Origin of the sequence: Pseudomonas sp. GL-B-12, assembly GCF_019955895.1 — a bacterium.
Lineage (GTDB): Bacteria > Pseudomonadota > Gammaproteobacteria > Pseudomonadales > Pseudomonadaceae > Aquipseudomonas.
Map to the genome: position 1 here is coordinate 1 of NZ_JAHBCX010000043.1, position 50027 is coordinate 50027.

The 50027-nt window shown below is 59.2% G+C and carries 56 protein-coding genes and 1 pseudogene; 20 read left to right on the top strand and 37 right to left on the bottom strand.

Annotated elements, in window-relative coordinates:
- The 6 genes from KGA85_RS22105 to KGA85_RS22130 form a co-directional block, all read left to right on the top strand.
- Positions 1 to 1789: N-acetylmuramidase domain-containing protein (locus KGA85_RS22105; RefSeq protein ID WP_223543368.1), on the top strand; the 1789-nt coding region annotated here is incomplete at its 5' end.
- Positions 1764 to 2471 (top strand): hypothetical protein, encoded by a 708-nt coding sequence (locus KGA85_RS22110; protein WP_223533263.1) that lies wholly within the window; start codon positions 1764 to 1766, stop codon positions 2469 to 2471. The genes KGA85_RS22105 and KGA85_RS22110, both read left to right, overlap by 26 nt.
- A 219-nt stretch (positions 2472 to 2690) precedes the next feature.
- A complete protein-coding gene (locus KGA85_RS22115) occupies positions 2691 to 3350 on the top strand; it encodes a hypothetical protein (protein ID WP_223543369.1) in 660 nt (219 codons plus the stop codon).
- 109 nt (positions 3351 to 3459) lie between these two features.
- Positions 3460 to 4497, top strand: a complete 1038-nt coding sequence (locus KGA85_RS22120; protein WP_223543370.1) for a hypothetical protein — start codon at positions 3460 to 3462, stop codon at positions 4495 to 4497.
- Entirely contained in the window at positions 4494 to 4913 is a 420-nt protein-coding gene (locus tag KGA85_RS22125) for a hypothetical protein (RefSeq protein ID WP_223456814.1), read from the top strand. The genes KGA85_RS22120 and KGA85_RS22125 overlap by 4 nt, the downstream gene beginning before the upstream one ends.
- 105 nt (positions 4914 to 5018) lie before the next feature.
- Positions 5019 to 5375, top strand: a complete 357-nt coding sequence (locus KGA85_RS22130; RefSeq protein ID WP_223543371.1) for an EF-hand domain-containing protein — start codon at positions 5019 to 5021, stop codon at positions 5373 to 5375.
- On the opposite strand, the gene KGA85_RS22135 is transcribed toward KGA85_RS22130, so the two are convergent.
- The 5 genes from KGA85_RS22135 to KGA85_RS22155 all read right to left on the bottom strand — a co-directional run bounded on the left by KGA85_RS22135 (position 5365) and on the right by KGA85_RS22155 (position 10203).
- Positions 5365 to 5610: a hypothetical protein gene (locus KGA85_RS22135; RefSeq protein WP_223533546.1), complete on the bottom strand. Its 246-nt coding sequence runs from the start codon at positions 5608 to 5610 to the stop codon at positions 5365 to 5367. The genes KGA85_RS22130 and KGA85_RS22135 overlap by 11 nt on opposite strands.
- A gap of 17 nt (positions 5611 to 5627) precedes the next feature.
- Positions 5628 to 6974 carry a glutamine synthetase family protein gene (locus KGA85_RS22140; RefSeq protein ID WP_223533545.1) on the bottom strand — a complete coding sequence of 449 codons (1347 nt, stop codon included), beginning with the start codon at positions 6972 to 6974 and terminating at the stop codon, positions 5628 to 5630.
- Between the two features lie 20 nt (positions 6975 to 6994).
- Positions 6995 to 7549, bottom strand: coding sequence for a helix-turn-helix domain-containing protein (locus KGA85_RS22145; RefSeq protein ID WP_223458565.1), 555 nt, complete (start codon positions 7547 to 7549; stop codon positions 6995 to 6997).
- Positions 7550 to 7574: 25 nt separating this feature from the next.
- Positions 7575 to 8864 carry an NAD(P)/FAD-dependent oxidoreductase gene (locus KGA85_RS22150; protein ID WP_223543372.1) on the bottom strand — a complete coding sequence of 430 codons (1290 nt, stop codon included), beginning with the start codon at positions 8862 to 8864 and terminating at the stop codon, positions 7575 to 7577.
- A 136-nt stretch (positions 8865 to 9000) separates the two neighbouring features.
- Positions 9001 to 10203 (bottom strand): NAD(P)/FAD-dependent oxidoreductase, encoded by a 1203-nt coding sequence (locus KGA85_RS22155; protein ID WP_223543373.1) that lies wholly within the window; start codon positions 10201 to 10203, stop codon positions 9001 to 9003.
- A 310-nt stretch (positions 10204 to 10513) separates the two neighbouring features.
- Here KGA85_RS22155 and KGA85_RS22160 point away from each other — a divergent pair, with 310 nt between their 5' ends.
- A complete protein-coding gene (locus KGA85_RS22160; RefSeq protein WP_223543374.1) occupies positions 10514 to 11074 on the top strand; it encodes an RrF2 family transcriptional regulator in 561 nt (186 codons plus the stop codon).
- Positions 11075 to 11175: 101 nt separating this feature from the next.
- Here the strand turns inward: KGA85_RS22160 and KGA85_RS22165 are convergent, their stop codons facing one another.
- Positions 11176 to 11511, bottom strand: a complete 336-nt coding sequence (locus KGA85_RS22165; protein WP_223458558.1) for a hypothetical protein — start codon at positions 11509 to 11511, stop codon at positions 11176 to 11178.
- A 305-nt stretch (positions 11512 to 11816) separates the two neighbouring features.
- On the opposite strand from KGA85_RS22165, the gene KGA85_RS22170 reads away from it, so the two are divergent.
- Both KGA85_RS22170 and osmE read left to right on the top strand, forming a co-directional pair.
- A complete protein-coding gene (locus tag KGA85_RS22170; RefSeq protein ID WP_223458556.1) occupies positions 11817 to 12056 on the top strand; it encodes a hypothetical protein in 240 nt (79 codons plus the stop codon).
- Positions 12057 to 12069: 13 nt separating this feature from the next.
- Positions 12070 to 12420 carry an osmotically-inducible lipoprotein OsmE gene (gene osmE, locus KGA85_RS22175; RefSeq protein WP_223458554.1) on the top strand — a complete coding sequence of 117 codons (351 nt, stop codon included), beginning with the start codon at positions 12070 to 12072 and terminating at the stop codon, positions 12418 to 12420.
- 51 nt (positions 12421 to 12471) lie between these two features.
- Here osmE and KGA85_RS22180 read toward each other — a convergent pair whose 3' ends face one another.
- The 10 genes from KGA85_RS22180 to KGA85_RS22225 form a co-directional block, all read right to left on the bottom strand.
- The gene (locus tag KGA85_RS22180; RefSeq protein ID WP_223458552.1) at positions 12472 to 12672 is read right to left on the bottom strand and encodes an SPOR domain-containing protein; all 201 of its coding nucleotides are present in this window, start codon (positions 12670 to 12672) and stop codon (positions 12472 to 12474) included.
- A gap of 117 nt (positions 12673 to 12789) precedes the next feature.
- Positions 12790 to 13488: an alpha/beta hydrolase gene (locus KGA85_RS22185; RefSeq protein ID WP_223458549.1), complete on the bottom strand. Its 699-nt coding sequence runs from the start codon at positions 13486 to 13488 to the stop codon at positions 12790 to 12792.
- 42 nt (positions 13489 to 13530) lie between these two features.
- On the bottom strand, positions 13531 to 14304 hold the full coding sequence (locus KGA85_RS22190; protein WP_223533544.1) for a 1,6-dihydroxycyclohexa-2,4-diene-1-carboxylate dehydrogenase: 774 nt from the start codon (positions 14302 to 14304) through the stop codon (positions 13531 to 13533).
- 24 nt (positions 14305 to 14328) lie between these two features.
- Positions 14329 to 15342 (bottom strand): benzoate 1,2-dioxygenase electron transfer component BenC, encoded by a 1014-nt coding sequence (gene benC / locus KGA85_RS22195; protein WP_223543375.1) that lies wholly within the window; start codon positions 15340 to 15342, stop codon positions 14329 to 14331.
- A 10-nt stretch (positions 15343 to 15352) separates the two neighbouring features.
- Positions 15353 to 15841, bottom strand: a complete 489-nt coding sequence (benB, locus tag KGA85_RS22200) for a benzoate 1,2-dioxygenase small subunit (RefSeq protein WP_223533542.1) — start codon at positions 15839 to 15841, stop codon at positions 15353 to 15355.
- Positions 15838 to 17202 carry a benzoate 1,2-dioxygenase large subunit gene (gene benA, locus KGA85_RS22205; RefSeq protein ID WP_223533541.1) on the bottom strand — a complete coding sequence of 455 codons (1365 nt, stop codon included), beginning with the start codon at positions 17200 to 17202 and terminating at the stop codon, positions 15838 to 15840. The genes benB and benA overlap by 4 nt, the downstream gene beginning before the upstream one ends.
- 295 nt (positions 17203 to 17497) lie before the next feature.
- Positions 17498 to 18457 (bottom strand): AraC family transcriptional regulator, encoded by a 960-nt coding sequence (locus tag KGA85_RS22210; RefSeq protein ID WP_317848706.1) that lies wholly within the window; start codon positions 18455 to 18457, stop codon positions 17498 to 17500.
- A 196-nt stretch (positions 18458 to 18653) separates the two neighbouring features.
- On the bottom strand, positions 18654 to 19583 hold the full coding sequence (gene catA / locus KGA85_RS22215) for a catechol 1,2-dioxygenase (protein ID WP_223533540.1): 930 nt from the start codon (positions 19581 to 19583) through the stop codon (positions 18654 to 18656).
- A gap of 52 nt (positions 19584 to 19635) precedes the next feature.
- Positions 19636 to 19926 (bottom strand): muconolactone Delta-isomerase, encoded by a 291-nt coding sequence (gene catC / locus KGA85_RS22220; RefSeq protein ID WP_060541777.1) that lies wholly within the window; start codon positions 19924 to 19926, stop codon positions 19636 to 19638.
- A 10-nt stretch (positions 19927 to 19936) separates the two neighbouring features.
- Positions 19937 to 21076 carry a muconate cycloisomerase family protein gene (locus tag KGA85_RS22225; RefSeq protein ID WP_056723540.1) on the bottom strand — a complete coding sequence of 380 codons (1140 nt, stop codon included), beginning with the start codon at positions 21074 to 21076 and terminating at the stop codon, positions 19937 to 19939.
- A 127-nt stretch (positions 21077 to 21203) separates the two neighbouring features.
- Between KGA85_RS22225 and KGA85_RS22230 the strand changes: the two genes are divergently transcribed.
- Complete coding sequence (locus KGA85_RS22230; protein WP_116263588.1) at positions 21204 to 22091, top strand: LysR family transcriptional regulator; 888 nt, start codon at positions 21204 to 21206, stop codon at positions 22089 to 22091.
- A 95-nt stretch (positions 22092 to 22186) separates the two neighbouring features.
- Here the strand turns inward: KGA85_RS22230 and KGA85_RS22235 are convergent, their stop codons facing one another.
- Positions 22187 to 23086 carry a polysaccharide deacetylase family protein gene (locus KGA85_RS22235; protein WP_223458535.1) on the bottom strand — a complete coding sequence of 300 codons (900 nt, stop codon included), beginning with the start codon at positions 23084 to 23086 and terminating at the stop codon, positions 22187 to 22189.
- A 197-nt stretch (positions 23087 to 23283) separates the two neighbouring features.
- Here KGA85_RS22235 and KGA85_RS22240 point away from each other — a divergent pair, with 197 nt between their 5' ends.
- Positions 23284 to 23964, top strand: a complete 681-nt coding sequence (locus tag KGA85_RS22240; RefSeq protein ID WP_223535396.1) for an SOS response-associated peptidase family protein — start codon at positions 23284 to 23286, stop codon at positions 23962 to 23964.
- 60 nt (positions 23965 to 24024) lie between these two features.
- Here the strand turns inward: KGA85_RS22240 and KGA85_RS22245 are convergent, their stop codons facing one another.
- From KGA85_RS22245 to KGA85_RS22255, 3 genes are all read right to left on the bottom strand, one after another.
- A complete protein-coding gene (locus KGA85_RS22245) occupies positions 24025 to 24171 on the bottom strand; it encodes a hypothetical protein (RefSeq protein WP_167362858.1) in 147 nt (48 codons plus the stop codon).
- 64 nt (positions 24172 to 24235) lie between these two features.
- Positions 24236 to 24547 carry an AzlD domain-containing protein gene (locus tag KGA85_RS22250; protein WP_165824817.1) on the bottom strand — a complete coding sequence of 104 codons (312 nt, stop codon included), beginning with the start codon at positions 24545 to 24547 and terminating at the stop codon, positions 24236 to 24238.
- Positions 24547 to 25245, bottom strand: a complete 699-nt coding sequence (locus KGA85_RS22255) for an AzlC family ABC transporter permease (protein ID WP_223458531.1) — start codon at positions 25243 to 25245, stop codon at positions 24547 to 24549. The genes KGA85_RS22250 and KGA85_RS22255 overlap by 1 nt, the downstream gene beginning before the upstream one ends.
- A gap of 168 nt (positions 25246 to 25413) precedes the next feature.
- Between KGA85_RS22255 and KGA85_RS22260 the strand changes: the two genes are divergently transcribed.
- The 5 genes from KGA85_RS22260 to KGA85_RS22280 all read left to right on the top strand — a co-directional run bounded on the left by KGA85_RS22260 (position 25414) and on the right by KGA85_RS22280 (position 30817).
- A complete protein-coding gene (locus tag KGA85_RS22260; protein ID WP_223533537.1) occupies positions 25414 to 26349 on the top strand; it encodes a GGDEF domain-containing protein in 936 nt (311 codons plus the stop codon).
- A 285-nt stretch (positions 26350 to 26634) separates the two neighbouring features.
- The gene (gene dapA, locus KGA85_RS22265; RefSeq protein ID WP_223535397.1) at positions 26635 to 27510 is read left to right on the top strand and encodes a 4-hydroxy-tetrahydrodipicolinate synthase; all 876 of its coding nucleotides are present in this window, start codon (positions 26635 to 26637) and stop codon (positions 27508 to 27510) included.
- A gap of 60 nt (positions 27511 to 27570) precedes the next feature.
- A complete protein-coding gene (locus tag KGA85_RS22270) occupies positions 27571 to 27936 on the top strand; it encodes a DUF2784 domain-containing protein (RefSeq protein ID WP_223458525.1) in 366 nt (121 codons plus the stop codon).
- A gap of 191 nt (positions 27937 to 28127) precedes the next feature.
- Positions 28128 to 29792, top strand: coding sequence for a condensation domain-containing protein (locus KGA85_RS22275; protein ID WP_223458523.1), 1665 nt, complete (start codon positions 28128 to 28130; stop codon positions 29790 to 29792).
- A gap of 107 nt (positions 29793 to 29899) precedes the next feature.
- Complete coding sequence (locus KGA85_RS22280; RefSeq protein WP_223533534.1) at positions 29900 to 30817, top strand: LysR family transcriptional regulator; 918 nt, start codon at positions 29900 to 29902, stop codon at positions 30815 to 30817.
- 10 nt (positions 30818 to 30827) lie between these two features.
- Here KGA85_RS22280 and KGA85_RS22285 read toward each other — a convergent pair whose 3' ends face one another.
- Together KGA85_RS22285 and KGA85_RS22290 are read right to left on the bottom strand one after the other, a co-directional pair.
- Positions 30828 to 32372 (bottom strand): sensor domain-containing diguanylate cyclase, encoded by a 1545-nt coding sequence (locus KGA85_RS22285; protein ID WP_223458519.1) that lies wholly within the window; start codon positions 32370 to 32372, stop codon positions 30828 to 30830.
- A gap of 84 nt (positions 32373 to 32456) precedes the next feature.
- On the bottom strand, positions 32457 to 32984 hold the full coding sequence (locus tag KGA85_RS22290) for a DUF3087 family protein (protein WP_223458517.1): 528 nt from the start codon (positions 32982 to 32984) through the stop codon (positions 32457 to 32459).
- Between the two features lie 234 nt (positions 32985 to 33218).
- Here KGA85_RS22290 and ppnN point away from each other — a divergent pair, with 234 nt between their 5' ends.
- Positions 33219 to 34592 (top strand): nucleotide 5'-monophosphate nucleosidase PpnN, encoded by a 1374-nt coding sequence (gene ppnN, locus KGA85_RS22295; protein WP_223458515.1) that lies wholly within the window; start codon positions 33219 to 33221, stop codon positions 34590 to 34592.
- Between the two features lie 1125 nt (positions 34593 to 35717).
- Here ppnN and KGA85_RS22300 read toward each other — a convergent pair.
- From KGA85_RS22300 to KGA85_RS22365, 14 genes and pseudogenes are all read right to left on the bottom strand, one after another.
- A complete protein-coding gene (locus tag KGA85_RS22300; RefSeq protein WP_223458513.1) occupies positions 35718 to 36257 on the bottom strand; it encodes a type II secretion system protein in 540 nt (179 codons plus the stop codon).
- Entirely contained in the window at positions 36232 to 36606 is a 375-nt protein-coding gene (locus KGA85_RS22305) for a type II secretion system protein (protein ID WP_223458511.1), read from the bottom strand. Before KGA85_RS22305 ends, KGA85_RS22300 begins: the two co-directional genes overlap by 26 nt.
- Before the next feature lie 4 nt (positions 36607 to 36610).
- Positions 36611 to 37084, bottom strand: coding sequence for a type II secretion system protein (locus KGA85_RS22310; RefSeq protein WP_223458509.1), 474 nt, complete (start codon positions 37082 to 37084; stop codon positions 36611 to 36613).
- Positions 37085 to 37086: 2 nt separating this feature from the next.
- Positions 37087 to 38913: a secretin N-terminal domain-containing protein gene (locus KGA85_RS22315; RefSeq protein WP_223458507.1), complete on the bottom strand. Its 1827-nt coding sequence runs from the start codon at positions 38911 to 38913 to the stop codon at positions 37087 to 37089.
- Positions 38910 to 39428 carry a hypothetical protein gene (locus KGA85_RS22320; protein WP_223533533.1) on the bottom strand — a complete coding sequence of 173 codons (519 nt, stop codon included), beginning with the start codon at positions 39426 to 39428 and terminating at the stop codon, positions 38910 to 38912. Before KGA85_RS22320 ends, KGA85_RS22315 begins: the two co-directional genes overlap by 4 nt.
- A complete protein-coding gene (locus tag KGA85_RS22325; RefSeq protein WP_223458504.1) occupies positions 39428 to 39976 on the bottom strand; it encodes a type II secretion system protein M in 549 nt (182 codons plus the stop codon). The genes KGA85_RS22320 and KGA85_RS22325 overlap by 1 nt, the downstream gene beginning before the upstream one ends.
- Entirely contained in the window at positions 39963 to 40508 is a 546-nt protein-coding gene (locus KGA85_RS22330; RefSeq protein ID WP_223458502.1) for a PilN domain-containing protein, read from the bottom strand. Before KGA85_RS22330 ends, KGA85_RS22325 begins: the two co-directional genes overlap by 14 nt.
- 1 nt (position 40509) lies before the next feature.
- Positions 40510 to 41313: a hypothetical protein gene (locus KGA85_RS22335; protein WP_223458500.1), complete on the bottom strand. Its 804-nt coding sequence runs from the start codon at positions 41311 to 41313 to the stop codon at positions 40510 to 40512.
- Entirely contained in the window at positions 41294 to 43000 is a 1707-nt protein-coding gene (locus KGA85_RS22340; RefSeq protein WP_223543376.1) for a GspE/PulE family protein, read from the bottom strand. Before KGA85_RS22340 ends, KGA85_RS22335 begins: the two co-directional genes overlap by 20 nt.
- A gap of 84 nt (positions 43001 to 43084) precedes the next feature.
- Positions 43085 to 43618 (bottom strand): response regulator, encoded by a 534-nt coding sequence (locus KGA85_RS22345; protein WP_223458496.1) that lies wholly within the window; start codon positions 43616 to 43618, stop codon positions 43085 to 43087.
- A gap of 390 nt (positions 43619 to 44008) precedes the next feature.
- Positions 44009 to 45559, bottom strand: coding sequence for an ABC transporter substrate-binding protein (locus KGA85_RS22350; RefSeq protein ID WP_223543377.1), 1551 nt, complete (start codon positions 45557 to 45559; stop codon positions 44009 to 44011).
- A gap of 9 nt (positions 45560 to 45568) precedes the next feature.
- Positions 45569 to 46036 carry a hypothetical protein gene (locus KGA85_RS22355; RefSeq protein ID WP_223533531.1) on the bottom strand — a complete coding sequence of 156 codons (468 nt, stop codon included), beginning with the start codon at positions 46034 to 46036 and terminating at the stop codon, positions 45569 to 45571.
- Complete coding sequence (locus KGA85_RS22360) at positions 46033 to 46689, bottom strand: SCO family protein (RefSeq protein ID WP_223458490.1); 657 nt, start codon at positions 46687 to 46689, stop codon at positions 46033 to 46035. The genes KGA85_RS22355 and KGA85_RS22360 overlap by 4 nt, the downstream gene beginning before the upstream one ends.
- Before the next feature lie 27 nt (positions 46690 to 46716).
- Positions 46717 to 46962, bottom strand: a pseudogene (locus KGA85_RS22365) (hypothetical protein); the annotation flags it as partial.
- A gap of 40 nt (positions 46963 to 47002) precedes the next feature.
- Between KGA85_RS22365 and KGA85_RS22370 the strand changes: the two are divergent.
- Positions 47003 to 47167: a hypothetical protein gene (locus KGA85_RS22370; protein WP_223458488.1), complete on the top strand. Its 165-nt coding sequence runs from the start codon at positions 47003 to 47005 to the stop codon at positions 47165 to 47167.
- A gap of 114 nt (positions 47168 to 47281) precedes the next feature.
- Here KGA85_RS22370 and KGA85_RS22375 read toward each other — a convergent pair whose 3' ends face one another.
- Positions 47282 to 47890: a lytic transglycosylase domain-containing protein gene (locus KGA85_RS22375; protein WP_223458486.1), complete on the bottom strand. Its 609-nt coding sequence runs from the start codon at positions 47888 to 47890 to the stop codon at positions 47282 to 47284.
- A 206-nt stretch (positions 47891 to 48096) separates the two neighbouring features.
- On the opposite strand from KGA85_RS22375, the gene gspG reads away from it, so the two are divergent.
- The gene (gene gspG, locus KGA85_RS22380; RefSeq protein WP_223458484.1) at positions 48097 to 48531 is read left to right on the top strand and encodes a type II secretion system major pseudopilin GspG; all 435 of its coding nucleotides are present in this window, start codon (positions 48097 to 48099) and stop codon (positions 48529 to 48531) included.
- Between the two features lie 14 nt (positions 48532 to 48545).
- Positions 48546 to 49733 carry a type II secretion system F family protein gene (locus KGA85_RS22385; protein ID WP_223458482.1) on the top strand — a complete coding sequence of 396 codons (1188 nt, stop codon included), beginning with the start codon at positions 48546 to 48548 and terminating at the stop codon, positions 49731 to 49733.
- The last annotated feature ends 294 nt before the right edge of the window (positions 49734 to 50027 follow it).

The following is a 50027-nucleotide window of genomic DNA, read 5'->3' on the forward strand; positions in this document are numbered from 1 at the left end:
TCGGTCCCGCTTCGATCTCAACGGTCGTGATTTGCTCCATTTGAGGCAAGGAACGGAAATCACCATCAGTGGTGAAGGCGAGTTTCGCAAGCTGGAAAGCATCAGCCAATACGTGCTGGCCGCGTCGCTGCAGGGAGAGCCAGCAGCGCTGACAGATCAGGTGGTGGTGCTCGACCACCCGCTACCGATCAAGGCCGGGAATCTGATAGGCCATATCGGTCGATATCACGAATGCCGTGCCGAGCACCCGGAAGAGAAACTGCACCTGGAAGTGTTCAGTGGCGATGAGGTCGATGTATTCATCGAGGACAGCCGTACCTGGGCCCAGCGCCTGCCAGATAAAGACAAGACCTGGCTGAAGCTGGCCAGAGGCACCGCGGTCGTGCCTCATGAAGAATATGCCACGGCCGCTCGCCTGCAGATGGCGAGTGCCTCCAGCCCACTCAGCGCCGCCGACCTGCTGGTCCCCAAAAGTGTGCTGGATGCTCTGTCAGCCGACCGAAAAATCCAGGTGCCGGCCAGCCCGAGCCACAACGCCCGCACCTGGTATCGCCTGGACGGCCTGCTGCACGACGCGGACAACAACCTGCTCGACGGCTGGGTGCGCGAAGAAGTAGGCGTCACGCCCTGGCTCAATCCCTGGTCGTGGGAAGGCTACGACATCATCTACGACTACGGCACGCCCCGACATGCCCTCGCCTCGTTCTTCAGCAACATCCGCCAATTCAACGAAACGCAACTCGAACGCTACCGCCCCATGGCCGACGCTGAAGACAAGGGACCGGTCAAGAGCCGACTGTTCGACATCATCGACCGCAACCGCGACGGCAAAATGACCGCCGAGGAGCTGCAGGCAGCCATCACCCTGCCGGCCCATGCGCAATCGATATCGCAACTGATCATCTACAAGGAAAGCGAGTGGTATCACCAGCCACAGAAGTGGGACGCGCTGGACGAGTTGCTCGGCCATAGCGGCTCGACGCCGCATTTGAACTGGTTGGCGGAGAAACAGCGGATCAAGCAGATAAGTTGGTGGAGTGAGGTGGCGGAGAAAGTGGGGTTGCCGTCATGGGGGAAGGTGTATCACTTTCATCCGGTGGGGATTACAGCGCACCTAAACGATAATCAAAAAAAATGTTACTGCTATCAGCAAGGACTAATAGATGCGCCCTGCCAAACAGGATTGACTGATGTAACAAAAAAACATTTTGAGTTGCTTGCTAATGAACTTGGTGTTGAAAAAGAAGTACTAAGAGCCATCGCATTGGCCGAAACGGGAGATAAAGTTCCGTTTAAAGAATACAGACCAGGAGAAAAACATGCCCTCATTCTTTATGAGCGTCACTACATGCGTCGTTTTTTACTCGCTGACGGGATGCCATCATCTGAAGTTGATGCACTTTCTAATGCAGAGCCGAAGATAGTACATACTTATGAAGCATCGTATTCATACGGCTCACTTGATGATCAGTATTCAAGATTGAAACGGGCGCGCGAAATTAATCGAGCAGCCGCCATCAAGTCATGCTCTTGGGGTAAGTTTCAAGTTATGGGCGAATATTATCGGCATCTCTATGAGAGCGCAGATGATTTGGAGAAAGCTCAAAATTACTGCGCATTGCAGCATTTGCAATACTTCAAGATCTTCTTGACCAAGGAAAAAAATCTTATAGGGCCAATGAAAGATAAGGACTGGACCCTAATTGCGCAAAAATATAACGGAAAGAGTCAAATTGGATACGACACAAAAATAAGGAGCACTTATGAAAACCTCAAACAAAATTGGTAAAGCATTAGCAGTTGCAATAACGCTAATTATATTTGGCGTTTCAGCTGAAGAATGCAAAAGCACTTCCAGCCTGATCACCCCCCACAAACTAGAAACAAAAAAAAACCTGATATGTATTACTAAAAACAATGAAGAAATTGCCATATTTGTATATAGGAATGATGGAGGGGGCACTCCAATATCAAGAAACACTACGTTACTAGACGAGTCCGATATAACTGAGGGAAGTATGCGACTTGAGTCATCTAGCGATGGCTTTCAAATATATTTTGAATACCCGAACAACATTTACCTGATTGGATTTGATATTGATGCCAAACACATCACTAAATCCTACTCATTAATTAAGCTGAATGCCGCCTCACCAGACACCCCTCCTAAACAAATGAAACTAGTAGTGACTTCAAAGCAACTGGCGGAACTACACTTTGAAACCCTTACCAAGAGGCAAGTTTTCGGCCAAAACGCTTTAAATCTTGAACAGCCATTCAATGCAATAATAACCACCAGAAAAGCTCAGATATTACACAACCCCAATTCAATAAGTTTTTCGGGGATGCACTTGATCCAAGGAGACAGCGTAAGAGTGATCGACTTCAAAAATGGATGGATAAAAATTCAGCATGAGTCTTTGGATCATCTTGATGATAGTGGGTGGATTCTACTGGCAGATATACTTTGATGCTTGAGAAAGTTATCACGCTAATCGTCCCGGCAATGTTGCAAATGACTTTGGTAATGCTCTTAAAATCTTTCATAACATGCACCGGACCTTGGCTGACAATCCGGCACACTGGGGAGTAAATCATGCAAGGTACGAATCTGCTTTATTGGAAATTTATGGCCCATCACGTCGCATGACTGATGCAGATCTTCGTTATAGAAGCCTGAAGAATAAATTATGAAACACCACCTCGCAATGTTATTAGCAATTCCGCTTAACCCCGGAAATTTTGGATACGCCTCAACTGAATTTGTCGGAGTAAAAAAAACATCGTGCATTGAGCATCTTCAGTATAGCGACCCGATTGGCAAACGATATCGTACCCTGACGATACTTAACAACGGTAAAACTATACGAGTCCTTCGTGGAGAAATAGACAATGGTGGGACATTTGAAAAAATAGATCTCCCCGAATTGTCACCAGACGGTAATTTTGTGTTGCTGAACCAAATCGAATCCGGCGAAGTAGAAACCTCAAGCGGCTCAGTAATACACCACGAGGTCGCCTACTGCGAGCTGGTGGATTTACGCAGTGGTTGCATTATAGCAAGAGAAACTGGTGAATTTTGCGGTGGCACGTTTACGCGGGATGGCAGGTGGAAAAACCAACTCTACCCTGAATTTCATTTAACCACTGAGATTCCTAGAGCAAAAAAATATGTGGAAGGCATGTTGAAATTTGCAGATTCTCCGGCGTCCTCATTTGACAATCTTCTAATTTGCGACCCGCCTGACGCTAATAACAAAGAAGACTATCGCACTATAATTGAGAACAACATCTTCAATTTGGACAACATTCAGCGTGAGTTCTTAAGACAAAATCTGAATGACAACTAGTGCTTTGCGAAGTATTCACAGCGACATTCTCGCAAAACTGTCGACTGGCGCGAAAGTCAAGTTGAGCGGAGAAGTCAATTACCACAAATAGGAACGCGTCAATCAACACATGAATATTGCGTCGCTCCAAGACGTGCTGGCCGCTTCGTTGCGGGGTGAGCCGGCAGCGTTGAGCCGCCTGTTCGACATCATCGACCGCAACCGCGACGGCAAAATGACCGCCGAGGAGCTGCAGGCAGCCATCACCCTGCCGGCCCATGCGCAATCGATATCGCAACTGATCATCTACAAGGAAAGCGAGTGGTATCACCAGCCACAGAAGTGGGACGCGCTGGACGAGTTGCTCGGCCATAGCGGCTCGACGCCGCATTTGAACTGGTTGGCGGAGAAGCAGCGGATCAAGCAGATAAGTTGGTGGAGTGAGGTGGCGGAGAAAGTCGGGTTACCGTCATGGGGGAAGGTGTTTCACTTTCAACCGGTGGGGTTGGCGGGGAGCTTTTTCGCAATTGTTGATGATAATGACTTAAGTTGGTTAAAAGTGCCTTATGGTCAACTGACCTTTGATGTGGAAGGTAATGATATTGCAGACCCCTCGCATACGGGACATCGTTACTTTAGTCGAAAAGTGCATTGGCCAGGTGGCGCTTCGGGGATCACAATTGGACGAGGTTATGACCTTGGACAACGCCCCAACCCCCAAGCGGACCTAGTACATGTAGGAATAACTGAACCTTTCCTAAGTTGGCTCGTCGGTGCTAAAGGGTTAAAAGGTCAAGTTGCTAAAAACTACCTAGATGGTGCTAGCAACGAGATAAAAACCACGATTATATCTAGAAGACAGCAGTACGTTTTGTTTTTACCTATATATGATTTTATGAAAAATGAAGTTTTACGCATCTCTCAAAAGCCTGATGTCATCAGACTGTATGGAGAAGTAAATTGGGAGGCAACCGATGAAAAAATCAAAGACATAACGATCGACCTCATATATAGAGGGGACTACACTAGTGATTCAAGAAGAGCCTTACAGTCATTCATTGCTGAAAATGACATTGTAAACTTTTCAAAAGCTGTACGTACGCGAGAAAACTGGACTACTGTCCCGAACGATAGATTCTACAAGCGCTCTGAATATTTGGAGAATTGAAAATTAAACAATTAGTGTATATTTTTCTCCTTGCTCTTGCATCATTTCAAACTGCAAGAGCTGAGGTGAATTACTCCGCAGCATCCGAAGTAAACTCCGGAAGAATTAAAGGCACGCTGGTTCGATATATAAAGACATTCGAAGATGATTGCCTTGAAGTCGAGGTAGTGAATGCAGGCGCTAAGCTTAGCGTGCTATCAAGCATGCATTTATGTAGCTTTGAAGGTAAGCCGTTCTCAACAGGATTTGCTTATGCAGGTTTTCAAGATATAACTTTTGAAAAAGATGGCATCCACTTAACTTTAAGCATTACGCCTTTGGAACCTACGGGTGAGGAAGTAAGGGAATGCGTGATCCCAATTGCAGAGGGAAACATTAGCGATCTCCAATGCTCTAGCGCAAGGAGACTAAACTGACTTAGCGGAAGAAATAATTGAAAAAACTCGGTACTGAAGAGTTCTAATCAAAGAATTGGTAACGGGTATTGCCTCGACGGCTGGGTACGCGAAGAAGTCGGTACCTTGCCTCGGCTCAACCCCCTGGTCCCGGCCTCGTGCTACAGCAACATCCGCCAATTCAACGAAACGCAACTCGAACGCTACCGCCCCATGGCCGACGCTGAAGACAAAGGACCGGTCAAGAGCCGACTGTTCGACACCATCGACCGCAACCGCGACGGCAAAATGACCGCCGAGGAACTGCAGGCAGCCATCCGCCTGCCGGCCCATGCGCAGTCAATTTCGCAACTGATCATCCACAAGGAAAGTGAGTGGTATCACCAGCCACAGAAGTGGAACGCGCTGGATGACTTGCTTGGCCATAGCGGTTCGACTCCGCACTTGAACTGGTTGGCGGAGAAACAGAGGATCATGAAATAGGAATCGAGAGAAAACCCGCCTGTCCGGTCGCTCGGCCGACACCCATGAAGGGGGCCATGGCGGTCTCAATTTTCAGGCAAAAAAAATCCCAGGCAGCTGATGGACGCCTGGGATTTAAAAATGCATAAACCGTGGTGGTGAACGCGGCGCGGATATTACGGAATATTTCGGCCTGTAACAAGATATTTTTATTCACTATCCAGTTACTAATCTTTCTAACCCCTTCAATATCCACATATTTTCTAGGGGCGACTACAGAAACCAGCGATACTCCCGTGCGCTGATGTCATGCAGAAATGCCAGATGATCCTGACGCTTGTTTTCGCAGTAGACGTCCACGAACTCCGCCCCCAAGCCTTCGCGCAGCGATGCATGATTTTGCATGGACTGCACCGCTTCGAGCATTTCCAGCGGAAAATCGATGCCACTACTGCGGTCTTCGTTGAGCGGTGCAATCGGCTCGCGCTCCCCTTCCAGGCCTTGCTCCAACCCCACCAGAATCGCCGCCAACGCCAGATAGGGGTTGGCATCGGCGCCCGCCAGGCGATGTTCAATGCGCAGGTTCTTGATGTCCGACTCCGGAATGCGCAAGCAGGCATCGCGATCCTCGAAGCCCCAACTGGCGCGGGACGCGACGTTCACCGTGGCGCTCAAGCGGCGCATGGCGTTGTGGTTCGGAGCAAAAATCGGCATGCAGTGCGGCAATACATCCAGGCAACCGGCCACCGCATGGCGCAGCGCCCGCTGGCCGTTCGCCGCCAGCAGGTTGTTGCCAGCCTGGTCATACAGGCTGACATGCACGTGCATGCCGCTGCCGGGGTGTTGCAAGTAAGGTTTGGCCATGAAGCTGGCGCGGTAGTTGTGCTTGAGCGCCACGCCCCGGGTACTGCGGCAGAACAGGGCCGCCCAGTCGGCGGCGCGCAGGCCGTCATCGCAATGGCCGAAGTTGATTTCGAACTGGCCCGGGCCGAGCTCGGCGGTGATCACCGTGGCATCGACGCCTTGGGCTCGCGCTGTCTCGACCATTTCATCGAGCACCGGGGCGAAGCGCGACAAGCGTTCGATGTGCATGTTCGGCTGATCATCGGCATCGCCGGTCAGCTCATCACGGGGGAACTGCGGCAAGCCGTCCTTCAAGCGACTGTCGAACAGGTAAAACTCCAGCTCGAAGGCCACCACCGGGAAAATGCCCTTGCGCTTGAGCCGGTCCAGCACCTGCGCCAGCACTTCGCGGGGTTCGAATTCAATAGGTTTTTCGGTGCCGTCGGAGGTGATCAGCATCTGGCCCAAGGGCTGCTTTTCCCAGCTCACCAGCTTCAAGGTGCCAGGCACCAAACGGCGCAGCGCATCCGGGTCACCATCGTTGAAGCAGTAATCACCGATCTTGAACAGCCCGCCCTGGGTGCCGAGCAGCACGCAGTTCTGCGGCAGCTTCAGTGCACTGCCGGCAGCGACTTTTTCCAGCATCTCGATCGGGTAGCGCTTGCCGTAGAAATGCCCCGGAATGTCCAGGGAGATCAGGTCGACGTAACGCACTTCGGGGTTGGTGTGGCGGAAATTGCGAACCTCGGCCAGCAGTTCAGAGCACACAGCATCCATCGTTTTGTTCCTTGTCGTTATCAGGTGTAAACCCAAAGCACACGGGTCAGTTGGTCGGACAGGTTGCCGTAGCGGCAGTGCGCATGGCTGGCCAGTTGAAAGCTGTCGCCGGGATGCAGGGTCACCGGGTCATTGTCGTCGAGCCACAGGGTCAACTGCCCTTCCAGGACGTAACCGCCCTGCTCGGAGCTGTCCTTCATGTGCCGGTCACCGCTGCTGGCACCAGGCTCGAGCTGGCTTTCGAGCATCGAAAAGGACGCGCGCATCTTTGGCGAGACGAGGATGTCGGTGATGCCGTCGGCGTAGTACAGCGTGCGGCGCTCGTCGGGGCGGGTGACCCAGGACAAGGCCATGGGTTTGGGCAGGCTGTAGAAATAGGTGGTCGGCACCCCCAGGGTTTCGCTGATGGCGGTCAAGTCCGCCACGGTCGGGCGCGACAGGCCGCGCTCGACCTGGGACAGAAAACCCACGGAGCGACCGATTTTGTCCGCCAGTTCCTTCAGGGTGTACTTTTTGTGTTTGCGCAGGTCCTGGATCAGGATCGCCAGCGCCGAGATTTCTTCTTGCATGTCCATCAAGAGGCTTCCAGAAAGTGTCGCTTCAAATGCTGTCGCGCAGTCGATACCAGGCCTTGCCGATGGCTTCCAGCGGCGCGGCCAGGTATTTGCCGCCGGGAAAACTGCCGTTGTTCAGGCCTTGGTACAGGGACAGCTCGTCGGGCTGACCGAGTACCGCGTCGGACACCGCCCGCGCCGCGGCCAGTGTCGGCAGCACGCCATGCCCGGAATACCCCTGCATCCAGTACAGATCGCCACGGCGGCCGATATCCGGCGTGCGTTTGAGGGTCAGGTCGATGTGGCCGCCCCAGGCAAACTCCAGCCCGACGCCGGTGAGTTGCGGGAACACGCGCTCCAGGAACGGCCGGGTCGCGGCGGCGATGTCCTTCGGCATGCCGCCCAAGTAAGTGCAACCGCCGCCGAACAACAGGCGGTTATCCGGGGTGCGCCGGAAATAATCGAGTACGAACTGGTTGTCGGTCACGCACACGTTGCTCGGCAGCAGCGCGGTGGCTTGCTCCTCGGTGAGCGGCGCAGTCGCGACCTGATAGGTCCCGACCGGCAACACGCAACTGGCCAGTTGTGGGTCGAGTCGGTCGAGGTAAGCGTTGCACGCCAGCACCAGCACATCGGCGCGAATACGACCGCGCTCGGTGGTCACCACAAACCCGTCGCCCTCCTCGCCATAGTTCAGCGCCTTGCTTTGCTCGTGGATGCGCCCACCGGCCCGCTCGATCGCTTCGGCAAGGCCCAGGGCCAGTTTCAGCGGATTCAGATGCCCGCCCTCGGGATCGAACAGGCCGGCCTGATAACGCTCGCTGGCAACCCACTGCGGCAAATCGCTGCGTTCGATAAATTGCAGTTTGTCGTGGCCCCACTTGTGGCTGGCCTCGTGTTGCCATTCGGTCAGCAGGCCTACCCGACGGGGCATCACCGAGGTCCAGAGATGACCGGCGCGGTAGTCGCAATCGAACTCATGGCGGCCGGGAAAGTCACGCAGCTCGCGTGCGGCCCAGCGCATGCCGTCCCACAAGCGCCGCGCCCGTTCGTAACCCAGCGCCGCTTCCAGCGGTGGCATGTCGCACGACCAGCCGAGAATCGCCTGGCCGCCATTACGCCCGGACGCGGCCCAGGCCACCCGGCTGGCTTCGAGCAAGGTCACGCGCTTGCCGGCCAGCGCCAGGCGCAAAGCCGTGTGCAATCCACTGAAACCGGCCCCGATGATCAGCACTTCAGTGTCTTGCTCACCTTCCAGTGCGGCTCGATCGACCAGACGATCGGCGCAGGTATGGGCGTAGTAACTGGCGACATGCCGGGTGGATTGCTGAAACATACGGCCTCATGAAATTTTGTATTTTTAATTTCATGAAAAAATACACGGTAAATTTCACACAGGCAAATGCCACGCAAAAAAAACCCGCCCAAGAAGACCTGGGCGGGAGGTTTAATCAGACGCGTCAGCGACCGTATCAGGCAATCGGGATCAACGGATCCGCTGCGGCCCACGCGGTGTCGCGGTTCGCTGCTGGCGGGTAGATCCATTGGGTGTTGATCTGGGTTTTCAGCGACTTGGCTTCCTCCTTGACCAACTTGACCTGACGATCCCAACCCTCGGTGTACACCGCGCCCCAGGCCCCGAGGTCCAGGCAGGTCACGTATTTCGGCTGGCTGTACGGCGTCGGGTCCACACCGAGGATCTGTGCCGCCACGTTATTGCCGGCGTGACGCCCCAGGACAATGGCGTGCTGGCAGGTCATCAAGGCGTGGTTGCCGATCTCGTCACTGGCCGCGTAGGCGACATCGCCGGTGGCGAAGATGTCGTCCTGGCCAATGACTTTCAGGTGTGCGTCGACATGCAGACGCCCCAGGTGATCGCGCTCGGCCGGAATCTGCTCGGTCAGGGAGCTCGCGCGAACGCCGGTGGTCCAGACCACGGTGTTTGCGTCGATTCGAGCACCGTCGGACAGGGTCACGCCGTTGGCATCGACCGACACAACCGAGGCTTTCAAGTGCCATTTCACGCCGGTTGCCAGGCTGGCCTCGACGATCGATTCGGCGATTTCCTCACCCATCGAACCGCCAATTCTATCGCCGCGGTCAACGATGATCACATCGATGTCGGCACGGTCGCCGAGGATGGCCCGCAGGCGGCTCGGCATTTCAGTCGCCGTTTCGATCCCGGTGAAACCGCCACCGGCTACCACCACGGTGTTGCGCGCCTTGCTTTCGGGCTGATTGGCCAGCGCCTTGAGGTGGTTTTCCAGATGCACGGCCTGTTCGATCTGATCGACGTCGAACGCATGTTCGGCCACGCCCGGAGTGTTCGGCGAAGCCAGGCGACTGCCGGTGGCCAGAACGAGTTTGTCGTAGCTGCAGACTTGCCGGGCACCTGTGGCATCGACATAGCCGACCTGTTTTTGCTCGACGTCGATGGTCTGCACCGCGCCCTGGATGAACTTGACCCCTACGGCATCGAACAAGTCGCCAATCGGCGCGGCCAGTTGGTAGGCGTTCGGCTCATAGAAGCGCGGACGCACACGCAGTTCGGCCTGAGGAGCCAGCACGGTCACTTCAACGTCGTTGTGGCCGTGAATGTCGAACAGGCGCGTGGCACTCAAAGCGGTCCACATGCCACCGAAACCTGCGCCGATTACCAGAATGTGCTGCTTCATTTTTGACTCCTGGGGGATAACCAAGTGTTGAAAATCGTTGAGTGCGTTACGGACCGCCGCCGGGTTGTACCCGGATAAGTGCCTGCCACTCCTATCGAATAACTACGACTCTATTAATCCAAGTTAAATCCTGCAACAGGTTTTTACCGATGGTGACCATCGAAAACCCTGATCCATCACCTGAACACCCTGTATTCAGCGCATCAGAAGATGCGTTCGCTGTCATGAAAAAAGATTGAACGAGGAGGGATTCGTTGCCTGACTTGCTTTCGGCTGCTAGAATTTGCGACTAATTCAGTCGGAGATCTGCATGTCTCTTTACAGCGCGGGTGTCGAGTACGGCATCCACTGCCTGCTTTTCCTGGTGGGCAATGGCGGCGACTCGCGCGAAGCGAGCGTGCGCGACCTTGCCGATCTGCAAGGCGTCCCCCAGGACTATCTGGCGAAAATCTTCACCAAGCTGGCCAAGGCCAATCTGGTGGTCGCCACCGAAGGCGTGCGCGGCGGCTTCAAGCTGGCCCGGCCCGCTGACGAAATCACCTTGCTGGATATCGTCAATGCCATCGACGGCCGCAAGTCGATTTTCGATTGCCGGGAGATCCGTGGCCGTTGCGCAGTGTTTGACGGCACCCCGCCGGAATGGGCATTGGACGGACTGTGCGCGATCAATGGTGCGATGATGGTTGCGCAGAAACGCATGGAAGAAGCCCTCGCCCAACAAACCATCCTCGACATCGCCAGGAAATTCGGGCGCAAGGCCCCGCCGGAGTTCGGCGTCAAAGTGGAAAGCTGGATGAACGAGCGTCGGGAACGTAAAAGTGCTGCCCAGGCGAGCGAGCAAATCATCCCGACTACCAACCTTGTAGACTGATCCACACAAAAAAAAACCGGATGCACGCCAGGCATCCGGTTTTTTCTCAATTGAGTCGAAAAACGGTCGGCGACCGATTTTCACTGTCCCGCGCTTACAACTTACAAACAGTCGTGCACGATTTTGCGCAGGTCGCCAGATTTGGCCCAAGGTGGCCCCTGATACAGTGAAATCTGGCTGCCGTCCTTGTACTTCACGATATCCAGTACTTCGTCGGCCGTGATCACACTCGGCGCAGTGATGCGAAATCCGTTGGATATCGAAACCTGGGTCGTATTCGCTACTTCCTTTTGCCAGGCAGGCAAAACACACGCCGCATACTCTTTTGGCACCTTCGCGCTGTGCTTGCTGACATTCGGCTCGCCCGGTACCAGTGAAGCGGGCAACGAACACCCGGCCAGCAATGCCAGCACGACTCCCCCCATCAACATCCGCATGCTGCTTCCTTAAATTAGAAAAAAGAGAATGTAGCTCGCCGTCGTCCCTACATCCATCCCCAACGATTCGGCGACTTTCATTGATATCACTTTGCCCGGTTAGTTCCTTGCGTTCAGATAAGGCATCCATCTTTCGCAGGCTCCATGCGGCCATTGCATGACTCGCTCCCATTGCGGCCCGATGAGTTGATGAGCCGATATCAGTTTTTTCCCGACCAAAGGAAACCCCGCTGAATCAGACAAACACAACATCCGGCACGCAAAACAGGTCTAAAATTCCGGAGTGAGGAGTTCAGGAGGTCATCATGTGGCTTAACGAATCGGAACAGGAACTTCGGCGTGATCTGCAAGGGCTTGCGTCAGATTTGCGCTGGTCGGCCGTGGAGCTGTTGCGCATCGAGCAGCAATTGCGCCTGCTCGGCAACGACATCGACGCGCAAGCCGTTCAGAAACTGTGTTCTTTGTTTCAGGGAGATGAAGCAAAACTGTCCGGCTACGCCGAGGAAGTGAAAGCCAAGGTCATTAGCCGCAACAAGACTCAATAGCGGGAGCGCTGCCATGAACAGGCCTCTATTCACGCTGGTCGTCGTACTGACCGCGTTGGCAGGCTGCAGCACCAACTCGATCTACCAGGATCAGCCGCTGGTCGCGAAAGTCGACACCGGCATGACCCAGGAGCAAGTCCGGCAAATCGGCGGCCAGCCGCTGGCGATCAGCGATCGTAGCGTCGAACCCGGTACGTGCTTTGACTACAAACTGACTCAGTCCGGCCATCAACAAACGTTCAATGTCAGCTTTGACGGCCGGGGCATGGTCGACCACAAAAGCTTCATGACCTGCGCGGAATGGAGCCACACGCAACAAAAGGCCCGGGAACCCTCCCGCCCCAGCGGAGGCGGCGGCTACTAGCGTCGTTGCATCATGAAAAAGCCCCGGAGAACCGGGGCTTCGGGCCTGATTTCATTTTGTTTGAAGGCTGCCCGCAGGCCTGCCAGCACGCGCCCTGTAGCCGGGCAGCGACGCGGCAAACGCCAGTGCTTCTTCCCGACTGGCAAACGAGCCCAGCCGGTCGCCCTGGGTGCACACCCGCCAGGGGCCGTTGTTGACGCTGAGTACGTCGTAACCGTTCATGTGCATTTTGTTCAGCATCGGAACGCTCATAGTCACCTCCTCTTGGGCAGTGATCTCAGGTTGACTTGCTTACCTTACACCCACCCTTGTCCAAAATACCGACCAGACGTCGCCATGGAAACTCCCCACTCCGGTTGCATGTGGACCCTAGCCTTGGGTCAACGCCGTCGCTGCCCTGTCGATCAATGCCGCCACTTCGGCGGGCATCGACGCCAAGGACGCATGGCTGGCATTCAAGGTCAGAATTTCCCGGGCGTTGAGTCGCGCGGCCATCCATTGCTGGTTCTGTGGCGCGATCATCCGGTCTGCGGTCGAGATCTGATACCACGATGGCTTGTTCTTCCAGGCCACCGTGCCAATGGTGTCGCCGAAGGTACTCGCCAGCGGCGCTTTCTGGGTGAGGCCCATGACGATCCCTTCAGTCGCCGGTAGGTCCTGACAGAAGCTCTCGTGGTAGAGCTCAGGCTTGACCCACAGGTAACCGTCGCTATCCGGCGTCAGGTTAGCCGCTGCCGCAGGCAGGTGCCGTTGCGTGATGCCTCCGGGACTTTCACCAATGTCCGGCGCGAAAGCGGCGATGTACACCAGGCCCACCACATTCGGCTGGTCGCCAGCTTCGGTAATCACCGCGCCACCATAGGAATGCCCCACCAGCAGCACCGGACCGGGCACCTGGGCGACCATCTTGCGCGTGCGTTCGGCATCCTCGGCCAAGGACGTCAGCGGTAACTCGACAGCACGAATGTGCGTGTCGCCCCGGCTGAGCAATTTGACGATGACCTTGTTCCAGTGGGCAGCGCCGCCCCAAAAACCATGGACCAGCACGATCGTGGGTTTGTCACTCATCACCATGACTCCGTTTGCGGATGGGATTGTCTGTCGCTCGCCTCAGCCCTGATCGCCACCGCCCACGGGCATGACCATGCCGGTGATATAGGACGCATCGTCGCTGGCCAGAAACAGAATAGCCCCCGCCTGCTCATCCAGGGTGCCGTAGCGTTTCATCAGACTGCTGTCGAGGGTCTGGTCGACGATCTGCTGGTACCAGAGTTTTTCCTGCTCACTCTGCTCGGCACCGTTGCGGGGTATGCGTCGCGGCGGTGCTTCGGTGCCGCCAGGCGCCGTGGCGTTGACCCGCACGCCGCGACCGGCGGTTTCAAACGCCAGACAAGCGGTCAAGGCATTGACCCCTCCCTTTGCCGCACCGTAGGGCACGCGGTTGAGGCTGCGGGTGGCGATGGAAGATACGTTGACGATCGCACCACTGCCCTGCTCCAGCATGAACGGCAGCGCGGCATGGCAACACCACAAGGTCGGGAACAGCGAACGGCGAACCTCGGCCTCGATCTGCGACGCTTCATAGTGCTCGAACGGCTTGGCCCAGATCGTGCCGCCGACGTTATTGACCAGCACATCAAGGCGACCGAAGCGCTCGACGGCGGTTTGCATCACCCGACTGCATTCCTCGTATTGTTCAAGGTCGGCGGTCAGGGCCAGTACCTGGGTGGTTGACGCCAACTGTTGCTGGACTTCGAACACCAGTTCGGAGCGATCCACCAGGATCAGCTTCGCCCCTTCGGCGGCCATACGCTCGGCCACCCGTCGCCCGATGCCTTGGGCAGCGCCGGTGATCAGGGCGACTTTTTCGTGAAATCTGTTCATCTCTGTCTCCCACAACAACGCGACTCACGCCGCACTGGCGGCGAATTTTTCGAAGTAAAAGTTGGCAGGCGCGATGCCTTGTTCGCGAATGAACTGGCTGACGGCCTCGACCATCGGCGGCGGGCCGCACAAGTAGACGTCGACGTCGCCATCGTTCAAATGCTTTGGCTCGATGTGCTGGGTCACGTAGCCCCTGAGCGGGTGTTGGCTCTCGGGGCTGGCGACGCAGGCGCTGAAGGTGAAGTTGGGGATGCGCGCGGCAAAGGCTTCGAGGCGGTCGATTTCCACCAGGTCGAAATCGTGGGTCACGCCGTAGATCAGATGCAGCGGATGATCGCTGCCCTGCTCGGCGATCTTCTCCAGCATCGCAGTGAACGGCGCCAGCCCGGTACCACCGGCCAGCAGCAACAGCGGCCGACGGATGTCACGCAGATAGAAACTGCCCAAGGGACCTGCCAGGCTCATGCAGTCGCCGGCCTTGGCCATGCCGGTCAGGAAGCTGCTCATCAAGCCACCCGGCACGTTGCGGATCAGGAAGCTGACCTCGCCGTCGCGCTGCAACGAGCTGAACGAGTAGGCGCGGGTCTGCTCGCTGCCGGGAATGCCCAGGTTCACATATTGCCCCGGCAGGAACGCCAGCTTGCTCAGGGAATCGCCCTTGATCGACAGCGCGATGGTGCTGTCGGACAACTGGCGCACGGCGCTGATGGTCGCGTCGTAGCTGGCCTGACGGGTACGGCAGACCTCAGAGGACGTCGGTACGCGCACCACGCAATCGCTCTGCGCACGCATCTGGCAGGTCAGGACAAAACCCTGTGCGGCCTCTTCAGGGCTGAGGGCGTCTTCGATGTATTCCTCACCCAGATCGTAGGTGCCGACTTCGGCAAAACACTTGCAGGTACCGCAAGCGCCGTCGCGGCAGTCCAGCGGGATGTTGATGCCCTGGCGGTACGCGGCATCGGCCACGGTTTCGCCGGCGTTGGCGTCGATGAACCGGGTGACGCCGTCTTCAAAATTGAACGCAATGGAATGGGTCATGACGGCAGTCTCACAAGTGGTAGACATCGATGACCTGGCGAACGTAGTCGTTCTTCAGGATCACTTTCTTGGCCTTGATCAGCGGATTTTCACCGCGAATATCGAGGGTGTAGAAACTGCTGCCGAAATAGCTGTCGACGGTCTTGTAGCGAAAACTCAGGGTGTGCCAGTTGAAGCGCACCTTGCACAGTCCGTCGCTCTGTTCGAGCAGCTCGATGTTGCTGATGTTGTGGGAGGTGCGGGTGTCCGGCACGCTGGCGCTGGAGCGCTCGGTCTTGATGCGGAAGATGCGGTCTTCCAGGCCCGTGCGGTTGCCGTACCAGATCAGCGAGATTTCCCGCTGCGGGTCCTCGGTCAATTCGTCGTTGTCGTCCCAGGACGGCATCCAGTACGTCGCGTCGGGGGCGTACATTTCCAGCCATTCGTCCCACTGGCGGTCATCGAGGTAGCGTGCTTCGCGAAAGAGGAAATCGCGCACTGCTTCATAGGAAATGGTCATTGCACGTCCTCCACGGCGATCAACTTCGACTGCTCGGCCGCCAGGGCCTTGAGCATGGTCTGCTGCCAGTACTTGTGTTGCAGCACGAACAGGCCCTCGTCTTCGGTGCGCACGCCACTGAGCAGCGGATGCAGGTCGATTTCCTTGGCTGCCTCGTCGGCACCTTCAATCCAGTGTTCGGCGCCACGGGACATGTCGTTCCAGGTGGTGACGCTGCCCTGGTAACTGGTCTGGCAGGAGCGGAACTCTTCCAGATCGTCGGGCGTAGCCATGCCGCTGACGTTGAAGAAATCCTCGTACTGACGAATCCGGCTCGAACGGGCGTGATCGCTTTCGCCTTTGGGGGCGATGCAGTAGATGGTGATTTCCGTGCGGTTGACCGAGATCGGCCGGGCGATGCGGATCTGCGAGCTGAACTGGTCCATCAGGTACACGTTCGGGTACAGGCACAGGTTGCGCGAGTTCTCGATCATCCAGTCGGCGCGGGCCTTGCCAAAGTCTTGCGCCAGCTCATCGCGACGCTCGTACAGTGGACGGTCCTCGGGGTTTGCCCAACGGGTCCAGAGCAGCATGTGGCCCTTGTCGAAGGAATAGAAACCGCCGCCCTGCTTGGCCCAGCTGCCGGCGCTCATGGTCGGGTTGGTGTCACCCGCTTCACGCTGTTTGCGCTGGTTCTGGGTGGCCGCGTAGTTCCAGTGCACGGAGCTGACGTGGTAGCCGTCGGCACCGTTTTCGGCGGTGAGTTTCCAGTTGCCTTCGTAGATGTAGCTGGAGGAGCCGCGCAGCACTTCCAGGCCATCGGCGGACTGGTCGACGATCATGTCGATGATCTTCGCCGACTCGCCCAGGTGCTCGACCAGTGGCAGCACATCGGCTTTCAGGCTGCCGAACAGGAAGCCGCGATAGGACTCGAAACGCGCAACCTTGGTCAGGTCATGGGAGCCTTCGCAGTTGAAGCTCGCCGGGTAGCCAGCGTTGGCCGGATCCTTGACCTTGAGCAGCTTGCCGGAGTTGTTGAAGGTCCAGCCGTGGAACGGGCAGGTGTATGAGCTCTTGTTGCCGGACTTGTGTCGGCACAGGGTCGCGCCGCGGTGACTACAGGCATTGATGAAGGCGTTGAGTACACCGTCCTTGTTACGCGCGATGAAGATCGACTGGCGCCCCATGGTGGTGGTGTAGAAATCGTTGATGTTGGGGATCTGGCTTTCGTGGGCCAGGTAGAGCCAGTTGCCCTCGAAGATGTGTTCCATCTCCAGGTCGAACAACCGGGGGTCGGTGAACATCTCGCGTTTGCAGCGATAGAGGCCCTGCTCGGGATCGTCTTCAAGCAGGGAATGCACGTATTCGGGTCGCAGGGTCATGGCCGCCGCCTCCATTGTTATTGTTCAGGCAGGGGTCATGCTAGGACGAGGGGGCAGGCTGGAATATCCGCGGGGTGCAGACCTTTATCCGTTTTGTGCAGGGGTTTGGCGTTGTGTCAGGGCGACATCAATGTTGAATGTACGGGCCTCTTCGCGGGCAAGCCCGCTCCCACAGTGATTTGGGTTGAACGCAAAACTTGTGTCCAGCCACTAAACCTGTGGGAGCGGGCTTGCTCCGGGCGGCGCTCCGACGAAGGCGTCGGGTCAGGCGACATGAATGTTGGAAGTGTCGGCCTCAATGCCGGCGCTTGAGGGTATCGGATGGCAATTCGCCGAACTGCTTGCGGTAGCTGTCGGAGAACCGCCCCAGGTGCAGGAAGCCGTAATCCATCGCCACTTCGGTGACGTTGCGCACGTTGCAGGTCGGGTCGCTCAGGCAGGCGTTGATGCGTTCCAGGCGTTTCTGACGCAGGTAGTTTTTCGGCGTAAGGCCGGCATTGCGCTCGAACAGTCCGTACAACGAGCGCAGGCTCATGTGCGCCTGGCGCGCCAGTGCTTCGCTGTCGATGTCCTGCTTGAGGTTATTGGCGATGTAATCGGCAATCGCTTCGAACGTGGCCGTCTGCGAGCCCAGTTCGAGGCGGCAGACATTGGTTTTCATCAGGCTGAGCATCTTACTGACGATGATCTGCGTGTAATGCTCCTGCACCCTGGGGATCTGCTCGGTGGATTCGGCCTCCTGGCAGATCATTGCCAGCAGGTTGACGAAACCTTCCAGTTCATCGAGCTGATAACGGTTTTCCAGAAACCGCACGCCCTGCCCCGGATAGCGCCAGCGCTGCTCATCGCAGACCGATTCAAACAAGCGGGTCGGGACTTTGAGGATGAATTTTTCGCAATCGGCGGAATACGTCAGGTCCACCGGATCGTCGGGGTTGATCAGCAGCAATTCGCCGGGAGCGAAGTAATGTTCCTGGCCGTGGCCGCGCCACAGGCAATTGCCGCGCAACAGCACTTGCAGGTGATAAATGCTGTCCAGCGCACCGGACGTCACGCGCACACTGGCGCCGTAGCTGATGCGGCACAGGTCGAGGCTGGCGAACTTGCGATGATCAAGGCTGGCCAGCGGGCTGCCGGCTCGGGGCATGAGAATGCAGTGGTTACCGACGTGCTGATTGACGTAGCCCGACACCGCATAAGGGTCGGCCTGGTCGAATACTCTGCTGCGCTGACTCAACAGTTGAGCTTGCATCATCGGGTCACTCTCATTGTTGTTATAGGTTGCGTCGGGCCATTCTAGAACACTGCATCAGTCGCTTGAGGTTTTCCAGACAGTTAACCAAAACCCCTTGTGGGAGCGAGCCTGCTCGCGAAAGCGGAGTGTCAGTCAACATTGAAGTTGAAGCTGACTCCGTCTTCGCGAGCAGGCTCGCTCCCATATGGATTTGTTATCAGTCCTCCAGTGCGCGGACCCGCTCGTGGCGCTGCTGTTCTTCAGGCTGGGCCGACGACTGCAGGGTGAAATCGAACTCGATTTCGGCAAAGCGACCGCTCACACCATGGGCCGCCGCGCGCTGCTGATCATCGCTGAAGGTGATTTTGGCGATCAGCTCGTCACGGGTGGCGTAGGCGAAATCGTCATGCAGGTACTTTTCGCCATCCAGATTGATCTGGGTAGTCAGGTGGCGATGATCCGGCGCGGAAATGAAGAAGTGCACGTGCGCCGGGCGCTGGCCATGACGGCCCAGTTGATCGAGCAGTTGCTGGGTCGGACCATCCGGTGGGCAACCGTAGCCCGACGGCACGATGCTGCGGAAACGGTAGCGGCCTTCGGCGTCGGTAACGATGCGGCGACGCAGGTTGAATTCCGACTGGGCGGTGTCGAAGTACGAGTAGGTACCACCGGTATTGGCATGCCAGACGTCTACCACGGCGCCGGCCAAAGGTTCGCCAGCGGTGTTGAACACGCGGCCTTGCATGAACAGGGTCACACCCGGATCGACGCCGTCATCCAGACGCGCTTCGCCAACCGACAGCGGCGCACCGGCCACGTACAGTGGGCCTTCGATGGTGCGCGGGGTGCCGCCGGACTTGCCGGCCTGCTCGTCTTCGGCGTCCATCAACAGGTCGAGGTAGTGCTCCAGACCGAGACCAGCCACCACCAGCCCGGCTTCCTGGCGAGCGCCCAGCACGTTGAGGTAGTTGACGGCTTTCCAGAACTCTTCCGGGGTAACGGCCAGGTCTTCGATGATGTTTACCGAATCACGCAGGATGCGGTAGACCAATGCCTTGGTCCGTGGGTCGCCAGCGTCGTTGTGCAGGCCGCTGGCCTCTTCGAGAAATTTCTGGACTTCGGCAGTGTGGGAAATCTTGACGTTCATTCTGGGTTCCTCATCTTGTAATTATTAGGGTAGCGCGCTGAACAGGCTGGGCTCAGCGGTCATCGTCACGGATGGAAGAAGGATGCCGGCACAGCGCGTCGATCTCGATGGCCATGTACGGAAACAGTGGCAATTGCATCAGCAGGTCATGCAGTTCCTGAACGCTGTCGACATCGAACACGCTGTAGTTGGCGTAGTGCCCGGCGATGCGCCACAGGTGGCGCCACTTGCCCTGCTCCTGCAGGCGCTGGGCCAGGGCTTTCTCGTCAGCCTTGAGTTTGGCGGCTGCCTCCGGGTTCATGTCGACCGGCAGGTTCACGGTCATTTTTACGTGGAACAGCATAATGCTCTCCTCAGGCTTGATGAATGGTCTTGTCGCGGCGGAAGAACGCCAGGCGCTCCTCATCCAGGCTCAGGCCCAGACCCGGGGTGTTCGGCACGTGCAGTTCAAAATCGCGGTACACCAGCGGTTCGCTGAGAATGTCTTCGGTCAGCAGCAACGGGCCGAACAGCTCGGTGTCCCACGCCAGTTTGTTCAGGGTGACGAAGGCATGGGCCGAGGCCATGGTGCCCAGGCCACCTTCAAGCATGGTGCCGCCGTACAGGGCGATACCGGCCGCTTCAGCGATAGAGGCGGTGCGCAATACAGCACGTGGGCCACCGTTCTTGGCGATCTTCAGGGCGAACACCGAAGCCGCGCCTTCGCGGGCCAGGTTGAACGCATCTTCCACGCATTCGATGGATTCGTCGGCCATGATCGGCGCCGGGCTCATCGCATTCAGGCGAGCCATGCCAGCGCGGTTGTTGCGCGAGATCGGCTGTTCGATCAGGTCGATGCCGTTGGTGCCGAGGATCCGGCAGGCCCGCAGTGCCACCGCTTCATCCCAGGCCTGATTGACGTCGACCCGCACGCTGGCACGGTCACCCAGGGCTTTCTTGATGGCGATGACGTGAGCCAGGTCGCGGTTGACCTCCCCGGCGCCGATCTTCAGTTTGAAGATGCGGTGGCGGCGCAGGTCGAGCATTTTTTCCGCTTCGGCGATGTCCTTCTCGGTATCGCCACTGGCCAGGGTCCAGGCCACGGGCAGCGCGTCGCGAACACGGCCGCCGAGCAACTCGCTGACCGGCAGGCCGAGGCGTTTGCCCAAGGCATCGAGCAATGCGGTTTCGATACCGGATTTGGCGAAGGTGTTGCCGCGTATGCTGCGCTCCAGGCGCAACATGGCAGCATTGACGTTGTTGCTGTCCTGGCCGATCAACAGCGGTGCGAAGTGCGTGTCGATGTTGGTCTTGATGCTGTCCGGGCTTTCATTGCCGTAGGCCAGGCCACCGATGGTGGTGGATTCGCCGATGCCTTCGATGCCGTCGGCGCAACGCACGCGAATGATCACCAGGGTCTGGTTCTGCATGGTGTGCATCGCCAGCTTGTGCGGGCGGATGGTCGGCAGATCGACGATGATCGTCTCGATCGATTCAATGGCTGTTGCAAGCATTTCGATACCCGTCAGGTTCTTGAAGTTCTGGAATCGATTCTCGTACGGCTTTTTTCCCGATGCCAATATAGAATTGGTCTGACTTGATACCTTAAAGGTATGCAACCGATCCGCGTCTGGAGGCTCCATGGAACTGCGTCACCTGCGTTATTTCCAGGTATTGGCTCAAACCCTCAACTTCACCCGCGCCGCCGAGCTGCTGCACATCGCCCAACCGCCCTTGAGCCGGCAGATCCAGCAATTGGAGGACGAACTGGGGGTGATGCTGCTGGAGCGCGGCCGACCGTTGAAGTTGACCGACGCCGGGCGGTTTTTCCATGAGCACTCCACCGCCCTGCTCGAACAACTGAACAAGGTCTGCGACAACACGCGGCGTATCGGGTTGGGAGAAAAGACCTGGCTGGGGATCGGCTTTGCGCCGTCGACGCTGTACGGCGTGCTGCCGGAACTGATCCGCCGGTTACGCAGTGGCGAGCCACTGGAGCTTGAGCTGGGGCTGTCGGAAATGACTACCCTGCAACAGGTCCAGGCGCTGAAGGCCGGGCGCATCGACATCGGTTTCGGCCGGATCCGTATCGACGACCCGGCCATCGTCCAGACCGTCCTCACCGAAGACCGCCTGGTAGCCGCCCTGCCCGCCGGGCACCCATTGCTCGCCGGTCCCATCAGCCTGCGGGAACTGGCCAAGGAACCCTTTGTGCTGTACCCCGGCAATCCACGGCCGAGTTACGCCGACCATGTGATTGCCCTGTTCGAGTCCTACGGCGTAAGCATCCACGTCGCGCAATGGACCAACGAGCTGCAAACCGCGATCGGTCTGGTGGGGGCAGGCATCGGGGTCACGCTGGTACCGGCCTCGGTGCAGTTGCTGCACCGTGACGACATCGGCTTCACCCCGCTGCTGGAAGACAACGCCACCTCGCCGATCATTCTCAGCCGACGGGTGGGCGACGTATCGCCGGGGTTGAACCATTGTTTGCGGATGATTGATGAGCTATTGCCACCGACCTCTTAAGCGAATCGAGCGGCTGGCCAATATTGTGGCGAGGGGGCTTGTCGGAACGCCGCACCGCCCCGCCGGGCTGCGTAGCGGCCCTATCCGCACGTTTTCTAATGGGCGTTCCCGCCCCAGATCCAGTTCCAGAACCCCGGCAGCTCGACCGGCTGCGAATCGTCGCGCACGGTTCGCGCCATGGCCGCACGCTGCAACGCGGACTGGTCGTCGTAAAACGGCTTGGCGGCGGTCTTCACCCCGGTCTCCCGGGCGCTGTCGAGCAGAATCTGCAGGTATTCACGGGTATGCCGGGCGGTATAGCGGTTGAGATCGTGAAAGGTCACCACCACCGGAATCACCCCATCGACCACCGGCAATTCGCCGCGGGCAATGCGTTCGCGAACTTCAGACATCGAGCGCAGCATGTGCGAGCGGCGCCGGGGGCTGGCGTTGAAGCCCCAGATCTTGCCGTCATTGGCGCTCAAGTCGGTGAGCAGCACGTGCAGGCCATTCTTCTGATAAGCGGCGAAGGTGCGTTTGTCGTAGTTCCAGAATGGCGGGCGCAGCAGGGTTGGCGGGGCACCGGTGATCGCCGCGATGTCGGCGCTGCCATCGGTCAGGGACTGTTCCAGCTCCTGCGGCTCCAGCGAGCGATGGTTGGTGTGCCAGGGCGTCGCCGTGTGGAACCCCAGAATGTGACCTTCGGCATGTTCACGACGCATGATGTCTCGGCCCAATTCGCTGCCACCGGCTCGCGGAGCCCGGGTTTGCACGAAGAACACAGCTTTAATGTTCGGTTGCAGCGGGTTTTGCGCCAGGCTCTCCAGTACCGTGACGGTCGGATTCCACCAACTCGATGCGCTGGGGCCGTCATCGAACGTCAGCAGAAACCGTATAGGCGGTTGCGCCTGCAAACGCTGCTCGGTCTGCGGAGTCATTTCGATCGGTGCTGCGATACAACCCAGCAGGCCAACTGCCAGGGCGCACACCGTTAAACACTTGAACAGTCGTTTCATCTTTTGCCTTGGGCCAGACCATCACGGTCGATACTTCAATGGGCAAGGATCCTTCGCCCGCTCATCCGTCGTCGGCCCGCATCGAGACGACGGGCCGAGTTTGGATAAGGTACACAGGGTTTGGTTCCAGTGCTTGCCAGGCCCGTTTCGTTGCCACCAACTAAACTGAAAAAAATGCTCAACCAGAGTGCCAGGCCATGTGCGGACGACTGTCGCAATACCGCGGAATCCACGACTTCGTGGCGGTGCTGAGCATCCCCGACGCGCTGATCAATCACGTCGGCAATGAACCCCTGGCGCACTACAACGCCGCCCCCACCACGCAACTCGCCCTGTTGCACCTGGAGAATGAGCGGCTGCACGCTGACGCCGTGCGCTGGGGTTGGCGACCGCACTGGTCGACGGATCGCGTGGAGCCGGTCAATGCCCGGGTCGAGAAAGTCGCCCACGGCCCGTACTTCCGGGCGATCTGGCCCCATCGTGCGATCTGCCCGATTGATAACTGGTTCGAATGGGTCGACGCCGGTGACGGCAACAAACAACCGTGGTTGATCCGGCGACGGAACCGGGCACCGGTTTTCTGCGCGGCCATCGGCCAGTACCCCATCGGCGGAGCGCCTCACAGGGAGCACGATGGTTTCGTCATCCTGACGGCCGACAGCGCAGGCGGCCTGCTTGACGTGCATGACCGGCGACCGGTGGTGTTCTCGCCCGAACTGGCGCGGGAATGGCTGGACCCGGCCACGCCCAAGGAACGGGCCGAGGAAATGGCGTTATCCCAGGGCGAGGTCAGTGAGGTATTTGAGTGGTACAAGGTCGACAAGGCCATTGGCAATGTCAGGAACCAGGGCGCCGTGCTCATCAATAAAGTTCCATGAACTTATCAATCATGACAAAGCCCCGCTCAATGGCGGGGCTTTGTTGTATTCGCGTGCCGGTCAGAACTTGCGGTCAGGCTCTGACAGTTCCTTACCGTCGTCAGGATGCTTCCAGTCCGGTACTGAACGCTTCTGCTGCTCAATCTCTTCTTCCGTGGGTTCGTCCTCGTCTTCTTCCGGGTCCGGTTGCTTGGGTTCATTGGCCATGTTCACCTCGCTTCCTGAAGGGATCGGTCATCAATTTAAGCTTAGATCAGTTCCCCTGCCCCGCTCAGAGCCACCAGCGCAGCAAAAAGAAGAACCCCATGCTCAACAGCATGCTGAGCAACGTATTGCGCGTGTAAAGCACCAGCCCGACCGCCACCAGCGAGCTGATCAGATAGGGATTGTCCCAATGCAGATTCAGCTGTTTCTCCGGCATGAACACAATCGGCCCGCAGATGGCGGTCAACATGCCCGGTACGGCAAACCCCAGGAACTGCCGGGCATTGCTGCTCAAGCGTACCGGCAGTCGCGGCTCCAGAAAAACATAGCGGTTGAGGAACACCAACACGCCCATTCCGATAATCACTGCCCAGACCATCATGTGCGTCCACCGTAGAATTTATTGCAGACAAACCCGGCGGTCATGCCCGCCAGCCCCGACAGCACCAGCGCCGAGCCCCATTGCCAGTAGCTGAACAGCACCGAACAGAACAGCGACACCGCCACGCACACCACGGTCGGCACGTTGCGTACCACCGGGGTGATCAGGGCGATGAAGGTCGCCGCGATGGAGAAATCCAGGCCCAGGTGTTCAAGGCCGGGAATGCTGCTGCCAAGCACAATGCCCGCCAGGGTGAACAGGTTCCAGGCGATGTAGAACGTCAGGCCCACGCCCAAGGCGTACCAGCGGTTGAACTGCTGTTTGTCGTGCTGGCTGGTCAGGGCGAACAACTCATCGGTGAGCAAGAACCCCAGCCCTGCACGCCAGCGCCCCGGCAATGGCGAAATCACCGAGCGCATGCTCATCCCGTAGAGCAAATGCTGGGAGGTCAGCAGCAGCGTGGTCAACAGAATCGAAAAAATCCCGGCACCGCCCTTGAGCATGCCGATGGCCACCAGTTGCGCGGCACCAGCAAACACAATGCCCGACAGGCCCTGGCCTTGCAGGGGCGTGAGGTTGGCTTCGATGGCCATGGAACCGGCCAGCAAGCCCCAGGGCGCTGTGGCCAGGGACAACGGCATGATCGCCGCTGCACCGCGCAAAAAGGCACTGCGCGGCATGATTGAGTTGGACATAACGTTCTACAGACAGGGAAAGACCCCAGACTGTGCCAGCAGTCGCGGCCGAAGGCTTGAACAATCTTGCTCACTGATACGACAACGTGCCATTCATCGGCTGCCCGCTTGATTCGCCAAAGTGCTAGCAACATGATTGCGCTGCATTTTCATCGAGGCAGGCCCTTCATGAGTTCAGTCGAAACCGACAGCGACGTTTATAAAACCCTGCTTGAGTCAACCCGGGCGATTCCCTGGCGCATCGACTGGAAAACCATGACGTTCAGCTACATCGGGCCACAGATCGAAGAACTGCTGGGCTGGAAGCAGCACAGTTGGGTCTCGGTCAATGACTGGGTCGAGCGCATGCACCCGGATGACCGCGACTACGTGATGGACTACTGCGTCTCGCAATCACGCGCCGGTCTCGATCACGAAGCCGACTATCGCGCACTCACCGAAAGCGGCGAGTACGTGTGGATCCGCGATGTGGTGCATGTGGTGCGCAAGAGCGGTGAAGTCGAGGCGCTGGTTGGTTTCATGTTCGATATCAGCGAGCGCAAGAAAACCGAAGAGCACCTGATCCGCCTGCAAAAACAGCTTGAAGAGTATTCCTTCCAGGACGGCCTGACCGGCATCGCCAACCGGCGCATGTTCGACACCGTGCTGGAGCGCGAGTGGAACCACGCCCAGCGCACCGGTTTGCCATTGTCGGTGCTGGTGCTGGATATCGACTACTTCAAGCAGTACAACGACCATTACGGCCACATCAAGGGCGACGAATGCCTGCGCCGCGTCGCGCACACCTTGTCCCTGGCGGCGAACCGGCCACGGGATTTCATTGCGCGGATCGGCGGTGAAGAGTTTGTCTGGCTGCTGCCGGAAACCGATGCCGAGTCCGCGCGGATGGTGGCGCACAAATGCCTGCACCTGATTCGCCAGCAGCAGATCCCCCATGAATTCTCCGGGGTGTCGAACCTGGTGAGCGTCAGCCTCGGTGTCGGTACCACCGCCGTTTCACCGCATGCCACGGCGCTGGAGTTCGTCGAACAGGTCGATCACCTGCTCTACAAGGCCAAGCACAAAGGCCGGATGCGCGCCGAGTTCGCTGATTTTCGTGATTGACAAACGGCGCGCCGGCTTTTAAAACTGGGCGCTTCACTCAGGGTGTAAGCAAGTATGTCCGCAACCTTCAATCTCGACTCTTCCGTCATTGGCTTGATTGCCAAGGCGCAAGGTTGCGTTGCGCACGCCCTCAAATCGAAGAAACAGTCGCTCATGTGACCGGGGCGCGCTGTCCCGTCAGATGAGCTGACAGGACATTGAGCGCGACGGACCACCCTCCCCTTGCTTACTCTCCTTCCACGCTCCTGACGGTGACGAAATCGGTCAACCATCAGGAGAAAGTGCATGTCAGCGTTTCAAGGTATCTGGGTTCCACTGGTCACACCGTTCCACAACGGCGCCATCGATTTCGTCGGCTTACGCCGGCTGGTCAGCCATCTGCTGGAAAAAGGTGTCGACGGTCTCATCGTTTGCGGCACCACCGGCGAACCGGCGGCGATGGGCAAGTATGAGCAACTGGCGGTGCTGGATGCGGTGCTGGAGCTGGTGCCGGCGCAACGGGTGGTCATGGGCCTGGCCGGTAACAACCTGACCGAGTTGTTGCACTTCCAGAGCGAGATCCTCAAGCGCCCGGTGGCGGGCCTGCTGGTGCCGGCGCCGTATTACATCCGCCCTTCCCAGGCCGGCCTCGAAGCGTTTTTCCGCACGGTCGCCGATGCCTCCAGCGTTCCGCTGATCCTCTACGACATCCCTTACCGTACCGGCGTGGCCCTCGAACAGGCGACCCTGCTCAACATCGTCACCCACAAGCGCATTGTCGCCATCAAGGATTGCGGCGGTAATTTTTCGAACACCCTCGCTTTGCTCAATAGCGGCCATGTCGACGTGCTGTGCGGCGAAGACAACCAGATCTTCAATGCCCTGTGCCTGGGCGCCAAAGGTGCGATTGCCGCGTCGGCGCATGTCCATCCCGAACTGTTCGTGCAGTTGCACCGGCAGATCCGCGACAACCAATTGGCTGAAGGCCGCGCCACGTTTTTCCGTTTGCTGCCGCTGATCAACAGCCTGTTCCTGGAGCCCAACCCGGCCCCGGTGAAAACCGCGCTGGCCCTGGAAGGTTTGATCGGTGACGAACTGCGCGCACCGATGCAACGCAGCAGCGAATCGATGACCGAGCGTTTGAAAGGCGTGCTCGGCGCATTGGGCCGCGACAATCGATAGAGCGTCCGCCGCCGGCCCGAGTACCATGGAGCGATTCGTTCAGCCTTCAGGGGCACCGACATGCTGTACCGAATCGCCGCCGATGGGCTGATGCTGTTTCACTTGCTGTTCATTGTGTTCGTGTTGTTCGGCGGGTTGCTGGTGCTCAAATGGCGTCACCTGATCTGGTGGCATCCGCCAGCTGCGCTGTGGGGTATGGCGGTGGAATTCTTCCACCTGCCCTGCCCGCTGACCGACTGGGAAAACCGCATGCGCCATGAAGCCGGGCAAACCGGCTATGGCGCGAGCTTTATCGAACATTATGTGTGGCCGGTCATTTACCCGGACGGGCTGACTCCGGCTATTCAACTGTGGCTGGCCGCTGTGGTACTGGTACTCAATGCGCTGGTTTATCTTCGAGTGATCGGGAAGTGGAAGCGCCTCTGAAAGATCGCAGTCTGCGGTAGCTCCTTTTCCAGAGCAAAGAGTTGAATCGGGCGAGTAATTTGTAGGAACTGACTCACTCGATAAATGGAAAAGGAGCTGAAAACGCAGGAACAATCCGACTTAACAACCCATCTACAATCGTCAATAGTACCCCCCCTATTATGGAAAATTTAAACTGTAAAGGGGGCATCATGAATCGCACCACACCGTCAGTCACTGGCGACGCTTCGACATTCGATCGATTACAAGCTATCTGGAAAGAAATCCTCAGCCACCAGGCCATCTCGGCCGACAGCCATTTTTTTGAATGCGGCGCGACTTCCCTGTCGGTCATGATGCTGCTTGGCAGAATTGCCAACCTGTTCAATGTTGACCTGACCCCCGAAGATATTTTCGACCATCCGACACTGGCTCAGCAGACGGACTTGCTCAACGGCAGCGCACGCCAGGGTAGTGAAAACAGCCTATTGCTGGACGCCCATGCCTGGCGCAAGCGAGAAGGTGACGATACGCCCGGACTGGCTCAACGCGAGGTCCTTGAAAAGCCCCCCGAAACCCCAGCCTATCTGGAAAATGTGGTGATGGCGTTTTACGTTCGAGGCGAGTGTTCAGTGGCCAGGGTTCGCGAAGCCTTCGGCACCGTACTTGAACAGCAACCGGCGTTACGTTGCAGTTTCGAATTCAACTATCACGACCAATGGCGTCGTTCACAACACGCCCTTGATGAGTTCCCGTTGCCTTTTCACCTGATAAACCTGCCGCTTGAATGCGATATCAGCCGAGCCGTGGCCGATCTGATCGTTGAAGAAACATTGACCGCTTTTGACCTGAAACATCCACCGTTGATTCGGGCAACCTACCTTGAATGCCAAGGGACGGACGACGTGCTGATCATCACCGCCCATCACATTGCATTCGATGGCTGGTCAGGTGCGGTACTGATGGACCAGCTTTGCGCGCACTATCAGTCATTACTCGCTACCGGCGTGCCTGACAAAGCCAAATACTGCTTGCAATACGCAGATTATACCGATGCCCAACATCAACGTTTGGCTGAAAACCTGCTGGATAAACATAACGATTTTTGGCAAGAGACACTGAAACAACTGCCCGAACCCTTTCCATTGCGCGGCGCTATTGAGCGGCCTCGGCAATTTACCTATCGCAGTGCCGTTCTACCGCTCAATCTGGATGTGCAATACCCCGCAATTGCGCAATTGTGCAGCCGAACGGGCTTCAGCCTTTATACCGTTATCCTCACCGCGTTCCTGGTTTCTCTCGCCAGAAACACAAGCACGATCGACCTCTACGTACGCTCTCCGGTGGCTAACCGGACCGACGCGGCCCTGGAGCCGGTAGTGGGGTATTTTGTTCACCCCATGGTGATTCGCCCCCGGCTTTGTGAATGGTCGCCCTCTCTGCGGCTGCTGGAGCAGGTCAATCATTGTGTGTTGGATGCCTATGGCCACGCCATGCTGCCGCCGCATATTTTTGAAGCCAACTGTTCGCCCCGCGCTGTCGCTTACGGCTCCCGATTTCCCTATTGGTATAACCACCATAACTATCCCTCGCGGCAGCGCCAATTAGGCACATCACAGCTCCACGGTATCGGGGTTCCGTCCAGCGGGATCAAGACCGATGTTTCGCTTAACACACTACGTACCGAAAGCGGATTGGTCGGTAGTCTTTCCTACTACCGTGACGCCATTCCTGACGATTGTGTGCAAACCCTGTTGGTCAGTTTCAAGCAGGCATTGGACGAGTTGCTTGCCATCCCACCCGGCGTACTTGTCGGCGACAGCACCTACTTCAACCAGGAAGGCACCGCCAACCAGGCGACCGGGTTGCAACAATAATCGCGTAGCAGCCCTTGGGGATGAGCGCGGTTTTTATTGCCACCCACGAAACTCAGGAAACGCATATTCTTCTGTAGATACCGTATTGCCCCTCAAGGATTTTGCACATGCTGTCGACCGAAGACCTGGCGCTGCTCGAAGCCATCCGCGAAACCGGCAGCCTGTCGCGGGCGGCGGCGCACCTGGGCAAGGCGCCGTCCACCGTGTCCTATGCGGCGCGGCAACTGGAGGAGCGCTTTGATGCGTTGTTGTTCGACCGCCGCCGCTACCGTTTGCAGCTGACCCCGGCGGGCGAGTTGCTGGTCAACGAAGCGGCGCGGCTGATGCAGGACGTCTCGCGCCTGACCCAACGGGTCCAGCAAGTCGCCAACGGCTGGGAGAGCCGCTTGTGGATCGTCACCGACGAACTGCTGGAGTTCGAAACCCTGATCCCGGTGATCCACGAATTCGATGCGCTGCAATCCGGCGTGCCGTTGCGCATTACCCAGGAAGTGCTCAAAGGGGTCTGGGAAGCCCTGCGCGAAGGCCGTGCGGACCTGGTCATTGGTGCCACCAATGAACCGCCGGCCATTGCCAACTTGCGCTGGATGCAATTGGGGGAAATGGAATGGGTGTTTGCGGTGTCGCCCAAGCACCCGCTGGCCAAGGCCAAAGGCCCGATTACCCGGGCCATGGTCGCGCAGCACCGGGCGATTGTGGTGGCCGATTCGTCCAGAGTCACCGAGGGCAGCACCTACGGCGTCACCGGGGGCCAACCGGTGCTGGCCGTGCCGACCATGCGCGCAAAAATCCTCGCCCAGTGCAATGCGCTGGGAGTGGGCTGGCTGCCGCGGCATAGGGTTGGCTCACTGCTGAAAAACGGCACGCTGGTTGAAAAACCGATGGCCGACCCGCGCGAGCCGAACATCCTGTACGCCGGCTGGCGTGGCGATCATGACGGTCGCGCCCTTGGCTGGTGGCTGGAGCAACTCAAAAAATCGCACCTGGCCACCCGACTGGTTCAGGGAACGGACCGGCTTGTCTGACGCCGGACGTTCAGTTGGCAATCACGCTCATGTTCCGCCCACCGGCCTTGGCCACGTACAGCGCCTTGTCTGCCGCACCGATCAGGTCTTCGGGGCGGACCTGGGAAGCGGTATTGCAGGCACATACGCCGACGCTGACGGTCACGGTGCCTTCCGGGCTGTCGCTGTGGGCAATGTCGGCCTGTAGCACCGCGTGGCGGATTTTCTCCGCCACCAGAAATGCCCCCACGTAGTCGGTGCCGGGCAGCACCACGGCGAACTCTTCGCCGCCATAACGGGCAGCCAGGCCACCGGGGCGCTTGATATTGTCCGTGATGATCGCACTGACCTTGCGCAAACATTCATCACCGGCCAGGTGGCCGTAGCGGTCGTTGAACGGCTTGAAATGATCGACATCAATCATCAGCAGTGCCAACTCGGTCTGGCTGCGCCGGGCACGTCCCATTTCCGTTTCGATGAAAGCGTCGAGCTGACGCCGGTTGGGCAGCCCCGTCAGTGCGTCCTTGAGGGCCAGGCCTTCAAGGTTGCGATTGACCTCCAGGAGCCTGTCCTGGGTGTCCAGCAACTCGACCTGCACCAGATTCTGCTGCTTCATCAGCTTGATAAGCCGCAACCCCAGTACCCCGAGAAATCCCAGCAACAGCGTGACGATGCCGGCGCTGAGCAGCGTTTCCTTGCGCCAGCTGCCGAGCACTTCATCCTTGTTCAGCGCGGCAAAAACGGTCAACGGATAACCCTCGACCCGGCGATACCCCGCCACCCGTTCGACACCGTCGATGACCGACCTGATCGTGGCCGTCCCCGCATCGCCCTTGGACAACAACTGGGTGAACAAGGGGCTCTTGGCGAGGCTGGTGCCGATCTCCGTCTCCTTGAAGGGTCTGCGAATGATAATGGTGGCATTGTCGGCGATCAGGTTGATTACGCCGTTACTGCCCATGTCGATGCTGTCGTAGAGCTGCAGGAAATGACTGAGGTAAATCGTCGCCAGCGCCACCCCGGCAAAGCTGCCATCGGGATGATTGACCCGGCGCGAAACCGTCATGATCCATTCACCGCTCGAACGGCTCTTGATCGACGGCCCGATGTGCGGCCCACGGCTGGGGTTATCGCGATGGAAGATGAAGTATTCACGGTCGGAATTGTTGACGCCGGTTTGCCCGGCACCATTGGAATTGGCGATCCACTGCCCTTTTTCGTCGAAAACAAATACGCCATGGAGCTGGCTCAACTCACTGCGCTGGGCGTTGAGCAATAACGGCAACCGGGATTGATCCACACCGTCGTGCTCCAGGCGATCGACCAGGGTGAACAGCAGCGTGTCGGCCTGCTTGATCGTTGCCTGCGCTTGTGATGCCAGGGTCTGCGCAAGGTTGGACATCGCCACTTCCTTGTCATGCAGGTAGTACTGGCGCGAGCTCCAGGCTTCCCAGATCACGATCGCCGTCATCGACAGGCACACCGCGACCAGCAGGATCACCGCCGAGCGGACCTTGAGCCGGGTCACGGCTGGCCGGAGCATTTCAATATGATCGTTGATCGACGGATGTCCCATGGTGCTCCCTGAGTGCCTATGACCGGACGAGTCTTCCTGATCGCCGCTGTTGCTCACTATGCCTGATCCAGGCTCGCGATGATGTTAGCGGATGGCCTGCTTTACCGCCTCCAGCCACGCCGGATCCAGCCGCGTCTGTTCGGTATCGATCCCCAGCGCTTGCATTCGTTCCTTGTGCTGATCCATTTCGCGGATCAACTGGCCGTGGTCGCTGGAGTTGCCATCGAGCTGATGCATCTGGTTCAACCCCAAATGGTAGAAACGCAACAGCTTCATGGCAACCGGATCAGCCTTTTCCACGGCCGCCGTTACATGATGCATGACATTGGTGATGCTCATCAGGCTGCGCTTGAGTTGCCAACTATAGACCGCTGGCGCCATCCATTCCTGGCGCCAGAACACCTGGCGCATCAGCGCCGCCATCGCCAGCACCGCAACAAACACACCACCGACGTTGAAACGCAGATTGTCGCCCCCCGGCGTGCCGAACAGAGCCACTGCCGCCGTGGACAGCACCATCGCCAGCGCCAGAAAGATCAGGGCAATGATGACCGTGCTGCGCCGTGTCTGTTGTCGGTAGGTCTGGGCGTTCATCGGCTGGATTTCGAACATTGCGTCGGGTTTCCTGAGCTTCAATGGTAAAAAGGGGTCTGAGGCAAAAAGACAGCAGGCCATTATCGCCTCTGCGTGGGATTTAGCTATGCTGGGGCTCCTTTTCATCTTTTCATCGTCAAGCAGGGGACATGGCGAGACCGCGCAGTTCGTGCCATCTTCTTTCATGAATACACATTATTCGGATGCCATTCGTGGTTGCTGCGTGAATGACATCGTTTTAAGGATCATTGAATGACCCAACGCCAAGTAATCAACGCCTCCGTCAGTCCCAAAGGCAGCCTGGAAACGCTCTCACAACGGGAAGTCCAGCAATTGAGCGAAGCCGGTTCCGGCAGCACCTACACCCTCTTCCGCCAGTGCGCCCTGGCCATCCTCAACACTGGCGCCCATGTCGACAATGCCAAGACCATCCTTGAAGCCTATAAGGATTTTGAAATCCGCATTCACCAGCAGGACCGCGGCGTACGCCTGGAACTGCTGAACGCCCCGGCCGACGCCTTCGTCGACGGCGAAATGATCGCCAGCACCCGGGAAATGCTGTTCAGCGCCCTGCGTGACATCGTCTACACCGAAAACGAACTCGACAGCCAACGCATCGACCTGAGCAACTCCCAGGGCATCAGCGACTACGTCTTCCACCTGTTGCGCAACGCCCGTACCCTGCGTCCCGGCGTCGAGCCGAAGATCGTGGTGTGCTGGGGCGGGCACTCGATCAACACCGAAGAATACAAATACACCAAGAAAGTCGGCCACGAACTGGGCCTGCGCAGCCTGGACATCTGCACCGGTTGCGGCCCCGGCGTGATGAAAGGCCCGATGAAAGGCGCGACCATCGCCCACGCCAAGCAACGCATCCACGGCGGCCGCTACCTGGGCCTGACCGAGCCGGGGATCATCGCCGCCGAAGCGCCGAACCCGATCGTCAACGAACTGGTGATCCTGCCGGACATCGAAAAACGCCTGGAAGCCTTTGTCCGCGTCGGCCACGGCATCATCATCTTCCCAGGCGGTGCCGGTACGGCCGAAGAGTTCCTGTACCTGCTGGGCATCCTGATGCACCCGGACAATAAAGGCCTGCCCTTCCCGGTCGTCCTCACTGGGCCGAAACATGCCGCGCCGTACCTGGAACAACTGGACGCGTTCGTCGGTGCGACCCTGGGCGAAACCGCCAAGCTGCACTACCAGATCATCATCGATGACCCGGCCGAAGTGGCGCGGCAGATGACCCAGGGCCTCAAAGCGGTCAAGCAGTTCCGCCGCGAGCGCAACGATGCGTTCCACTTCAACTGGCTGCTGAAAATCGACGAAGGCTTCCAGCGCCCGTTCGACCCGACCCACGAAAACATGGCCAACCTGAAACTGAGCCTCGACCTGCCGTCCCACGAACTGGCGGCCAACCTGCGCCGAGCGTTCTCCGGCATCGTCGCCGGCAACGTCAAGGACAAGGGCATCCGCCTGATCGAAGAACACGGGCCGTACCAGATCCGTGGCGACGCGGCGATCATGCATCCGCTGGACCTGCTGCTCAAAGCCTTCGTCGCCCAGCACCGCATGAAACTGCCGGGCGGCGCGGCGTATGTGCCGTGTTATCGGGTGGTGGCGTAGCAAAAACGGTATGAGCTTTACCACTGCGGGCCACAGTGAAGACTGAGCCATGGCTATCGCGAGCAAGCTCCCACACATTGTGGTTCCCAGTTTTACGCGGGACTTGTGGCCACTGAAGGTCTCTGTGGGAGCGGGCTTGCTTGCGATGGCGGTGTGGCAGGCGGCATGGATTTTTGAGGGTGTACATATCCGTTTTTGCGGTAACGGCCTCTTATGGTTCCGCTCTTACAGCGGGTCACTTGGAAAAACGGAATGCCGCCCAACCCCAAGTAACCAAGGGCTCTTGCCCCTGACATTCGGTGCCTCGCTGTGGCTCGGCATGCCCTCGCTCCGGTCCTGCTCCGTGGGCCCGCCGCCATCGGCCATCCATGGCCGGTGGCGGCTAACCCGGCATCCATGCCGGGTTGCCCACTGCGCAGAACCTGCGCTCGGCCTCACGAGGGGGCGTGTACCGCAACAGCAAAAGCGAGGCGGCCTACCGGCCGGCCTGATTGCGGGCTTCGTTTATCTGTGACGCACCTTCGGAAGATTGGTCGACTGTCAGGCCGCCTTCGCGGGCAAGCCCGCTCCCACAGGGTCGAGGTACATCCGCCAGATTCAGGTCGGCTGTCAGGCCGCCTTCGCGAGCAAGCTCGCTCCCACAGAAGAGCAAAGGCAGATCGGCATACACCCACGCTTCTCACCACTCATCAGGCCGAGCGTTAGCTCGCCTGCAGCTCTTGATCTTGATCTTGATCCACCCGCCCCCTCGGGAGGCTGAGTGGAGGTGTTCATCCGGGGATTGGCGCGCAGCGCCGTTCGACGCAGTCGAACTCATTGCATGTAGGTCGTCGCGAAGCAGACCGGAGGGCAATGCCCCCGGATGAATGCCGGAGCGAAGGAACCCCGAGCCCAGGCGAGGGGCCGTACGTAAGGGGCGAGACCTTTGGTTCCTTTGGGGCGTTTGCCAAAGGGACTCGCCGTAAGGGCGAAACCATAAGTGGCCGTTACCGCAGGAATGGATATGTACACGGTCAACAAAAGACAGGTCGGCTGTCAGGCCGCCTTCGCGAGCAAGCCCGCTCCCACAATTGGACCGGGTACATCTGGCAGAAATGTGTTGGCTGTCAAACCCGCTCCCGAGGCTCAAGGCTGCAATGCCTGGGGCGCGGTGGACTGTGCTTTCGGCGGTCCACTGGTGCCATCGAGGACCACTTTCTCGGCCACGAACTGCCAATCCTTGTAGCTGGCCATGCCGTTGAAGTCCGACCACTCGCTGGGAAAGTTCGCCTGCTTGAGCGGCTTCTGCTCGGACGGGCAGTACACACCACTGATCCGCCCGTCGAAATCACGCATCAGCTCCCACTCGCCACCTGTCATCGGCTCCGGGTACAACTGCCGGAGATGGTGCTTGGCCGTCGGGAAGCGCTCGTCCTGTACCAGGTCCGAGAGTTCTTTCGGGTACTGGGCCATACCGGGCGAACTGCGGTAATAGCTGCGCAACGCCTGGGCATATTGCGTACCGACCCAGAGCAACTGGTTTTCGCGATCCCGGCGCGAAGCGGTGGCCCACAACTCGCCGGCACTGGCCAGACCCATGCCTATCACGACGATCAGAAACAGCACACCCAGGTAGGTGAAGCCGTCCTGGCTCGAAGGTTTACCACTCGGAATACAGGCTGCCATCACGCGCCCTCCCGCTGGCCCCACTCTTGATATCGGCAACCCCGCCCGCCACGCCATCCGGTGGCGCGACTATGATCCAGGTGTCCTTGCGCTCGGCAATCGGGTCCAGCGGCTGGTTACGCAGGTAGCGCAGTTCGACCAGTTGATTGATGGAATCGGGATAACGCCCGGTGTCGCCGTAGTAGTGATCCAGCGCCTCGCGCATAGACGACAGACTCTGGTGCAGGGTGGTCTCTTTGGAGGCCTCCAGGCTGTTGAAGTAGCGTGGCAAGGCGATCGTCATCAGGGTCGCGATGATTGCCAGGACCACCATCAGTTCAATCAGGGTAAAACCCTTTTGCCGACGCATAGGCTCACCACTCTCGGTAGGCAATACCGTTGAGACCCTTGCCCCGGGCCTTGGAGTAAACGTCATAGACGTCCTGGCCCTCCCGCGGGTTCTCAGCCGAACTGTCATAGGAACGCAGGCCCCAGCCGCCCTCGTCGTCACGCTTGACGACTGCCAGCGGGTCACGGGGGATGCGTCGCAGGAAGTAGAACTTGGCACCCTTGGCGCTGCGCGTGTCACGCACACCCTCGACCAGCACTTTCAGGTTCGGCGGGTAGCCGCTGCTGTCGAGCGACTTCTCGATGTAGCCGGCGTCGAAGGCGTGTTTGTAGGCGTCGATGGCATCGCGGATCTCGTACAGCGCAGTCCGCAGATCCTGCTCTTTGCCCCGGCGCACCACCGTCTCGGTCAGCGGTGCGGCCATGCCGGCCAGCAGGCCGACCAGGGCGAGCGTCACCACGACTTCGATCAGGCTGAAACCGCGTTGTGAGGCATTCATGATCAAGGCTTCCCAACGGTAACGGTGGTGGCGATCGGTGCGCTCATGGGGCCGGACTGAACCGTCGTGCTCATCGAACGGTCCGGTGCCTGGATGTGCATGCTGGTTTCGGTACCGGTCGGGAATTCCATGTCCGACGGGCTCTGGTACGGCAGGTTGCGCACGATCCGCGGGGTGATCGACAGCACCAGTTCGGATTTGCTGACGTCGTCCTTGTTGCTGCCGAACAGGCGACCCAGGCCGGGAATGTCGCCAAGGCCGGGAATCTTGTTGCCGGTGGCGCCGTGGTCGTTGCGCACGAGCCCTGCGAGGATCTGGGTTTCGCCGTCATGCAGACGCAAGGTGGTCTGGGCGTTGCGGGTATCGACCTGGACCGGAATGGTGCCCTGAGCGGTCGGCGTCAGCGGCGTGGCGTTACTGACTTCCAGCGCGATCTTGATCGCCACTTCGTTGTTCAGGTGCACGATGGGTTGCACTTCGAGCTTGAGACCGACGTCAAGGTAGGTCACGCTTTCGGTGATCACCGGGCCCTGGGTCGAAGGCACCGAGGTGGCGCTGATGATCGGCACGCGCTGACCGATGTGGATGCGCGCCTGCTCGCGGTTGCTCACCCGAATCACAGGGCTGGCCAAGGTATTGATGTCCTTGTCCTGGGCATTGATCTTGGCCTGCGGCGATGGCGAGATGGTAATCCGGCTGGAGTCGATGCCTTTGAGTTGATCAAGAATGGTCACCGCCGAGCCGTCGCTGTTGACCACGCCGAAGGTGTTGGGCCATTGCAGGCCAAGGTCGAGAATGCGTTGACGGGCGACTTCCATCACTTCCACTTCCAGCACCACTTCCGGGTTGGACTGGTCCTGCGATTGCAGGAGTTTTTCCGCCATGCGCACCGCGTCACCGGTATCGCGCATGGTCAGGGTGTTGAGGCGCTCATCGACAAACACGTCGCGGGTCTTGAGCATGGTCTTGATCATGTTCAGCGCCGTGTTGGCATCGATGCTGGTCAGGTAGAAGGTGCGCATCACCAGCTCTTGGTAATCCTTGATCTTCTGCGGCGAGTCCGGGTAGATCAGCACGGTGTTTTCATTCACCACTTTCTGATGCAGCTGGTTCTGTTGCAGCAGCAGCTCCACGGCGTCTTCGATACGCACGTCACGTACGAAGATCGTGGCTTTCATGTCCGGGCGCAGGTCCTTGTCGAAGATGAAGTTCAGGCCGGCGACCTGGGACAGCACTTCGAAAATGGTCTTGAGGTTGGCCTCGCGAAACTCCAGGGTCACCGGCCGGTCAAGGCGCGTGCGCAGTTGCGGGTACTGCACCACGTTGCGGCTCTGCACCAGGCGGATGCTGTCCTGTAGTTCCAGAGCGCCGTCGTTCTTCGGGTCCAGTTCGAGAATCTGTTTGACCTGGCGGTCGGCACCGTAGATGTCACCGCGACGCAGGTCGCCACGGGCCAGTTCGAGTTTCTCATCCATGCTGCGCAGATAGTCGAGCTGGCGCAGGGAATCCTGGGCACGACGGTTGTTCGGTTCGATGTTCAAGACCCGGCTGTAAGTCATGCGGGCCCCGGCGAAATTACGCTGGGCCCGGTCCATGTCGGCCTGGGCCAGCAGCGCCTTCACGGCGAGGGCCCGTCCGTTGTTGAGGGCCATGTGCAGATCGGTATCGCGAGGGTTTTCGCGCAATCCCTCTTCGATGCGGGCCAGACCGGCTTCGTACTGGCCCGACTCGATCAGGGCGGAAGCTTCATCCCTGGCGACCTGCGCCGAACTGCATGCGGCCAGCCCTGCACAGAGACACAGGCTCATCAGCAAACGGGATTTGTTCATTCCGTACTCCCCACAGACAAGGTCTGAGATAAATGCAGAGGCAGGTAAACCAGGCTCAGTTCCTCATCGGAAATCCGCTCGATCCGCCAGGTTTTGTCGATGACATCCCCCTTGCGCACGACGTATATTTTTTCGCCGTTCTGCAAAAACACCTGCAGATCGGAACGATCATCCAGCCTGCCGACAAACTGGAAGGGCAACGGTGGTGCAGTGGGGACTTGCACCACCGGAGTCACGACGACCGGTTGTTCAGTGACGGTGCCCAGGGCCGGCGCCGCTTTCCAGCTGCGGGCGGCGAACAGGTCGCCTGCCGGGCTCAGGTCCTTGATCGGCGCTGCCGCCGCGGCGCTCGATGCAGCCGCCGATGCGCCAGGGATCTTGCCCTTGTCTGGCGTGACCACGGCGACCACTGCAGGGTCGCTGTCGTCAGCCTGTTTGAAGTAATCGGGGAGCCAGGCGAGCGCTGCCGCCACACCGAGGAACGCCACCCAACCCACCACTCGTTTGGTATTCATCATGACCTCGACAGGTAAAGGGTCATGCGGATCCGCCCGGTCAGGTCGGTATCGGCGATATTCTTGCGCTGAAACTCCACATCCTCCAGCACCACCGCCGGCAACTGGCCGAGCAAGGCGTGCAGGAAACGCCGCAGTTGCGGGTAGCTACCACGTACCGGCAACAGAATCTGATAACGGGCCAGGTGCGTCTTGGGGTCCACGCCCAGGGAGTATTCCCCCCGGGACAAAGTGATGCGTTCCTGGGCGGCCAGGGCGTAGATCTTGTCGATGGCCACAGTGGCCTGAGGCTGGGACGGCAACTTGCTGCGGAAATCGTCGAGCTGGCGCTGCGGCACCACCGGCGCAGCCACTGTGCCGTCTTCGACCTTGGCCAGATACTCGGTGGCTTCGCGCGTCTGCTGGCTGAGGCTTTGCAGCGACTCCCAGTCTGGCAACAACCCGACCACGCCATAGCTCAGCGCCAGCACTAGCATGGCCAGTCCTGCCAGCCCCGGAACGCCCAGGCCTTGCAGGTATTCGTGGACGATCAATTTATGGATTTGCATCGCCGATCTCCCAGGTAGCCGACAGGTTGAACTGCACCGGGTGTTCCGGCACGTTGGCGACAATTTCGTGGCTCAGCAGCGACACGTCGGACAGCTCGTCGCTGGCTTCGAGGCGGCGGTGGAAATCGAGCATGGCTTCCAGGTCCAGCGCCTCGGCGCTGATCAGCACCTGGCCTTTGCGGGCGTCCGGGGTCAGGGCCAGCAGGGCAATGTTGTCCCGCGGCATGGCTTCGAGGGTGGCGAACAGGCGTTCCCAGGGGCGGCGCAACTGCTGGGAGACCTTGCGCATTTCGGCCAGGTTCTGCGCCTGCTCGCGGATTTGCGCCGGTGTCAGGCTAAGCTTGGTGCCGGTATCGCCGGTGAGCACCCGCTGTGTGGTTTGCAGATGACCTTGCTGTTGTTCGGCCTCGTTGCTCAGGTGCTGTTGCACCACCAGGCAAGCCAGTGTCAGCACCACGCCACCGGCCAGCAGGCTCCAGCCCAAGGGGCCTGCACGGCGGCGCGGCTGAAAGTCGAGCATCAGGGGGCGCATGTCAGGCCACCGCCCGAGACATGACGTACAGGCAATCGCGTACGGCTGTCCGGTCTTCTTCGAGGGTGCGCAGATGCACACCGGGCACGTCGGGAGGCGAATCGATGCGCGCCGGTGCATGCAGGTAGACATTCAACGGCCGATCGCTGGTGGATGCCTGCAACTGGCTTTCACGGCCGATCAGCGCGGTCAGCGCAGCATCGCTGTCGCTGCTGCCCACTGAACGCACCGAGGTCCAGCGCCCTTCCCGGGCCAGCAGCAACACGCTGCGTACCGATTCGGCGACGACGAACAGGAAGTCCCCGGCCTCAAAGCTCTTATCGAAATGGTTGAACGCTGCCATCAGGTACGGCTGCACCGAACGCAGGCGCAATCCGCGAGCGCTGACCAGGGCGCGCAGGCGTTCGAGCAAGTCCTGTGGCAGCGCGGTGGCGATGCGGTCGTAACCGGCGGGTTCGGCCGAGAGCACCAGGCTCCAGGGTTGCGTCGGGGCACCGTAGAGGTCTTCGAAACACAGTTGAGCGTAGCCGAGCAATTCGGCCGGGCTGCTGATCTGCTCGCTCCAGGGCACCAGGCAATAGCGGCAGAAGTGCCCGGAGATCACTACGGTCAGTTCCGCCCTGGCAACGCTGTGTTCGGCCAGCAAGCGGTCGAGGGTGTCGAGGGCCACCGCCCAGGCCTGGAAGCCTTCGTCGATGTAGCCGACGCTGCCCAGCCAGTGGGTTGCAGCGCCGTGCCGTTGCCCCAGGCCAACACCGCTGGCGCCGAGCACGGCGACAAATTGCTCACGAGATAAAAGTGACACGATTGATCTCCTCGAGAGTGGTCCGGCCTTGTTCCACCATCTCCAGCGCCGACTCGCGCAACAGGCGCAAGCCACGTTTGCAGGCATGCGCCTTGATTTTCGAAATGGGTTGGCGCTCGACGATCATCTGCCGCAGTTCGTCGTCCAGGTGCAGCAGCTCGGCAATCGCGCTGCGCCCGCGATAACCGGTGCCCCGGCAATGCCCGCAGCCCTTGCCGTGGACGAACTGGTAGTGAGCGACCTTTTGCGGATCCAGCCCCGAGACCTCCAGCTCTTCTGCTGTCGGGCTGTAAGGGCTGCTGCAACTGGTGCAGACCAGGCGGATCAAGCGCTGGGCCAGCACGGCATTGAGTGCCGAGACCAGGCTGTAGGGATCGATTTCCATCTGGGTGAATCGGCCGATCACGTCGAACACGTTGTTGGCGTGAATGGTGGTGAACACCAGGTGGCCGGTAAGCGCCGATTGCACGGCGATCTGTGCGGTGTCCGGGTCGCGGATTTCACCGACCATGATCTTGTCCGGGTCATGCCGCAGGATCGAGCGTAGGCCCCGGGCGAAAGTCAGGCCTTTTTTCTCGTTGACGGGAATCTGCAGCACGCCCGGCAGTTGATACTCCACCGGGTCTTCAATGGTGATGATCTTGTCCACGCCATGGTTGATCTCGGTGATCATCGCGTACAGGGTGGTGGTCTTGCCGCTACCGGTCGGCCCGGTCACCAGCACCATGCCGTAGGGTTCGGCGGCCAACCGGCGCAGCTGGCGCAGGGTTTCTTCTTCAAAGCCCAGGGCTTGCAGTTGCACGCCGCAGACCTTGTCCGCCAGGTCCTGTTTGTCGAGTACCCGCAGCACCGCGTCTTCCCCGAAAATGCTCGGCATGATCGACACCCGGAAGTCGATCTGCCGGCCGCTGATACCGATCTTGAAACGGCCATCCTGAGGCACGCGTTTTTCGCCGATGTCCAGTTCGGCCATGACCTTGACCCGGGAAATCACTTGCTCGGCGAACTCGCTGCCCTGGATCTTGCTGATGTTGTTGAGCACGCCGTCGATCCGGTACTTGATCACCAGGCCGCTGCCGGTGGTGCCGAGATGGATGTCGCTAGCGTGCATTTTCAGCGCGTCATACAGGGTCGAATTGACCAGCTTGACCACCACGCTGGAGTCTTCGCTGATGCTGGTCAGGGACAGACTTTGCAGGTTATCGATTTCTGCGCCGGCGTCGCTTTGGGCGTTGAGCGACTCCACTGCATGGAAGCTTTCTTCGTGACGCGCCAGGTAGGCCTTCAGGTCATCGGCATGCACCAGATACAGCGGCGCGCCTTGCAGGCATTCATCGATCCAGGCCAGGCGTGCACTGTCGAAGGGGTCGGCGAACACACCGATGACCGCATCGTTATGACGCAACAGAATGAATTCGCGCTTGAGGCATTGGGCCAGGGTCACCCGGTCGAACACCGGCGTGGAATTGAACAGGCTGTCGGTGTCGAGCACCGGGTAGTGCAGGGTTACGCCGAGGCATTGAATGAAAGGCATGGGAGCCAGTTCGCACAGCCCCCCCAGGGCGTCCAGCATCCGTTCGCCGGAACTGGTGGCCACGGCTCGGGCCTGGGCCAGTTGTTCACTGCTAAAACGAGTCGGTGCACATTCCGGTTGCGCCGGTTCTACGGCAAGGGATAGACGGTCCATGGCTTGCTCTCCAACGCCCGGGGCTTTGGGCCCTGTCGGCGCGGCGAGTCATTTCGGCGTGGGCCGGAACGTCTTGTCGCGCCACTACTCCCCGGTGAGCAATTGTTCGTCGTCTGGCGCCATGGAGGCCGATGTACTTTTTCGGCGATCTGCAAGCACCCAGCTACCGTCGTACAACTGCAGGGGGAAACTCTCGGTCCTGCTCTGGCGTCGTTCGACAAAGCCTTCGCAAGTGCCCACCCCCGCTTTGGGTTCGCGTTGCCTGCCCAGAAGATCAAGCACGGCACGGGCCAATTCCGCCAATGGAAACGGTTTGAACAGGATATGGCTGACTCCCAGCTGCCGGGCCCGATCGCAAACCTCTGCGGTTGGATGCCCTGTGATCAGCACAAAATGACACTTCCTGCTGTGGCGGACGGCATCGAGCACCTGAAAGCCTTCCATATCGGGCAAGCGGTAATCGAACACCATCACATCGGGCGCGAAATCGTCAGCTTCAACGATTCCTTGCGCACCGTCGTGGGCAATCCGGACTTCCAGTGCTTGCGCCTGCAGGTATCCCTGGAGGTTCTCCGCCAGCAACTGTTCGTCATCAACAACCAGTACTTTGTTTAACAAGGTGGACTCCTTGAAACCGCAGGTCCGGGTTTTGAACCTGACGGAGTGCGCGCCCTGACAGGACTAATGCACACTTCACGCCAGGCTGGGCGCCGGTAATTTTAGGTCTTCATGTCCTTGAATTTAAAAACAATGCCTTCCCGTACAGAAATCCCATCCCCCCAAAAACGGGGAAAGCGACCGGATTGGCATTGAAGTTTTTTCCCCACTGTTGGGGAAACCCCCTATTGATCGTCAATTCGCTCGATTCGATTGCGCGAGCGCAATGACGCCGACGCCCTCATTGCGCTTAAGCGTAGCTGCGCGTTTTCGACAGTGGAAGCGTCTGCACCGGACGCTACCTTGATCAGGGTATGCCGGGCGGTGTCAGGTTTCATCATCGGCCTCCGGTCAGGGCTTGGCAGCAATGGGTTTATAGGGGGCGACCAGATAGAAACGCTGGCCCGGCAGATCCACCGTGACGACATGGGCACCGCTCAAGCCCTGGCGCCGGCCCGGACCAAAGGTGATCAGCGGCGTCAACCCGGTATCGAAGTCACGCAGGCCTTCCAGGGCACTGACCAGCTTCTGGCGACTGGCATTGCGCCCGGCCTGCTTCATGCCCTCGCTGAGCAGCATCATCGAACTGAACGCGCCCACTTGCAGCACCGCATGCTGGCCGCCGAGGCCCTGGTGTTCGCGCAACTGGGTCAAGGCCAGGCGCCCGGCCAGGGTCCAGTCGCTGGGCACGAACGGATAGGCCAGGAACACCCGCCGGGAAAATCCGCTGGGCACCTGCATCAGATTGCCCGCCACCTGGTTCGAGGCGGCGAACAGGTAAGGCACCTGCCCCGCCGTTTGCAAGCGTTCGGCCAGACGACTGAAGCCGCTGCTGCTGCCCAGGTAAAACACCGAGCGCGACCCCAAGGGAAAATCATCCCTGGTCGGGTCGTAGGCTTGCAGGCTCACCTTTTGCCAGGCGTGCCCCTGCAAGTATTGGCTGAGTTCCTGCGCCGTCAGCCGTTGGCCGGATTCGTCCGGGTAGGCAATCAGCGTCGGCCCCTGAAGCACCCGCAGGCTGGCACCGGCGTAGTCGGCCAGGGCGATCAATTGCTCGCGAAGGCCCGGCAGCGGTTCGAATATCTGCGGACTGGTGTGGGGCGTGCCCTGCAAGGACAGGGGTCCGATCAGGGGAATGCCGGCCTGTTCCAGACGCACGGCGAGGTCCATGTCCAATGCCGGTGCCAGCGGTGCGATCAGGGCAAACACCTGTTCTTCATCGATCAATTGGTCCAGGGCCTTTTCGGCACTGGCACGGTCGGCGCCAGGGTCGAGGATGGTCAGGCGCAACTGCCGGCCATGAATTCCGCCCGCCTCGTTGATACGCGCCACGCAGCCGTTGAGCACCGCCGCCACCGTGACGCCCTCCTCGCTCAACGGCCCGGAACCCGGCAACAACGTGCCCAGGTGCAGACTGTCGGGGGCCAGGCCCGGATCGCCGTCTTCGTCCAGGCGCTTGAGATACGCCGTGAGGTTGCGTTGATCGTTCATCGACAACACGAACCGTGGCATCGACGGATCGAGCCGATTGTTGCCCGGGTCGCGCCCCTCCTGCACTGCCCGCACCAGGGTGCTTTCGCTGTAGGCCGGATAACTGCGGCCGTTGATGTGCTGCTGGCCATGGCTGCTGGTCAGCCGCGACCAGCTCAGGTTCGGCGGTCGCACCCTGCCTTCCGGGCTCCCGAGGCCATCTTCGCCATGACAATTGGCGCACGGCAGGCGGGTGGCCGGCAACAGCATGCCCGATGCGCCGACCCGGACCATGATCGGCTCGCCGCTGGCCGACACGCCTTCGTGGTACAACCGCTTGCCGGCACTTTCGCTGAGGCTCAGGGGCAACGCCTGAGCGGTGAACGTGATGCCGCCCAGAAGCAGCAGGCAAAGGACGAGGGCAATATTCATGGCCGTGGCTCAGCGCCCGGCCACGGGCATTGTCAGCCACTGCAAGCGCTGGGCAATGGCGGCGGCCGGGGCATCGGAACGGATTTTGCTCCAGCGCTTGTTCGCCACGTCACCGACGATCAACCGGGTGGAGTGCTGCTCGGGGGTCGGCACGATCTGGCCGATGCGGCCCAATACAAGGTCCATTTGCACCTTGTCGTCGGTAAGAAAAAACCAGTGGGGCCCATCGATGCCCTGTTTCAAGGTGCAAGCCTTGAGTACCGCCGGGGTGTTGCGCAGCGGATCACTGGTAAGGGAGATAAAGGTGCTGCCGTTCTGGTCCTGCAACGGTGTGTCGGTGAAGCAGGTTTTCCCGTCGTGGGTGCCGGTGGACGGTTGCGCAGCGGGCGTTGTCTGTTCATGCCCTTCGTGGGCAAATGCCATTGAACTGAAAATGCCGTAACAGACGCCCAGGGCGAACCCGTCGATGACTCTCATGGCTGATGCTCCATGGCGATGGCGGTGTGCTTGGCGTGGGCGTTGCGTTCACCTCTGAGCTTCTCGACGGCCCGGGCCAGCTCCGTCGGTTCGGTGAGTCCGTAGTAGCGGGTCCAGAATCGGTTGTTGCCGTCCCCCACCAGAATCAGCGGCGAGTAGTTCTCGAAGTCACCGCTGTAGGCACCCAGGCCCTCGAGTGTGGCATTGACCGACTGCGGCGAACCGGTCAGCCAGCTCCAGCCCGGCCCCTTCTGGAAGGTGCGGGCGTAGTCGTTCAGGCGTTGGGGATCATCACGCTGCGGGTCGATGCTGATCGACACCAGTTGCACCTCGGTGCCGACCCGCGCACCCAATTGTTTCTGCACCTTGCCCATGATCGAGGACACCACCGGGCAGACCGTGGTGCAGCTGGTGTAGATGAAGCCCATGACCACGATCTTGTTGCTCACCAGGTCTTTTTCCAGACTGACGACCTTGCCGTTCTGGTCCAGCAGGGCCACGTCGGCAAACCTGATCCGGGCGGTCTCCGGGCTGGCGGTGCTGACCACCATGTCGTGCCCGGTGTGCTCGTCCGTCGAGTGAGCCAGGGCCTGGTCGATACCTAAGGCCAACAGGCAGAACGTCAGCAGTGCGCGATGCGCGAATCGGTTCATGTCAGTTTCCTCTTAGTGGGTATCGCCGGGTTCGACCCGAACACCCGGCGCGACGCCGGACAAGGGTTGACCCGAGGCTTTGTCCGTCACACGAAATTGCACGTCGGCAAGGGCCACCGAAACCCCTTCACGCTCCAGCGTCTGCTCGCTCCAGGTGTCGGGCAAAGCGACTTCATTGAGTGCAGTCGGGGGCGCGGTCCGCCATACCCCGAACCCGATCAAGGCCATCCCGAGAATCACCGCGCTGCCAGCGACTGTGAGGGTCCTGTCCAAGTCAAAACTCCCCTTCAGGATCTGCTAGCCGGCAATCTCGATGCCGAGCATCGATGTCACCAACAACAGCAAATTAATCAAGGACGAAGCGTGGGACATGCCGATCATGGACTCGGGCCTCGCTGCGGGTTATCGGGGAACACTTATCGACAAATCGTCCGGAGCAATCCGCATGCCACAAAAATTTACGTTATTAATCAGCTAGTTATAATCACGACTTGATAAGCCGGGGGATATTCCCCACCCAATCCCCCCACTTTCTCGCCGGGGCCACTATTCCCCACTATTGGGGAAAACCGCCCCGCTCCCCGATTTCCGATCACAGCGGCGCATCCGCGGACAACCCCTGCAAACGCCGGTACTGGTTCAGCACACTGGGCACATAACGCTGGGTTTCAGCGAACGGCGGGACCACGTTGCCCCGGCTGAGCACCGCTTGCGGGCCGGCGTTATAGGCCGCCACGGCGAGGCGGATATCGTTGTCGAACATCGTCATCAAGCGCTTGAGATAGCGGGCACCGCCCTGAATGTTGGCCTTGGGGTCGTAGACGTTGGTCACACCCATTTCGCGGGCGGTGTCGGGCATCAACTGCATCAGCCCGCGCGCGCCCCGGGGCGAGGTAGCGCGGGCGTTGTAGCTCGATTCGGTCTTGATCACTGCGTGCAGCAGCGCCGCCGGCAGTTCGTTGGCCGTGGCCGCCGCCGCCACCAGCTCGGCATAGGGTTGCGCGGCGATCATCTGCGGTTGCTGATCAAGGCTGACGACCGCCGCATCGGGCTCATGAATCACCCGTTCATAGTGGCGTCCGGGGCGGTGGACATTGGACAGGACGTAGCTGCCATTGGCGTCCACGGAAACAAACACATCGGCCTGTGCGGCGCCGGCCAACACAAGAATTCCCAGCAACCCGGTGGTGAGTGATTTCATTGTTATACCTCCCCTTCCCGGCCCCGAAAATTGGGGGTATTGCCCCAATGGCCAGTCGTGCACCAGCCATACGCAAGCACTGTGCCGTAAGTGAGAAGGCCCGTAGCACGGGGGGTGCGCAAGGATCACCAATCGTGAGCATGGCAATTGCATGCAGTTACATAGCAACTGCATGGCAACTCTGATGCCAACTGTGTGAGGTCATCATGAATCAGCGACTGTGTTATGCCCGGCGAACCCAAAGCGGGTTCACCTTGCTCGAACTGTTGGTGGTGCTGGTGGTACTGGGGCTGTTGGCCGGCATCGTGGCGCCGAAGTATTTCGCCCAACTGGGCCGTTCCGAAGTGAAAGTGGCCAAGGCGCAAATAGAAGGCTTGAGCAAAGCCCTGGACCTTTACCGCCTGGAGGTTGGCCATTACCCGTCGACCGAACAGGGCTTGCAGGCGCTGGTCACTGCCCCCGCCGACGAACCGCACTGGACCGGCCCGTACCTGCAGAAAAAACTCCCGCAAGACCCTTGGGGCCGCAACTACAGCTATCGCTATCCCGGTGAAAACAGCGAGTACGACCTGTTGTCCATGGGCAAGGACGGGCAACCCGGCGGCGAAGGCGAGAACGCCGAAGTCACCAACTGGAACTGACGGGAATGGCGACCATGCGCTTTCATCTCAAGGCCGTCGGCAAGGCCGGTGTCATCTCGATGACCGTCGAGGCGCCGGGGCACAGCGAAGCCAGGCGCATCGCCGAAGACCAGGGCCTGCGGGTGGTCAGCCTGCACGCCGAGCGACATTGGCGCGCGTTGCGCCTGCACAAGCGCGAGACGTTCAACCTGGTGTTGTTCAGCCAGGAACTGACCACCTTGCTCAACGCCGGCCTGCCGTTGATCGATGCGCTGGAAAGCCTGGCGGAAAAGGAAACCGCGCCACAGGCCCGCAAAACCTTGAGTGAACTGGTGCGCCTGCTTTACGAGGGCAAATCGTTTTCCCAGGCCCTGGGGCAGCTGTCGGCGGTTTTCCCCCCGCTGTACATTGCGCTGGTACAGTCCAGCGAAAAGACCGGTGCCGTGGGCGATGCCCTGGGCCGCTATGTCAGCTATCGCCAGCGCATGGACGAGGTTCGCCAGAAGATCGTCAGCGCTTCGATCTACCCCCTGCTGTTGCTGGTGGTGGGCGGTGGCGTGGTTTTGTTTTTGATGGGGTATGTCGTACCGCGCTTCAGCCTGGTGTTTGAAGGACTGGGGTCGAACCTGCCATGGATGTCGCAGATCCTGATGAGCAGCGGCATGTTCCTGCACGCCCACCAGGGAGAATTCTTCGGTGGCTTGCTGGCCATCATCGTTGCAATCGCCCTGCTCCAGCGCCAACCGGCCTTTCGTCGGGGGCTGGACCGCCTGATCGAAAAACTCCCCGCGGTGCACCAGCGCATCTTCATGTATGAACTGGCGCGCTTCTACCGGTCGTTGGGGATTCTGCTGCAAGGCGGCATTCCCTTGGTCACCGCCATGGGCATGGTCCGTGGCCTGCTCACCGTCGCCTCCCGCGTGCGCCTGGACCAGGCCTGCGAGCGGGTGCGCGAGGGGCAATCACTGTCTGCCGCGCTGGAACTCAATCACCTGGTGACCCCCGTGTCCCTGCGCCTGCTGCGCGCCGGAGAACAGTCGGGCAACCTCGGGCAGATGATGGAGCGCAGCGCCGACTTCTACGACGAAGAAATCAGCCGCTGGATCGAATGGTTCGTGCGGCTGTTCGAACCCTTGCTCATGACCTTCATCGGCCTGTTGATCGGGGTGATCGTGATCCTGATGTACATCCCGATTTTCGAACTGGCCTCGAGCATTCACTGACCCTTTGGAGCTGCCCCTTTGGAACTGGGCCCGGCTGTACGTCGCATTCTTTTTCAACGCTGCAACCGAATAAATCGGTTCGTTGAACTGTTCATTAAGTTCCTACGGGAAAAAAGCAACACATTGCAATGTTTATCAACGTTCCAATCTGAATAAAAAGACGGAGAACGACATGCTCATCAATAAGCTTTTACTGGCAGTAGCTATTGGCGCGGTTCTGTCGGCGTCTACCGTATTGATTCCGGACAGCCTGTCCGGAGTATCCAGTGCTCAGGCCAAGGATGGGGGTAGTGG

What these genes read in the sequence shown, in the direction of transcription:
- KGA85_RS22110 (WP_223533263.1), top strand. Translation starts at nt 1,764, where the DNA reads ATGAAAACCTCAAACAAAATTGGTAAAGCATTAGCAGTTGCAATAACG.
- KGA85_RS22115 (WP_223543369.1), top strand. Translation starts at nt 2,691, where the DNA reads ATGAAACACCACCTCGCAATGTTATTAGCAATTCCGCTTAACCCCGGA.
- KGA85_RS22120 (WP_223543370.1), top strand. Translation starts at nt 3,460, where the DNA reads ATGAATATTGCGTCGCTCCAAGACGTGCTGGCCGCTTCGTTGCGGGGT.
- KGA85_RS22140 (WP_223533545.1), bottom strand. Translation starts at nt 6,974, where the DNA reads ATGGATGCTGTGTGCTCTGAACTGCTGGCCGAGGTTCGCAATTTCCGC.
- KGA85_RS22145 (WP_223458565.1), bottom strand. Translation starts at nt 7,549, where the DNA reads ATGGACATGCAAGAAGAAATCTCGGCGCTGGCGATCCTGATCCAGGAC.
- KGA85_RS22150 (WP_223543372.1), bottom strand. Translation starts at nt 8,864, where the DNA reads ATGTTTCAGCAATCCACCCGGCATGTCGCCAGTTACTACGCCCATACC.
- KGA85_RS22155 (WP_223543373.1), bottom strand. Translation starts at nt 10,203, where the DNA reads ATGAAGCAGCACATTCTGGTAATCGGCGCAGGTTTCGGTGGCATGTGG.
- KGA85_RS22160 (WP_223543374.1), top strand. Translation starts at nt 10,514, where the DNA reads ATGTCTCTTTACAGCGCGGGTGTCGAGTACGGCATCCACTGCCTGCTT.
- KGA85_RS22165 (WP_223458558.1), bottom strand. Translation starts at nt 11,511, where the DNA reads ATGCGGATGTTGATGGGGGGAGTCGTGCTGGCATTGCTGGCCGGGTGT.
- KGA85_RS22170 (WP_223458556.1), top strand. Translation starts at nt 11,817, where the DNA reads ATGTGGCTTAACGAATCGGAACAGGAACTTCGGCGTGATCTGCAAGGG.
- osmE (WP_223458554.1), top strand. Translation starts at nt 12,070, where the DNA reads ATGAACAGGCCTCTATTCACGCTGGTCGTCGTACTGACCGCGTTGGCA.
- KGA85_RS22180 (WP_223458552.1), bottom strand. Translation starts at nt 12,672, where the DNA reads ATGAGCGTTCCGATGCTGAACAAAATGCACATGAACGGTTACGACGTA.
- KGA85_RS22185 (WP_223458549.1), bottom strand. Translation starts at nt 13,488, where the DNA reads ATGAGTGACAAACCCACGATCGTGCTGGTCCATGGTTTTTGGGGCGGC.
- KGA85_RS22190 (WP_223533544.1), bottom strand. Translation starts at nt 14,304, where the DNA reads ATGAACAGATTTCACGAAAAAGTCGCCCTGATCACCGGCGCTGCCCAA.
- benC (WP_223543375.1), bottom strand. Translation starts at nt 15,342, where the DNA reads ATGACCCATTCCATTGCGTTCAATTTTGAAGACGGCGTCACCCGGTTC.
- benB (WP_223533542.1), bottom strand. Translation starts at nt 15,841, where the DNA reads ATGACCATTTCCTATGAAGCAGTGCGCGATTTCCTCTTTCGCGAAGCA.
- benA (WP_223533541.1), bottom strand. Translation starts at nt 17,202, where the DNA reads ATGACCCTGCGACCCGAATACGTGCATTCCCTGCTTGAAGACGATCCC.
- KGA85_RS22210 (WP_317848706.1), bottom strand. Translation starts at nt 18,457, where the DNA reads ATGATGCAAGCTCAACTGTTGAGTCAGCGCAGCAGAGTATTCGACCAG.
- catA (WP_223533540.1), bottom strand. Translation starts at nt 19,583, where the DNA reads ATGAACGTCAAGATTTCCCACACTGCCGAAGTCCAGAAATTTCTCGAA.
- catC (WP_060541777.1), bottom strand. Translation starts at nt 19,926, where the DNA reads ATGCTGTTCCACGTAAAAATGACCGTGAACCTGCCGGTCGACATGAAC.
- KGA85_RS22225 (WP_056723540.1), bottom strand. Translation starts at nt 21,076, where the DNA reads ATGCTTGCAACAGCCATTGAATCGATCGAGACGATCATCGTCGATCTG.
- KGA85_RS22230 (WP_116263588.1), top strand. Translation starts at nt 21,204, where the DNA reads ATGGAACTGCGTCACCTGCGTTATTTCCAGGTATTGGCTCAAACCCTC.
- KGA85_RS22235 (WP_223458535.1), bottom strand. Translation starts at nt 23,086, where the DNA reads ATGAAACGACTGTTCAAGTGTTTAACGGTGTGCGCCCTGGCAGTTGGC.
- KGA85_RS22240 (WP_223535396.1), top strand. Translation starts at nt 23,284, where the DNA reads ATGTGCGGACGACTGTCGCAATACCGCGGAATCCACGACTTCGTGGCG.
- KGA85_RS22245 (WP_167362858.1), bottom strand. Translation starts at nt 24,171, where the DNA reads ATGGCCAATGAACCCAAGCAACCGGACCCGGAAGAAGACGAGGACGAA.
- KGA85_RS22250 (WP_165824817.1), bottom strand. Translation starts at nt 24,547, where the DNA reads ATGGTCTGGGCAGTGATTATCGGAATGGGCGTGTTGGTGTTCCTCAAC.
- KGA85_RS22255 (WP_223458531.1), bottom strand. Translation starts at nt 25,245, where the DNA reads ATGTCCAACTCAATCATGCCGCGCAGTGCCTTTTTGCGCGGTGCAGCG.
- KGA85_RS22260 (WP_223533537.1), top strand. Translation starts at nt 25,414, where the DNA reads ATGAGTTCAGTCGAAACCGACAGCGACGTTTATAAAACCCTGCTTGAG.
- dapA (WP_223535397.1), top strand. Translation starts at nt 26,635, where the DNA reads ATGTCAGCGTTTCAAGGTATCTGGGTTCCACTGGTCACACCGTTCCAC.
- KGA85_RS22270 (WP_223458525.1), top strand. Translation starts at nt 27,571, where the DNA reads ATGCTGTACCGAATCGCCGCCGATGGGCTGATGCTGTTTCACTTGCTG.
- KGA85_RS22275 (WP_223458523.1), top strand. Translation starts at nt 28,128, where the DNA reads ATGAATCGCACCACACCGTCAGTCACTGGCGACGCTTCGACATTCGAT.
- KGA85_RS22280 (WP_223533534.1), top strand. Translation starts at nt 29,900, where the DNA reads ATGCTGTCGACCGAAGACCTGGCGCTGCTCGAAGCCATCCGCGAAACC.
- KGA85_RS22285 (WP_223458519.1), bottom strand. Translation starts at nt 32,372, where the DNA reads ATGGGACATCCGTCGATCAACGATCATATTGAAATGCTCCGGCCAGCC.
- KGA85_RS22290 (WP_223458517.1), bottom strand. Translation starts at nt 32,984, where the DNA reads ATGTTCGAAATCCAGCCGATGAACGCCCAGACCTACCGACAACAGACA.
- ppnN (WP_223458515.1), top strand. Translation starts at nt 33,219, where the DNA reads ATGACCCAACGCCAAGTAATCAACGCCTCCGTCAGTCCCAAAGGCAGC.
- KGA85_RS22300 (WP_223458513.1), bottom strand. Translation starts at nt 36,257, where the DNA reads ATGGCAGCCTGTATTCCGAGTGGTAAACCTTCGAGCCAGGACGGCTTC.
- KGA85_RS22305 (WP_223458511.1), bottom strand. Translation starts at nt 36,606, where the DNA reads ATGCGTCGGCAAAAGGGTTTTACCCTGATTGAACTGATGGTGGTCCTG.
- KGA85_RS22310 (WP_223458509.1), bottom strand. Translation starts at nt 37,084, where the DNA reads ATGAATGCCTCACAACGCGGTTTCAGCCTGATCGAAGTCGTGGTGACG.
- KGA85_RS22315 (WP_223458507.1), bottom strand. Translation starts at nt 38,913, where the DNA reads ATGAACAAATCCCGTTTGCTGATGAGCCTGTGTCTCTGTGCAGGGCTG.
- KGA85_RS22320 (WP_223533533.1), bottom strand. Translation starts at nt 39,428, where the DNA reads ATGAATACCAAACGAGTGGTGGGTTGGGTGGCGTTCCTCGGTGTGGCG.
- KGA85_RS22325 (WP_223458504.1), bottom strand. Translation starts at nt 39,976, where the DNA reads ATGCAAATCCATAAATTGATCGTCCACGAATACCTGCAAGGCCTGGGC.
- KGA85_RS22330 (WP_223458502.1), bottom strand. Translation starts at nt 40,508, where the DNA reads ATGCGCCCCCTGATGCTCGACTTTCAGCCGCGCCGCCGTGCAGGCCCC.
- KGA85_RS22340 (WP_223543376.1), bottom strand. Translation starts at nt 43,000, where the DNA reads ATGGACCGTCTATCCCTTGCCGTAGAACCGGCGCAACCGGAATGTGCA.
- KGA85_RS22350 (WP_223543377.1), bottom strand. Translation starts at nt 45,559, where the DNA reads ATGAATATTGCCCTCGTCCTTTGCCTGCTGCTTCTGGGCGGCATCACG.
- KGA85_RS22355 (WP_223533531.1), bottom strand. Translation starts at nt 46,036, where the DNA reads ATGAGAGTCATCGACGGGTTCGCCCTGGGCGTCTGTTACGGCATTTTC.
- KGA85_RS22360 (WP_223458490.1), bottom strand. Translation starts at nt 46,689, where the DNA reads ATGAACCGATTCGCGCATCGCGCACTGCTGACGTTCTGCCTGTTGGCC.
- KGA85_RS22370 (WP_223458488.1), top strand. Translation starts at nt 47,003, where the DNA reads ATGCCGAGCATCGATGTCACCAACAACAGCAAATTAATCAAGGACGAA.
- KGA85_RS22375 (WP_223458486.1), bottom strand. Translation starts at nt 47,890, where the DNA reads ATGAAATCACTCACCACCGGGTTGCTGGGAATTCTTGTGTTGGCCGGC.
- gspG (WP_223458484.1), top strand. Translation starts at nt 48,097, where the DNA reads ATGAATCAGCGACTGTGTTATGCCCGGCGAACCCAAAGCGGGTTCACC.
- KGA85_RS22385 (WP_223458482.1), top strand. Translation starts at nt 48,546, where the DNA reads ATGCGCTTTCATCTCAAGGCCGTCGGCAAGGCCGGTGTCATCTCGATG.